The sequence below is a fragment of the Streptomyces bungoensis genome (assembly GCF_001514215.1).
Classification (GTDB): domain Bacteria; phylum Actinomycetota; class Actinomycetes; order Streptomycetales; family Streptomycetaceae; genus Streptomyces; species Streptomyces bungoensis.
This window is the reverse complement of sequence record NZ_KQ948852.1, coordinates 492,456-549,028: the sequence shown is the minus strand read 5'-3', so window position 1 is coordinate 549,028 and position 56,573 is coordinate 492,456. Positions and strand designations below refer to the sequence as shown.

47 protein-coding genes are annotated in these 56,573 nt (G+C 74.3%); 25 read left to right on the top strand and 22 right to left on the bottom strand.

Annotated elements, in window-relative coordinates; all coding sequences use genetic code 11:
- Positions 1-145: 145 nt before the first annotated feature.
- From AQJ66_RS06670 to AQJ66_RS06650, 5 genes are all read right to left on the bottom strand, one after another.
- A complete protein-coding gene (locus AQJ66_RS06670; protein WP_043477773.1) occupies positions 146-376 on the bottom strand; it encodes a DUF6213 family protein in 231 nt (76 codons plus the stop codon).
- 26 nt (positions 377-402) lie between these two features.
- Positions 403-1,788 carry an NADP-dependent succinic semialdehyde dehydrogenase gene (locus AQJ66_RS06665; RefSeq protein ID WP_061917969.1) on the bottom strand — a complete coding sequence of 462 codons (1,386 nt, stop codon included), beginning with the start codon at positions 1,786-1,788 and terminating at the stop codon, positions 403-405.
- A 75-nt stretch (positions 1,789-1,863) separates the two neighbouring features.
- Positions 1,864-2,337 carry an NUDIX hydrolase gene (locus AQJ66_RS06660; RefSeq protein WP_061917967.1) on the bottom strand — a complete coding sequence of 158 codons (474 nt, stop codon included), beginning with the start codon at positions 2,335-2,337 and terminating at the stop codon, positions 1,864-1,866.
- The gene (locus tag AQJ66_RS06655; RefSeq protein WP_061917965.1) at positions 2,334-3,872 is read right to left on the bottom strand and encodes an ATP-dependent DNA ligase; all 1,539 of its coding nucleotides are present in this window, start codon (positions 3,870-3,872) and stop codon (positions 2,334-2,336) included. Before AQJ66_RS06655 ends, AQJ66_RS06660 begins: the two co-directional genes overlap by 4 nt.
- 29 nt (positions 3,873-3,901) lie before the next feature.
- Positions 3,902-4,831 carry an NAD(P)/FAD-dependent oxidoreductase gene (locus AQJ66_RS06650; protein WP_061917963.1) on the bottom strand — a complete coding sequence of 310 codons (930 nt, stop codon included), beginning with the start codon at positions 4,829-4,831 and terminating at the stop codon, positions 3,902-3,904.
- Between the two features lie 77 nt (positions 4,832-4,908).
- Between AQJ66_RS06650 and AQJ66_RS06645 the strand changes: the two genes are divergently transcribed.
- The 5 genes from AQJ66_RS06645 (at position 4,909) to AQJ66_RS06625 (ending at position 9,161) form a co-directional block, all read left to right on the top strand.
- Positions 4,909-5,526, top strand: a complete 618-nt coding sequence (locus tag AQJ66_RS06645) for a helix-turn-helix domain-containing protein (RefSeq protein ID WP_061917961.1) — start codon at positions 4,909-4,911, stop codon at positions 5,524-5,526.
- A gap of 86 nt (positions 5,527-5,612) precedes the next feature.
- Positions 5,613-6,584 carry an NADPH:quinone oxidoreductase family protein gene (locus AQJ66_RS06640; RefSeq protein WP_061917959.1) on the top strand — a complete coding sequence of 324 codons (972 nt, stop codon included), beginning with the start codon at positions 5,613-5,615 and terminating at the stop codon, positions 6,582-6,584.
- Positions 6,581-7,762, top strand: coding sequence for an acyl-CoA dehydrogenase family protein (locus AQJ66_RS06635; protein WP_061917957.1), 1,182 nt, complete (start codon positions 6,581-6,583; stop codon positions 7,760-7,762). Before AQJ66_RS06640 ends, AQJ66_RS06635 begins: the two co-directional genes overlap by 4 nt.
- Positions 7,759-8,841 carry an acyl-CoA dehydrogenase family protein gene (locus tag AQJ66_RS06630; RefSeq protein ID WP_061917955.1) on the top strand — a complete coding sequence of 361 codons (1,083 nt, stop codon included), beginning with the start codon at positions 7,759-7,761 and terminating at the stop codon, positions 8,839-8,841. The genes AQJ66_RS06635 and AQJ66_RS06630 overlap by 4 nt, the downstream gene beginning before the upstream one ends.
- 125 nt (positions 8,842-8,966) lie before the next feature.
- Complete coding sequence (locus tag AQJ66_RS06625; protein ID WP_061917954.1) at positions 8,967-9,161, top strand: hypothetical protein; 195 nt, start codon at positions 8,967-8,969, stop codon at positions 9,159-9,161.
- Between the two features lie 8 nt (positions 9,162-9,169).
- Here the strand turns inward: AQJ66_RS06625 and AQJ66_RS06620 are convergent, their stop codons facing one another.
- The 4 genes from AQJ66_RS06620 to AQJ66_RS06605 all read right to left on the bottom strand — a co-directional run bounded on the left by AQJ66_RS06620 (position 9,170) and on the right by AQJ66_RS06605 (position 14,590).
- On the bottom strand, positions 9,170-10,405 hold the full coding sequence (locus tag AQJ66_RS06620) for a phosphodiester glycosidase family protein (RefSeq protein ID WP_079060094.1): 1,236 nt from the start codon (positions 10,403-10,405) through the stop codon (positions 9,170-9,172).
- A 75-nt stretch (positions 10,406-10,480) separates the two neighbouring features.
- The gene (locus tag AQJ66_RS06615; protein ID WP_061917951.1) at positions 10,481-10,840 is read right to left on the bottom strand and encodes a DUF779 domain-containing protein; all 360 of its coding nucleotides are present in this window, start codon (positions 10,838-10,840) and stop codon (positions 10,481-10,483) included.
- A 42-nt stretch (positions 10,841-10,882) separates the two neighbouring features.
- Entirely contained in the window at positions 10,883-12,841 is a 1,959-nt protein-coding gene (locus AQJ66_RS06610; protein WP_061917949.1) for an N-acetylmuramoyl-L-alanine amidase, read from the bottom strand.
- Positions 12,842-13,045: 204 nt separating this feature from the next.
- A complete protein-coding gene (locus AQJ66_RS06605) occupies positions 13,046-14,590 on the bottom strand; it encodes a M1 family metallopeptidase (RefSeq protein ID WP_079060093.1) in 1,545 nt (514 codons plus the stop codon).
- Between the two features lie 190 nt (positions 14,591-14,780).
- Between AQJ66_RS06605 and AQJ66_RS06600 the strand changes: the two genes are divergently transcribed.
- Entirely contained in the window at positions 14,781-17,171 is a 2,391-nt protein-coding gene (locus AQJ66_RS06600; protein WP_061917946.1) for an ATP-binding cassette domain-containing protein, read from the top strand.
- A 111-nt stretch (positions 17,172-17,282) separates the two neighbouring features.
- Here AQJ66_RS06600 and AQJ66_RS06595 read toward each other — a convergent pair whose 3' ends face one another.
- Positions 17,283-17,882, bottom strand: coding sequence for an Rv1733c family protein (locus AQJ66_RS06595; protein ID WP_061917943.1), 600 nt, complete (start codon positions 17,880-17,882; stop codon positions 17,283-17,285).
- Between the two features lie 288 nt (positions 17,883-18,170).
- Here AQJ66_RS06595 and AQJ66_RS06590 point away from each other — a divergent pair, with 288 nt between their 5' ends.
- Both AQJ66_RS06590 and AQJ66_RS06585 read left to right on the top strand, forming a co-directional pair.
- Positions 18,171-19,205, top strand: coding sequence for an Acg family FMN-binding oxidoreductase (locus tag AQJ66_RS06590; RefSeq protein ID WP_061917940.1), 1,035 nt, complete (start codon positions 18,171-18,173; stop codon positions 19,203-19,205).
- A gap of 3 nt (positions 19,206-19,208) precedes the next feature.
- Complete coding sequence (locus tag AQJ66_RS06585; RefSeq protein ID WP_061917936.1) at positions 19,209-19,649, top strand: pyridoxamine 5'-phosphate oxidase family protein; 441 nt, start codon at positions 19,209-19,211, stop codon at positions 19,647-19,649.
- Positions 19,650-19,685: 36 nt separating this feature from the next.
- Here AQJ66_RS06585 and AQJ66_RS06580 read toward each other — a convergent pair whose 3' ends face one another.
- Positions 19,686-20,159 (bottom strand): pyridoxamine 5'-phosphate oxidase family protein, encoded by a 474-nt coding sequence (locus tag AQJ66_RS06580; RefSeq protein ID WP_061917933.1) that lies wholly within the window; start codon positions 20,157-20,159, stop codon positions 19,686-19,688.
- 273 nt (positions 20,160-20,432) lie between these two features.
- Here AQJ66_RS06580 and AQJ66_RS06575 point away from each other — a divergent pair, with 273 nt between their 5' ends.
- Positions 20,433-21,119 carry a response regulator gene (locus tag AQJ66_RS06575; RefSeq protein WP_061917930.1) on the top strand — a complete coding sequence of 229 codons (687 nt, stop codon included), beginning with the start codon at positions 20,433-20,435 and terminating at the stop codon, positions 21,117-21,119.
- Positions 21,120-21,480: 361 nt separating this feature from the next.
- Here AQJ66_RS06575 and AQJ66_RS06570 read toward each other — a convergent pair whose 3' ends face one another.
- Entirely contained in the window at positions 21,481-22,167 is a 687-nt protein-coding gene (locus tag AQJ66_RS06570) for a CBS domain-containing protein (RefSeq protein WP_061917928.1), read from the bottom strand.
- A gap of 27 nt (positions 22,168-22,194) precedes the next feature.
- Positions 22,195-22,650, bottom strand: a complete 456-nt coding sequence (locus AQJ66_RS06565; RefSeq protein ID WP_061917925.1) for a cyclic nucleotide-binding domain-containing protein — start codon at positions 22,648-22,650, stop codon at positions 22,195-22,197.
- 194 nt (positions 22,651-22,844) lie between these two features.
- On the opposite strand from AQJ66_RS06565, the gene AQJ66_RS06560 reads away from it, so the two are divergent.
- From AQJ66_RS06560 to AQJ66_RS06550, 3 genes are read left to right on the top strand one after another with little or no spacing between them, the layout of a single operon-like run.
- Positions 22,845-23,717, top strand: a complete 873-nt coding sequence (locus AQJ66_RS06560) for a universal stress protein (RefSeq protein WP_061917922.1) — start codon at positions 22,845-22,847, stop codon at positions 23,715-23,717.
- 30 nt (positions 23,718-23,747) lie between these two features.
- The gene (gene adhP / locus AQJ66_RS06555) at positions 23,748-24,770 is read left to right on the top strand and encodes an alcohol dehydrogenase AdhP (RefSeq protein ID WP_061917918.1); all 1,023 of its coding nucleotides are present in this window, start codon (positions 23,748-23,750) and stop codon (positions 24,768-24,770) included.
- Positions 24,771-24,775: 5 nt separating this feature from the next.
- Complete coding sequence (locus tag AQJ66_RS06550) at positions 24,776-25,624, top strand: universal stress protein (RefSeq protein ID WP_061917916.1); 849 nt, start codon at positions 24,776-24,778, stop codon at positions 25,622-25,624.
- A gap of 30 nt (positions 25,625-25,654) precedes the next feature.
- Here the strand turns inward: AQJ66_RS06550 and AQJ66_RS06545 are convergent, their stop codons facing one another.
- The gene (locus AQJ66_RS06545; RefSeq protein WP_061917913.1) at positions 25,655-26,080 is read right to left on the bottom strand and encodes an iron chaperone; all 426 of its coding nucleotides are present in this window, start codon (positions 26,078-26,080) and stop codon (positions 25,655-25,657) included.
- A 217-nt stretch (positions 26,081-26,297) separates the two neighbouring features.
- On the opposite strand from AQJ66_RS06545, the gene AQJ66_RS06540 reads away from it, so the two are divergent.
- The 3 genes from AQJ66_RS06540 (at position 26,298) to AQJ66_RS06530 (ending at position 31,590) form a co-directional block, all read left to right on the top strand.
- Complete coding sequence (locus AQJ66_RS06540) at positions 26,298-29,027, top strand: bifunctional acetate--CoA ligase family protein/GNAT family N-acetyltransferase (protein WP_061917911.1); 2,730 nt, start codon at positions 26,298-26,300, stop codon at positions 29,025-29,027.
- An 82-nt stretch (positions 29,028-29,109) separates the two neighbouring features.
- On the top strand, positions 29,110-30,105 hold the full coding sequence (locus tag AQJ66_RS06535) for an Acg family FMN-binding oxidoreductase (protein ID WP_061917908.1): 996 nt from the start codon (positions 29,110-29,112) through the stop codon (positions 30,103-30,105).
- A gap of 279 nt (positions 30,106-30,384) precedes the next feature.
- The gene (locus AQJ66_RS06530; RefSeq protein WP_061917905.1) at positions 30,385-31,590 is read left to right on the top strand and encodes a globin domain-containing protein; all 1,206 of its coding nucleotides are present in this window, start codon (positions 30,385-30,387) and stop codon (positions 31,588-31,590) included.
- A gap of 33 nt (positions 31,591-31,623) precedes the next feature.
- Here the strand turns inward: AQJ66_RS06530 and AQJ66_RS06525 are convergent, their stop codons facing one another.
- From AQJ66_RS06525 to AQJ66_RS06500, 6 genes are all read right to left on the bottom strand, one after another.
- Positions 31,624-32,472 (bottom strand): methyltransferase domain-containing protein, encoded by an 849-nt coding sequence (locus AQJ66_RS06525; RefSeq protein ID WP_061917903.1) that lies wholly within the window; start codon positions 32,470-32,472, stop codon positions 31,624-31,626.
- A gap of 115 nt (positions 32,473-32,587) precedes the next feature.
- Positions 32,588-33,193, bottom strand: coding sequence for a vitamin K epoxide reductase family protein (locus tag AQJ66_RS06520; protein WP_061917900.1), 606 nt, complete (start codon positions 33,191-33,193; stop codon positions 32,588-32,590).
- A complete protein-coding gene (narI, locus tag AQJ66_RS06515; RefSeq protein WP_061917897.1) occupies positions 33,190-33,951 on the bottom strand; it encodes a respiratory nitrate reductase subunit gamma in 762 nt (253 codons plus the stop codon). Before narI (AQJ66_RS06515) ends, AQJ66_RS06520 begins: the two co-directional genes overlap by 4 nt.
- Positions 33,948-34,739, bottom strand: a complete 792-nt coding sequence (gene narJ / locus AQJ66_RS06510) for a nitrate reductase molybdenum cofactor assembly chaperone (protein WP_425264265.1) — start codon at positions 34,737-34,739, stop codon at positions 33,948-33,950. The genes narI (AQJ66_RS06515) and narJ (AQJ66_RS06510) overlap by 4 nt, the downstream gene beginning before the upstream one ends.
- On the bottom strand, positions 34,736-36,271 hold the full coding sequence (gene narH, locus AQJ66_RS06505; protein ID WP_061917894.1) for a nitrate reductase subunit beta: 1,536 nt from the start codon (positions 36,269-36,271) through the stop codon (positions 34,736-34,738). The genes narJ (AQJ66_RS06510) and narH (AQJ66_RS06505) overlap by 4 nt, the downstream gene beginning before the upstream one ends.
- 1 nt (position 36,272) lies before the next feature.
- Entirely contained in the window at positions 36,273-39,971 is a 3,699-nt protein-coding gene (locus tag AQJ66_RS06500; protein WP_061917891.1) for a nitrate reductase subunit alpha, read from the bottom strand.
- A gap of 398 nt (positions 39,972-40,369) precedes the next feature.
- Between AQJ66_RS06500 and AQJ66_RS06495 the strand changes: the two genes are divergently transcribed.
- Together AQJ66_RS06495 and AQJ66_RS06490 are read left to right on the top strand one after the other, a co-directional pair.
- Complete coding sequence (locus AQJ66_RS06495) at positions 40,370-40,864, top strand: cupredoxin domain-containing protein (RefSeq protein ID WP_208611293.1); 495 nt, start codon at positions 40,370-40,372, stop codon at positions 40,862-40,864.
- A complete protein-coding gene (locus AQJ66_RS06490; RefSeq protein WP_061917888.1) occupies positions 40,864-41,310 on the top strand; it encodes a hypothetical protein in 447 nt (148 codons plus the stop codon). The genes AQJ66_RS06495 and AQJ66_RS06490 overlap by 1 nt, the downstream gene beginning before the upstream one ends.
- A 271-nt stretch (positions 41,311-41,581) precedes the next feature.
- On the opposite strand, the gene AQJ66_RS06485 is transcribed toward AQJ66_RS06490, so the two are convergent.
- Complete coding sequence (locus AQJ66_RS06485; RefSeq protein ID WP_061918347.1) at positions 41,582-42,004, bottom strand: pyridoxamine 5'-phosphate oxidase family protein; 423 nt, start codon at positions 42,002-42,004, stop codon at positions 41,582-41,584.
- Between the two features lie 307 nt (positions 42,005-42,311).
- Between AQJ66_RS06485 and AQJ66_RS06480 the strand changes: the two genes are divergently transcribed.
- The 7 genes from AQJ66_RS06480 (at position 42,312) to AQJ66_RS06450 (ending at position 53,691) form a co-directional block, all read left to right on the top strand.
- Entirely contained in the window at positions 42,312-43,559 is a 1,248-nt protein-coding gene (locus tag AQJ66_RS06480) for a nitrate/nitrite transporter (protein WP_061917885.1), read from the top strand.
- Between the two features lie 19 nt (positions 43,560-43,578).
- Positions 43,579-44,052 (top strand): hemerythrin domain-containing protein, encoded by a 474-nt coding sequence (locus AQJ66_RS06475; protein ID WP_061917882.1) that lies wholly within the window; start codon positions 43,579-43,581, stop codon positions 44,050-44,052.
- Between the two features lie 217 nt (positions 44,053-44,269).
- Positions 44,270-48,001, top strand: a complete 3,732-nt coding sequence (locus AQJ66_RS06470; protein ID WP_061917879.1) for a nitrate reductase subunit alpha — start codon at positions 44,270-44,272, stop codon at positions 47,999-48,001.
- Between the two features lies 1 nt (position 48,002).
- Complete coding sequence (gene narH / locus AQJ66_RS06465) at positions 48,003-49,727, top strand: nitrate reductase subunit beta (protein WP_061917876.1); 1,725 nt, start codon at positions 48,003-48,005, stop codon at positions 49,725-49,727.
- Entirely contained in the window at positions 49,724-50,383 is a 660-nt protein-coding gene (gene narJ / locus AQJ66_RS06460; RefSeq protein ID WP_061917872.1) for a nitrate reductase molybdenum cofactor assembly chaperone, read from the top strand. Before narH (AQJ66_RS06465) ends, narJ (AQJ66_RS06460) begins: the two co-directional genes overlap by 4 nt.
- Positions 50,380-51,147, top strand: a complete 768-nt coding sequence (gene narI, locus AQJ66_RS06455) for a respiratory nitrate reductase subunit gamma (protein WP_061917869.1) — start codon at positions 50,380-50,382, stop codon at positions 51,145-51,147. Before narJ (AQJ66_RS06460) ends, narI (AQJ66_RS06455) begins: the two co-directional genes overlap by 4 nt.
- A gap of 159 nt (positions 51,148-51,306) precedes the next feature.
- Positions 51,307-53,691 carry a phosphoketolase family protein gene (locus tag AQJ66_RS06450; protein WP_061918345.1) on the top strand — a complete coding sequence of 795 codons (2,385 nt, stop codon included), beginning with the start codon at positions 51,307-51,309 and terminating at the stop codon, positions 53,689-53,691.
- A 16-nt stretch (positions 53,692-53,707) separates the two neighbouring features.
- Here the strand turns inward: AQJ66_RS06450 and AQJ66_RS06445 are convergent, their stop codons facing one another.
- Positions 53,708-55,447, bottom strand: coding sequence for a sensor histidine kinase (locus tag AQJ66_RS06445; RefSeq protein ID WP_061917866.1), 1,740 nt, complete (start codon positions 55,445-55,447; stop codon positions 53,708-53,710).
- Between the two features lie 165 nt (positions 55,448-55,612).
- On the opposite strand from AQJ66_RS06445, the gene AQJ66_RS06440 reads away from it, so the two are divergent.
- Positions 55,613-56,509: a pyridoxamine 5'-phosphate oxidase family protein gene (locus AQJ66_RS06440; protein ID WP_061918343.1), complete on the top strand. Its 897-nt coding sequence runs from the start codon at positions 55,613-55,615 to the stop codon at positions 56,507-56,509.
- Positions 56,510-56,573 lie beyond the last annotated feature (64 nt).

The following is a 56,573-nucleotide window of genomic DNA, read 5'->3' as shown; positions in this document are numbered from 1 at the left end:
TTACTCCGAACCGGTGACACGCGGTCAGGGACGATCCACGGCGAGGCAGGTCACCGAAGGGGCGCGGGACGGGCGGGGAACGGTGCCCCGGTACGGCGCGACCGCGGGCGCGGCGCCGCACGCCCGCGGCCGCACGACCGGCCCTCTACGGCGCTCCGCTGCTGTGCGCGATGCACGCCACGTCGATGCGATCCGCGAGCTTGGCCAGCTCGATGGTCAGCGCGGCCACGGTGTCCTCGTCGAGCTGTTCCCCGGCCTCGACCAGGTGCAGCCACCGCCCGCCGACGGTCCGCAACAACTTACTCACGTCGGCCGCGGCCACCTGCAACGTACCGCGGTCGTCGACGATCAGAGGCAGAGTCACTTCGCGGTTCACAGAACGGGATGGTAGCCGCGAGGTGGTCACGCACCCTGCCAAACCGTGGTGATGTTGCAGAACTCGCGGATTCCGTGCCCGGACAGCTCACGCCCGTACCCCGAGCGCTTCACCCCGCCGAACGGGAACGCCGGGTGCGAGGCGGTCATGCCGTTGACGTACACCGCGCCGGCCTCCAGGTCCCGCGCGAACCGCTCCACCTCCGTCTCGTCCCGCGTCCACACGTTCGAACTCAGTCCGAACGGCGAGTCGTTGGCGATGAGCAGCGCCTCGTCCAGGTCGCCGGCCCGGTACAGCGTGGCCACCGGGCCGAACGCCTCCTCGCGGTGGATGCGCATCTCCCGGGTGATCCCGGCCAGCACGGTCGGCGGGTAGAACCAGCCCGGCCCGTCCGGCCGCTCCCCGCCGCACAGCACCTCGGCCCCCGTGCGCCGGGCGTCGTCGACGAGCTCCTCGATGTCGGCCCGCCCCTGCTCGCTGGCGAGGGGCCCGACCTCGGTGTCCTCCTCCAGCGGATCGCCGACCTTCAGCGCCCGCATGCCCGCGACGAACCGCTCGGCGAAGGCGTCGTAGACGTCGGTGTGCACGATGAAGCGCTTGGCGGCGATGCACGACTGCCCGTTGTTCTGCACGCGCGCGGTCACCGCCACCCGCGCCGCCCGGTCCAGGTCGGCGGAGGGCATCACCACGTACGGGTCGCTGCCGCCCAGCTCCAGCACCGTCTTCTTGATCATCTCGCCGGCGGTGGAGGCGACCGCCCGCCCGGCCGGCTCGCTGCCCGTGAGCGTCGCGGCCTTCACCCGCTCGTCGCGCAGGACGTCGTCCACCGCCGCCGAGCCGATCAGCAGCGTCTGGAAGCAGCCCTCCCGGAAGCCGGCCCGGTGGAACAGGTCCTCCAGGTACAGCGCGGTCTGCGGCACGTTGGAGGCGTGCTTGAGCAGCCCCACGTTGCCGGCCATCAGCGCGGGCGCCGCGAAGCGGATCACCTGCCACAGCGGGAAGTTCCACGGCATGACCGCGAGCACGGGGCCGAGCGGGCGGTAGCGGACCCGGACCCGGGAGGCGCCGGAGTCCCGCACGTCGGTCTCGTCGGGCTCCTCCTCGGCCAGCAGCCCCTCGGCGCGCTCGGCGTACCAGCGCATCGCCTTGGCGCACTTGGCGGCCTCCGCGCGGGCCTGCTTGACCGGCTTGCCCATCTCGGTGGTCATGATCCGGCCGATCTCCCGCTGGTCCTCGTCCAGCAGGTCGGCGGCTTTGTCGAGCAGGCGGGAGCGCTCGGCGAAGCCGGTCGTCCGGTACGTGCGGAACGTGGCCTCCGCGAGCTGGAGCCGGCGTTCCAGCTCCTCCTCGCCCATGGCCTCGTACGTCTTGAGCGTCTCGCCGGTCGCCGGGTTCACCGTCGCGATGGGCATGGCTGACCTCCCTGGGAGCGGGCTTGCTTCGACCTTCGCGCGCGACCGCGCCCGTCGCAACGCGTAGGCCCCTGTTCAGCCCGAGTGCTCCGCCAGCCGGTCCAGAAACGCCGCCTGCGCCGTGATGATCACCGCACGGGCCCGGTCGAGACCGAACCACGCCACCCGGTCCAGCTCCGGGAACTCCCGCACCTGCCCGGACCGGGGCGGCCACACCATGGTGAAGGTGCCGGGTTCGATCGCGTCCGGGTCGAGGTCCCCCTCCACCGCCCACACCGTGACGGTCTTGCCGCCCGCCTGGACGACCTCGCCGAGCGGTACGGCCTCCCCCTCGGGCGGCGCCAGCCCCAGCTCCTCCCGGAACTCCCGCCACGCCGCCTCCCGGGCCGGCTCGTCCGGCTCGTACTCGCCTTTGGGCACCGTCCAGGCGCCCGCGTCCTTCTTCGCGAAGTACGGCCCGCCCATGTGGCCGAGCAGCACCTGGAGTCCGTCGCCGGTGCGCCGGAACAGCAGCAGTCCCGCGCTGCGCCTCGCCGCCCGGGCCGTCACGGCCCGACCCCCGGGTGGGCCGCCAGCACGGCCTCCACGGTGTCGGCCTCCCCGGGCCGCTTGTCCTCCCGGTACCGCACGACGCGCGCGAAGCGCAGGGTGACCCCGGCCGGGTAGCGGGAGGAGCGCTGCAGGCCGTCGTAGGCGATCTCCACGACGAGTTCGGGGCGCACCCGCACCCCCCAGCCGTGCTCCTCCACGGCCAGCTCCGCCAGCCGCTCGGTCTGCCAGGCGAGCATCGCGTCGGTCATGCCCTTGAAGGTCTTGCCGAGCATCGCGAAGCCGCCGTCCTCGGTGCGCGCGCCCAGGTGCAGGTTGGACAGCCGGCCGGTGCGCCGCCCGTGGCCCCACTCGGCGGCGAGCACGACCAGGTCGAGGGTGTGCACGGGCTTCACCTTCAGCCACGCGGCACCGCGCCGGCCCGCGCTGTAGGGGGCGTCCAGGGCCTTGACGACCACGCCCTCGTGGCCCCGGGCCAGGGTGGCGGCGAGGAAGCGCTCCGCCTCGGGGGTGTCCCCGGGGCCGGACACCACGGTGCGGCGCACCCGCATCGGGCCGGGCACCAGCCGGGCCAGCTCCGCGTGGCGCTCGGCGAAGGGCAGGTCGAGCAGGTCCCGGCCGTCGACCACGAGGACGTCGAAGAAGACGGGGGAGACGGGCACCTCGGCGGCGGCCCTCGCCACGTCCGTCCGCGAGCCGACCCGGCCCGCCGTCTCCTGGAAGGAGCGGGGCCGGCCGTCCCCGTCGAAGGAGATCACCTCGCCGTCCAGGATGAACCGCTCTCCCGCCAGCCCCAGCACGGCGGCGGTGACCTCCGGCAGCCGGTCGGTGATGTCGTCCAGGGTGCGGGTGTGGATCCGCACGGCGGCGCCGTCGCGGTGGACCTGCACCCGGATGCCGTCCAGCTTCTCCTCCACCGCGCAGGCGCCGAGCTTGTCCACCGCCTCGGCGACCGAGGAGGCGCTGTGCGCGAGCATCGGCAGCACCGGGCGGCCGACGGTCAGCCGGAACCGCTCCAGGGACGCGGGCCCCTCGGCGAGCAGGGCCCGTGCCACCGTCTGCAGCGACCCGGCGAGCATCACCGCCCGCCGTACGTCCGCCGGGTCCGCGCCGGTCGCCCGCGCGAGGCCCTCCACCGCGACGGCGTCCAGCGCGCCCTGCCGGACCTCGCCGGTGAGCAGACCGAGCAGGAATCGCTGCTCCGCCTCGGTGGCGCCGCCCATCAGCTCACCGACGATCCGGATCCGCTCGGCCTGCGCGCCGGGACCGGAGACCTTGCCCAGCTCGGTCAGCCGGGCGTCCACCTCGCGCACCGTCAGGGAGGGCTCGGTGGCCGGCGGGACCGGCCGGCCGAGCACCTTCCAGCCCACGCCGAGCCGGCCCTGGGGGAGCCGTCCGGCCAGGTAGGGGATGACGATCGGCACGTCGTCCGCCTCCGCCTCCCGGAACAGCTCCGCGAGCAGGTCGGTCTTGCGGGATCGGGCCGCCGTCGCGGCGACCTCCCCGGACACCTCGGCGAGCCGGGTCAGCAGCATGCAGTCATGGTGCACCGCGGGAGCGGGGTCTACACCTGCGCACCGGCGTCGAGATCGGCGAAGAGCAGTTCCCCGTTGATCGCCGCCCCGGACCGGTAACCGCGGCTGGCCGCGTTCACCACCTGCTCGGCGAAGCCGCTCGCGTTGCCCGCCGCCCACAGCCCGGGCACGCTCGTCAGGCCCCGCTCGTCGATCACCGGGTAGCTCCCGAACGGCGTCTCCCGCATCTGCGCGCCCAGCCGCACGAGCAGGTCGCCCCGCGGGACGGCGCGCGGGGCGACGTAGAGCACCTCGCGCTCGTGGACGGCCCCCTCGGTGAGCCGGACGCCGGTGAGCCGGTCCCCGTCGGCCAGCACCTCGGCCACCTCGCCGGGCACGACGTCGACTCCGGCGGTGGCCAGCCTGCGCCGGTCGACGTCCGTCAGGTCCGCCTCCGGCACCTGGTGCAGGAAGAGCCGCACGTCCTGGGACCACTGGGTGACCATGAGCGCCTGGTGCACGCTCAGCACGCTGCTCGCGAGCACGCCGGTCGCCCGGTCGCGGACCTCCCAGCCGTGGCAGTACGGGCAGTGGACCACGTCCCGGCCGAACCGCTCGGCTACACCGGGGACCGGCGGGAGCTCGTCCTGGAGCCCGGTCGCGACGACCAGGTGCCGGGCCCGGACACGTCCGCCGCTCGCCAGGGTCACGGTGAAGTCCCCGTCCCGCGTCGCGTCCACCACCCGGTCCCGGACCAGCTCCACCCCGTACCGGGCGATCTCCTCACGTCCGGTCGCCAGGAACTGAGCCGGCGACATCCCGTCCCGGGACAGATAGCCCTGCATGTGTGCGGACGGCGCGTTGCGCGGCTCGCCCGCGTCGACGACCAGCGTGCGCCGCCGGGCCCGGCCCAGCACCAGCGCGGCCGACAGCCCGGCCGCTCCGCCGCCCACCACGACGACCTCGTACCCCTCGGTCATGTGACCACCTCCGCCGCCGACGGTCGCGCGGAGACTGCCGCATTGACAAACCTCTTTGCCGATTCTGCAATGTGGTCATGAACGGCGAACGCATCGAGAGCGGGAACAGCGGCGAGGGCGACGACGGCACCGACGGCGTTCTGGCGGGCGTCGGCCCGAGACTGCGGCGGATCCGCAAGGAGCGCGAGGTGACCCTGGCCGCGCTGTCCGAGGCCACCGGCATCTCCGTCAGCACCCTGTCCCGTCTGGAGTCCGGCCTGCGCCGGCCCAGCCTGGAACTGCTGCTGCCCATCGCCCGGGCCCACCAGGTGGCGCTGGACGAACTGGTCGGCGCCCCACCGGTCGGCGACCCCGTGGTGCGGGCCAAGCCCGTCGAACGGCACGGCCGCGTCTTCTGGCCGCTGACCCGGCAGCCCGGGGGTCTGCAGGCCTTCAAGATCCTCGAACCGCAGCGCCGGCAGGAGCCGGACCAGCGCAGCCACGAGGGCTACGAGTGGCTGTACGTGCTCTCGGGGCGGCTGCGGCTGGTGCTCGGCGAGCACGACGTGGTGCTGTCGCCGGGGGAGGCGGCGGAGTTCGACACGCGGGTGCCGCACTGGTTCGGGTCGACGGGGGAGGGGCCGGTCGAGTTCCTGAGCCTGTTCGGTCCGCAGGGGGAGCGGATGCACGTACGGGCCCGGCCCCGGCGGCCGTGACGCACGCGACTGTTCCCCGATCGGCAAGCGACCGCTTAGTATGCCGTCGGACCGGTCAGACGAAGCAGTCCCCGTGGAGGCCCCGCATGCAGGCATGGCAAGTGCACGAGAACGGCGAGCCGGGCGAGGTGATGCGCCTGGCGGAGGTGGAGCGGCCCACTCCCGGCGACGGCCAGGTGCTGCTGCGGGTGCGTGCCGCCAACATCAACTTCCCCGACGCCCTGCTGTGCCGGGGCCAGTACCAGGTGCGGCCGCCGCTGCCCTTCACCCCCGGGGTGGAGATCTGCGCAGAGACCGAGGACGGCCGCCGGGTCATCGCCACCCCCGTCCTGCCGTACGGCGGTTTCGCCGAGTACGCCGTCGCCGACGCCCGCGCGCTGCTGCCCGCGCCCGAGTCGCTGGACGACGCGGAGGCCGCCGCGCTGCACATCGGCTACCAGACCGGCTGGTTCGGCCTGCACCGGCGGGCGCACCTGGAGGCCGGCGAGACGCTGCTCGTGCACGCCGCGGCCGGCGGCGTCGGCAGCGCGGCCGTGCAGCTCGGCAAGGCGGCCGGGGCCACGGTCATCGGCGTGGTGGGCGGCCCCGAGAAGGCGGCCGTCGCGCGCGAACTGGGCTGCGACGTGGTCGTCGACCGGCGCGCCGAGGACGTCGTCGCCGCCGTGAAGGAGGCCACCGGCGGCCGGGGCGCCGACGTGATCTACGACCCCGTCGGCGGCGCCGCCTACGCCCAGTCCGCCAAGCTGGTCGCCTTCGAGGGCCGCATCGTGGTCGTCGGCTTCGCCAGCGGCACCATTCCCAGCCCCGCGCTCAACCACGCGCTGGTGAAGAACTACTCGATCCTCGGCCTCCATTGGGGCCTGTACAACACCAAGAACCCGAAGCTGGTCCTGCACTGCCACGAGCAGCTCACCGAACTGGCCGCGCGCGGCGCGATCAGGCCGCTGGTCAGCGAGCGGGTGCCGCTCGACGGCGCCGCCGCGGCCGTGCAGCGGGTCGCCGACGGCGTCACCACCGGCCGGGTGGCCGTCGTCCTGGAGAAGGGAGCCGCCGCATGACCGGCGCCGAGGAGCTGCGCAGCCGTACCCGGGAACTGCTGGCCGCCCATCCGCCCGCCGAGACCGGCCGCCTGGACTTCCTGCGGGCCCGCTTCGACGCCGGCCTGGCCTGGGTGCACTACCCGGAGGGCCTCGGCGGGCTCGGTGCCCCGCGCGCGCTTCAGGCCGTCGTGGACGCCGAGCTGGAGGCCGCGGGCGCCCCGGACAACGACCCCCGGCGCATCGGCATCGGCCTCGGCATGGCCGCGCCGACGATCCTGAAGTACGGCACCGAGGAGCAGAAGCGGCGCTTCCTGCGCCCCCTGTGGACCGGCGAGGAGGTCTGGTGCCAGCTCTTCAGCGAGCCCGGCGCCGGCTCCGACCTGGCCGCCCTCGCCACCCGGGCCGTCCGCGACGGCGACACGTGGGTGGTGAACGGGCAGAAGGTGTGGACGTCCAGTGCCCACCTGGCCCGCTGGGCCATCCTCATCGCCCGCACCGACCCGGACGTGCCCAAGCACCAGGGCATCACCTACTTCCTGTGCGACATGACCGACCCCGGGGTCGAGGTGCGGCCGCTGCGCCAGATCACGGGTGAGGCCGAGTTCAACGAGGTCTTCCTCACCGGCGTGGCGATCCCCGACTCCCGCCGCCTCGGCGAGGTCGGCGACGGCTGGCGGGTCGCGCAGACCACGCTGAACAACGAGCGCGTCGCCATCGGCGGCATGCGGCTGCCCCGCGAGGGCGGCATGATCGGCCCGGTGTCGAGGACCTGGCGCGAGCGCCCGGACCTGCGCACCCACGACCTGCACCAGCGGCTGCTGAAGCTGTGGGTGGAGTCCGAGGTCGCCCGCCTCACCGCCGAGCGCCTGCGCCAGCAGCTCGCCGCCGGCCAGCCCGGCCCCGAGGGCGCCGGCATGAAGCTCGCCTTCGCCCGCCTCAACCAGGAGATCAGCGGCCTGGAGGTGGAGCTGCGCGGCGAGGAGGGCCTGCTGTACGACGACTGGACCATGCGCCGCCCCGAACTGGTCGACTTCACCGGCCGCGACGCCGGCTACCGCTACCTGCGCTCCAAGGGCAACAGCATCGAGGGCGGGACCAGCGAGGTCCTGCTGAACATCGTCGCCGAACGCGTCCTCGGCCTGCCCGCCGAGCCGCGCACCGACAAGGACGTCGCCTGGAAGGACCTCGCCCGATGAGCACCCAGCCGGATCTCCTGCACTCCGAGGAGGAAGAGGCGCTGCGCGCCGCCGTCCGCGACCTGCTCACGGACCACTGCGACGCGGCCGGCGTCATCGCCCGCACCGAGTCCGACGCCCCGCACGACCTCGCCCTGTGGAAGCTGCTCGCCGACGGCATGGGCCTCGCCGGGCTGCTGGTGCCCGAGGCGCAGGGCGGCCAGGGCGCCACGCACCGGGAGGCCGCCGTCGTGCTGGAGGAGCTGGGGCGGGCGGTCGCGCCCGTGCCCTACCTCACCAGTGCCGTCGTGGCCACCGAGGCCCTGCTGGCCTCGGGCGACGAGGAGCTGCTGGGCCGGCTGGCCTCCGGCCGCACCATCGGCGCGCTCGCGGTCGGGCTGCACACGGCACCGGGCGCCCCGCTGCGGACCGTGCGCGCCGCCGACGGCACCCTGCACGGCGAGCTGACCGGCATCGCCGACGCGGCCGCGGCCGACGTCCTGCTCGTCCCGGCCGACGACGGCGGCCTGTACGCCGTGGCCGCCGACGCGGTGACCGTCACCCCGCAGACCTCCCTTGACCTGACCCGCCCGCTCGCCACCGTCACCCTCGACGGCGCGCCCGGCCGCCGCGTCGGCGACGCCGAGCAGGCCGTACGGCGGGCCCTGCGCGCCGCCGCCGGGCTGCTCGCCGCCGAGCAACTCGGCGTCGCGGAGAAGTCGTTGACCGACACCGTGCGGTACCTCAAGGAACGCAAGCAGTTCAACCGCCCGGTCGGCGGCTTCCAGGCCCTCAAGCACCGGCTCGCCCAGCTCTGGCTGGAGGTGGTGAACCTCCGGGCCGCCGCCCGCGCGGCCGCCGACGCGCTGGCCACCGGGGAGGACACCGACGTCCTGGTCGCCGTCGCCCAGGCGTACGCGGCGCCCGTCGCCGTCCACGCGGCCGAGGAGGCACTGCAGCTGCACGCCGGGATCGGCATGACCTGGGAGCACCCGGTCCACCTGTACCTCAAGCGGGCCAAGGCCGACTCGATCGCCTACGGCACGGCGGGGGCGCACCGCACGACACTGGCCGGCCTGGTCGATCTCCAGGCGCCCTGACCGGCGCACACCCGTCCGGTCACAACCACACGATCGGAGGACACGTCAGCCGCCCGGACCAACCCTCCGCTACGCCACACTTGCGACCGAACGCCGCATACGGGGCGTGGCGGAGGAGGTTCCGGATGGCCATTTCCATCTCTGTGGTGCTGCTGCTGTCGATCCTGGCCGTGGTCTTCATCCGCAACGGCGCGCTGAAGATCTCCCATGCCCTGGTCTGCCTGCTGCTCGGCTTCTACCTGGCCGGCACCAGCATGGCGCCCACCCTCCACAGCGGGCTCACCGCCACCGCCGGCCTGGTGAGCAGCCTGCGGCCCTGAACCGCAGGTCAGTGGGAGAAGACGCCGATGCCGTTCGCGACGGGGCGCTCGATGCCGCCGCTCGGATGGTTGCGGACCTTCACCCCGCCCGTGCCCGCGTCGCGGGTGACCAGGTCGCTGGAGCCCCCGCCGTCCAGGTTGAACGCGTCGGAGGCGCCCAGGCCCCGCAGGGTGGCCGCCTCCTCGGCGACGGTCAGGCCGGTGCGGTAGTCGGAGGCTCCGTCCAGGACGAGCAGCAGCATCCGCAGGCCGCCGCCGGTGAACCCGACCACCGTGCGCACGGCCGAGGCCGAGTCGTCGAGCCCGGGCAGCGGCCTGCCGTCGCGCAGCACCGGGAAGCCGCCGACGGCGAAGCGGTAGGGGACCCGGGTGGCGGCCGCCACCAGGCCGTGCGTGACGCGCACCCTGTCGCCGACCGACAGCTTCCGCAGGCGCCGGGCGCCCTCCTCGCGGCCCACCAGCACGGTGCCGTCCGCCGGGATCGAGCCGCTGCCCGGCGTGCGGGAGACGGCCACCACCCGGCCGTCGCGCACCGTCACCTCGTAGGTGTCCGTGCTGCACGGAGCCGACCGCCGGGTGTCCGTGCCGCAGACGGCGCGCCTGCGGGAGGCGCTGCCCCACCGCGCGGTGAAGGCGCCGACGGAGTCCTCCGGCAGCGCGTACTGGTTCAGCCCCTTCAGCGGGATCCGCCCCTCGGGTGTGGTCACGGAGCCGGTGAGGCCGAGGCGGTCCAGGCGGGCCCGGTGGTCGGTGCCCACGCCGAGCACGTCCCGCGTGCCGGCGCCGGGAGGCAGCGCGGGCCCGAACCGCTGGCCGTCGGGCACCGCCGCCTTGAGCACCCGCCCGTCCGCGATCGCCGGCCCCACCGGCGCGCCCGTCGCCTCGACGCCCGGGTGCTGGGTCTCGCTGATGTGGAAGAAGTCGCCGTTCACGCCGGCGACCGCGCCCGCCGAGCCGGCCATCCGGGACACGGTGGCGCGGGCCGCGACCGTCCCCGGGTACAGCAGGTCCACCCGCACGTGCGGATCGGCCAGGTCGACGGTGAGCAGGTGGGCGTGTGCCTCGCCCGCCGCCGCGTCGATGTCGAACTGCCGGTAGGTGACCCCCGGCGCGATCCGTCTGCCCCGCTGAACGGCACCGGCCGGTGCCGCCTCCGCCAGGGCCGCACCGGCCAGTACACCGAACGCCGTGAGAACCGTGAGAACCGATCTGACCGCCGCCTGCCCCCGCCGCTGGAGCGCCACCGCGCCTCCCGATGTGTCGTCAACTTTCCCTTCGGCCAAGGGAAGTGCAGCAGACGACGGGGGTCCGCGGGGCGTCTAGCCGTCGAGTACGCGAGAACGGGTGAGAAAACGGACCCCCTCGGGTGCCTCCAGCGAGAAACCGCTCCCGCGGCCTGGTACGACGTCCACGATCAGCCGGGTGTGGCTCCACGCCTCGTACTGGCTGCGCGACATCCAGAAGGTCACGGGCTCCTCGACGCCCTCGACGGCCAGCTCCGCCAGCAGCACGTCCGAGCCGCCGGTGCGGAACTCGCCGTCCGGGTAGCACATGGGCGCGCTGCCGTCGCAGCAGCCGCCCGACTGGTGGAACATCAGGGGCCCGTGCTCGGCGCGCAGCCGGCGCACCAGCTCGGCGGCGCGCGGGGTGAGTTCGACGCGGGGTACTTCCACTTCCATGGGTCACCGTCCTGGGGAGCCGGAGCGTCGGACGGTCCAGTCTCACCGCTTCGGCATCGGCGCGTCCACCGTCCTGACGTCCACGTCGCTCGCCCTGACGAAGGCGAGCCGGTGGTCGAACTGGATTTCGTAGTACGGCTCCCGGCCGTGCACCACCGGCGCCGGCGACTGGGCGAACGTCGACCGGTCGACGTAGGTGCCGTACGCGCGGGCCCCGGTCACGTACTCCTGGCCCGCGTGGAGGGTGTACGGCAGCGGCGACTCGGTCTCCGGGGCCACCCCCTCCGGGTAGGCCTCCTTCTCCGGGAGGGGGCGGCCGAACACCGGGATCTCGTCCACGCCCTGCTTCGGGGTCACCACGCTGGCGCGCGCCCCGACGGCCACCGGGTGGTCCTTCGGGTTCCTGAACCAGCCCTTGTGGCCCTGGAACCAGATGGCCGTCCAGTCGCCCCGGCGCTCGGCGACCGCGAAGGTCTGGCCCGCCGACACCCGCGACCCCAGGTCGTCGACGTCCTCCGTGGAGTCGTCCCCGTCCGGGCGCCGGCCCGGGTCCTGGATGAGCGGGGCGCCGTCGTCCGGCCGGGTGCGCAGGCGCACGGCGCTGGAGCCGTGCGGCGCGCACCGCACCCCGCCCTTGACGCACCCCGTGAACTCCGGCTTGTAGTGGACGTAGTCCGGCAGGATCATCACCGCGTCGCTGTCCGGCCCGGCCGTCTCCCGCAGCGGTGCGCCGAGCAGGTCGTAGTAGTGCCGCCAGTCCCAGAAGGGGCCGGGGTCGTCGTGCATGTCCGGGATGGTGTCCTCGGTCGGGGACGGCACGTTGTCGTGGCCGAAGACGTGCTGCCGGTCGAGCGGGACCTTGTACTTCTTCGCGAGGTACTTCACCAGGCGCGCCGAGGACCGGTACATCTGCTCCGTGTACCAGGCGTCGGGCTGCCGCAGGAATCCCTCGTGCTCGATGCCGATCGAGTGGGCGTTGACGAACTGGTTCCCGGAGTGCCAGCTCGCGTCCTTGATCGGGACGTGCTGGGTGACGTGGCCGTCGCTGGAGCGGACGGAGTAGTGCCACGACGCCTCTTCGGGGTCCTGGACGGTCATGAACATCGAGGACAGCGGGGCCTCGGTGTCGTGGATGACGATGTAGTCGATCCGCTGGTCCTTGGGCCGGTCGGCCAGGTCGTGGTTGCCGTACCCGCCACCGTCCATCTCGACGTAGGGCGCACCGAGCCAGGAGCAGGACAGCTCGGGCGGGCACTCCACGTTCTTCGGCCGCTGCGCGCCCTGGGGCACGGCCCGGTGCGGGCGGACGCCGGGAGTCGCGGCGAGGACGACTTCCTGTCCCTCGTCGGTGGTGCGCCGCGCGCCGCGGCGGATCACGTCGTAGACGTCGTTCGCGTAGGCCGCCGCCGACACGGCGTCGTTCGAGCCGGGGAAGCGCGCCACGGCGTCCCACCAGTCCGCCGGGTCGGCGCTGAGCGGCTTGCCCAGCTCGGCTTGCGTCGCGGCGAGGAGGGCCGCGCCCCCGCGCACGTTGGCGGCGTCGTCGCTGCGCAGCTGGCGGTCCGGGAGCTCGAGCAGCCGGGCGGCCCGGCGCAGGTCGGCGGGCTGCCCGGTGCCGCTGTCCGGGGACTTTCCCGGGCGGGCGGCGGGCGGTCCCGCCGTCGTGGCGCGCGGCCGGGCCTGCCCGTGGCGGGGCTGCGGTGCCTCGCGCGTGTCCACCAGGTGCATCGGCCCGTAGCCGCCGACGACGCTCGGCACGCCCGGGTGCGAGTCCCACCGGGACTGCAGGTAGGACACGCCCATGAGCACGCTCCTGGGCACGTGGAACTCCTCCGCCGCGGCCCGGTACTCCTCCTGCAGGAGCCGGTCGGCCGGCACGGCGGTGTCACCGGAACGGTCGACCAGGAACGGCACGACGAGCGCCGCCGAGGCGGTCGCACAGATGATCCCCCGGTGCCCGCGTACGGTGGTCAGGACTTGTCGGGTGACGCGTTTTCTCATGCGGTGCTCTCCCAGCGGGTTCGGCGCGGCGCGGACAAAACGCGAGCAGGGCAAGGCGGGTTGTGGGTGATTGCCCGTCACGTCACCCCTCGTACGTTTCCGTGCCTGGGGCGCCGCGTCGCGCCGAGCGTCACCGGCCTGGACCAGCCGCCGGGCACAGGCCACCCGGTCGGCGGCAGCGTGTCCGCTTTACGTGAGGGCGCGTCAGTCCTCCGCGACCGGATCCACCCGCCAGTCCGGGTGGCCCGGCATGGGCGGGGTGTGCGCCCCGTACAGCCACCGGTCCAGGAAGGGCGCCAGGTCCCGGCCGGCCACGCCGGAGGCGAGGCGGACGAAGTCCGCGGTGCCGGCGGCGCGGCCCCGGTACCGCGTCACCCAGGACCGCTCGATCCGCGCGAAGGCGTCCTCGCCCACCTCCTCGCGCAGCGCGTACAGCACCAGCGCCGAGCCGTCGTAGCGCATCTGGCGGAAGAGGGACGCCGCGGTGGGCTCGGCGGGGGCGCCGTCGTCGTGCCGCCACCGGTCGTGCCGGGCGTACGCGTCCCGCATCGCCTCCTCCAGGCCGGGGCCGCCGTGGGCGTCGGCGTACAGCCGCTCGTAGTAGCGGGCGTGACCCTCGCTCAGCCACAGGTCGGACCAGCGGCGGATCGCCACGCTGTCGCCGGTCCAGTGGTGGGCGAGCTCGTGCACGAGGTTGCGCTCCGCGTCGACCCGGCTGCCGAGCAGGTCGCTGCTCGGGACGACGGACAGCGACTGCGTCTCCAGGGCTACGGGCAGGTCGGTGTCCCCGACCAGCACGCCGTAGCGGCCGAACGGGTAGGGGCCGAGCCGCTGCTCCAGCCAGGCCAGGTGAGCGGGGGTGAGCGACCGGTAGGCCTCGGTGTCCGCGACGAGGCCGTCCGGCACCACGTCGCGCACGGGCAGCCCGCGCGGCCCCGTCCCGGTGACGACGGAGTACTTCCCGATGGCCAGCTGGACCAGCTGCGCCGCGACCGGGTGCTCGGAGTCGTAGGTCCACCGGATCCGCCCGCCGGGCAGCCGGCGGCGCTCCACCAGCCGGCCGCCCGCCACCGCGGTCAGGCCCGGCGGGGCGGTGACGCGGAAGGTGAACGGCGCGCGCACGCTGGGGTGGTCGTCGGCCGGGAAGATCATCTTGGCGCCGTCGGGCTGCGGCGACAGCAGCGTGCCGTCGGCCGTGGGCACCCAGCCGTAGTCCTGGATGGCGTCGTCGCGGTGCCGGCGCTGCGTCGGGTCGGCGGTGTAGGCGACCCGGACGGTGAAGGTGCGGCCGCGGGCGATCGGCCGGGCCGGGGTGACGACGAGCTCGTCGCCGTCGCGCACCGCCCGCGCCGGGGCGCCGTCGACGGTCACCGTGCGCAGCGTGTTGCCCGCGAAGTCGAGGTCGAAGCGGGACAGGGCCTGCGTCGCCGCGGCCCTCAGGGTGGCGGTGGCGGGGAACGGCGTCCCGGGCGCGCGCCAGTCGAAGGCGAGGTCGCAGTGGCGGAGCGTGTAGCCGCCGTTGCCGTCGAGCGGCGCCAGCGGGTCGCCCAGACCGCGGGCGCCGGGGGACGGGATGTCCCGGGGCGAGCCCGCGACGGCGCCGCCGGCCGGGTGCCGCGCGCGGGCCGGAGCGGTGGGCTGCCCGTGCGTGAGGACGACGGTGAGGACCGCGGCGCCCGCGAGAGCGACGGCACCGGTCGCGGCGAGGGCGGCGCGGCGGGTGCGGAGCCCGGCGGTCGTGAGGTCCATGGGCGCACTATGACACCCGAAAGATCACTTATATGCGTTTTACTCCGTTTCGGGCGTGCGGTGAGGCCGGCAGCCGGGTTCCGGCGTCCGGCGCAAAGGCGCCCCTCTCCCGGAACCGGACCGGAATGGAGAAGCGCGCGGCGCCCGGGCGCGGCTAGCGTGACCGCAGCCCGCCCACGGATGGAGAGACATGCCCATGGCCCCGAGCGCCGACCCGCAGCCGACCGCGCCGCACGTTGCCGACAGCCACGATCTGATCCGGGTGCACGGCGCGCGCGAGAACAACCTCAAGGACGTCAGCGTCGAGATCCCGAAGCGCCGGCTGACGGTGTTCACCGGCGTCTCCGGCTCGGGCAAGAGCTCGCTGGTGTTCGACACGATCGCGGCGGAGTCGCAGCGGCTGATCAACGAGACCTACAGCGCCTTCGTGCAGGGCTTCATGCCGACCCTGGCGCGCCCCGAGGTCGACGTCCTCGACGGGCTGACGACCGTGATCACCGTCGACCAGCGGCGCATGGGCGCCGACCCGCGCTCCACGGTGGGCACCGCCACCGACGCCAACGCGCTGCTGCGCATCCTCTTCAGCCGGCTCGGCCGCCCGCACATCGGCTCGCCCAAGGCGTTCTCCTTCAACGTCGCCTCCATCAGCGGAGCGGGCGCGGTCACCGTGGAGCGCGGCGGGCGGACGGTGAAGGAGCGCCGCGCCTTCAGCGTCACCGGCGGCATGTGCCCGCGCTGCGAAGGCCGCGGCACCGTCCAGGACTTCGACCTGACCCAGCTGTACGACGACACCAAGTCGCTCACCGAGGGCGCCCTCACGATCCCCGGCTACAAGGCGGGCGGCTGGAACTACCGGCTGTACAGCGAGTCCGGCCTCGTCGACCCCGGCAAGCCGATCCGCGACTACACCGAGCGGGAACTGGCGGACTTCCTGCACCGCGAGCCGACCCGGATGAAGATCGCGGGCATCAACATGACCTACGAGGGGCTGCTCCCGCGGATCCGGAAGTCCATGCTCGCCAAGGACCGCGAGGGGATGCAGCCGCACATCCGGGCGTTCGTGGACCGGGCGGTCACCTTCACCACCTGCCCCGACTGCGACGGCACCCGGCTCAGCGAGGCCGCCCGGTCCTCCAAGATCCGCGGGATCAGCATCGCCGACGCCTGCGCCCTGCAGATCAGCGACCTCGCCGCCTGGGTGCGCGACCTCGACGAGCCGTCGGTGGCGCCCCTGCTCGCCACGCTGCGGCACACCCTCGACTCCTTCGTGGAGATCGGCCTCGGCTACCTCTCGCTGGACCGGCCGGCGGGCACGCTGTCGGGCGGCGAGGCGCAGCGCACCAAGATGATCCGCCACCTCGGATCCTCGCTCACCGACGTCACCTACGTCTTCGACGAGCCGACGACCGGCCTGCACCCCCACGACGTCCAGCGGATGAACGCCCTGCTGCTGCGGCTGCGCGACAAGGGCAACACGGTGCTCGTCGTGGAGCACAAGCCGGAGGTGATCGCCATCGCCGACCACGTCGTCGACCTCGGCCCCGGCGCCGGCACGGGCGGCGGCGCCGTCTGCTTCGAGGGCACCGTGGAGGGGCTGCGGGACAGCGGCACCGTCACCGGCCGGCACCTGGGCGACCGGGCGGGCGTCAAGAAGACGGTGCGCGAGCCCACCGGCACGCTGGAGATCCGCGGCGCGCGCACGCACAACCTGCGCGACGTCGACGTCGACATCCCGCTCGGGGTGCTGGCCGTCGTCACCGGGGTCGCCGGCTCCGGCAAGAGCTCGCTGGTGCACGGGTCGATCCCGGCCTCGGCGGGCGTGGTGTCGGTCGACCAGGGCGCCATCCGCGGCTCCAGGCGCAGCAACCCGGCGACGTACACCGGGCTGCTCGACCCGATCCGCAAGGCGTTCGCCAAGGCCAACGGGGTCAAGCCGGCCCTGTTCAGCGCCAATTCGGAGGGCGCCTGCCCCAACTGCAACGGCGCCGGCGTCGTCTACACCGACCTGGCCATCATGGCCGGGGTCGCCACCATCTGCGAGGTGTGCGAGGGCAGGCGGTTCGACGCGTCGGTGCTGGAGTACCACCTCGGCGGCCGCGACATCAGCGAGGTGCTGGCCATGCCGGTGACCGAGGCGGGGGAGTTCTTCGCCGCCGGCGAGGCGAAGACGCCCGCTGCCCTCACGATCCTGCGGCGGCTCGCGGACGTCGGGCTCGGCTACCTCACGCTCGGCCAGCCGCTGACCACGCTGTCCGGCGGCGAGCGGCAGCGGCTCAAGCTGGCCACCCACATGGCCGACAAGGGCGGCGTCTACGTCCTGGACGAGCCGACCGCGGGCCTGCACCTCGCCGACGTCGAACAGCTTCTGGGGCTGCTGGACCGGCTCGTCGACTCCGGCAAGTCGGTGATCGTGGTCGAGCACCACCAGGCGGTCATGGCGCACGCCGACTGGATCATCGACCTCGGCCCCGGCGCCGGCCACGACGGCGGCCGGATCGTCTTCGAGGGCACCCCCGCCGATCTCGTCGCCGCCCGCTCCACCCTCACCGGCGAGCACCTCGCGCAGTACGTCGGCGCCTGACGGCCGCCCCGCGCACGAAGGCGCCCGGCCGGTCGGCCGGGCGCCTTCTCGTTCGACCCTGGGTTTCCCACGCGAGGACGGAGGAGGTGGGCGAGGGCCCGCCGTACCCGGTCAGCCCGTCTTGTGCCCCCACTTCGGCCCGATCAGGGTCCACTCCCGGTCCCACTGCGCGAGGCGCCGCCGGTCGAGGTACCAGCGCCCGGCGCCCCCCACGCCGAGGACCAGGCCGCTCAGGGCGAGGCCGGCCGCGGTGCCGAAGACCCCCGCCTCGGCGGACGCCCGGGCCGGGGTCGCCGGCTCGCCGGCCGGCTTGCCCTGGCCGTCGATCCAGATCCGTACCGAGGAGCCCGCCGCGCTCCCGGTGGGCACCAGCGTCATGCCGCGGTGCGCGGAGCCGTCCCGGGCCGTCCAGCGCACCTCGGCCGCGGCCACGTCCCGGCCCGTGCCGGTGGCCGCCGCGGCCGGGACGGCGGTGAGCACCACGGCGGCCACCGGGGTCCGCTCGGCCCGCTGCCGGGCGAAGACCTGGTCGGCCGCCTGCGCGGTGACCAGGCCGACGAGCGTGCCGCCCACCGCCACGAGGATCCACACGGCCAGCACGAGCCATGCCTCCAGGACGTCCTCCCGACGCCGGACCGGGTTCCTCCGCCACCGCCACAGCGGCACCCTGGTCCGCCGGCGCCCGCTGTTCGAGGGCTTGCGCTCGCTCATCTCTGCCCACCTCCTCGTGGTCCTGTCACGACGGTGACAGGCGGGACGGCGGCGCGACATGGGCCGGCCAGGCGGAACCGGTGGGCCGAAGGGCGCCGGACCGGGGCGGGCGGAGGGCCGTTCGGCCCGGACCGCGCGCGGCCCCGCCGGGTGCGCCCCCCGCAGCCGGGACAGCTGTGCCCTGACCGGGCCCCGCAAAGGGGCCATAGGGCCCTCACCGTGCCGGGCGCGGCGCTCGCACGCTCGAAGGAGACCCCGTAGTCGCCCGACCCCGTACGAGGAGGCGCCATGCGAACCGCGACCCTCGACGCCGCGACCCTGGAAGGCTGCATCTCGGCCGCCGTTGCCGCGCCCTCGATCTTCAACACCCAGCCGTGGCGCTTCCGGCTCGACCCGGACACCGGCACGCTGGAGATCCGCGCCGTCCCGGAACGCGGCCTGCGCCACGCGGATCCCGTCGGGCGGGCGCTGCACCTGTCGGTCGGTGCCGCCCTCTTCAACCTCCGTGTCGCGGCCGCCCACTTCGGCTGGGCACCCGTGCTGCGGCTGCTGCCGGACCCCGGGGACCCGGGCCTGCTGGCGAGCTTCCGGCCGGCCGGTCCCGGCCGGCCGCGCACCGGGGGGCACCGCTCCGACCTGTACCCGGCGATCTGGCGCAGGCACAGCAGCCGCTTCCCGTTCTCCGGCAGGCCGCTGCCGGAGGAGGTCCGCGCCGAACTCGCCGACGCGGCCCACATGGAGGGCGCGTCGCTCACCTTCCCCGGGGCCGCCGAGCGGACACGGCTGCTGCGGGTGGCCGCCCAGGCCGAGCAGCGCAACCGCACCGACTTCGACCGGGCGGGGGAGAGCCGCCGCTGGGTGCACCGGGACCTGGACGACACCGCCGACCTCGGCCTGCCGCGCGCCGTGCTCGGGCCGCAGGACGCCCACGGGCGGCTGCCCATGCGGGACTTCACCGCCCAGCGGCACACCGAGCGGCTCCCCGCCCGGCCCTTCGAGCCCGAGCCCGCGATGGCCCTGCTGACCACCCGGCACGACCGGCGCAGCGACTGGCTGCGGGCCGGGCAGGCGCTGGAGCACGTCCTGCTGGTGGCGACGGCGTACGGGGTGCGGGCCTCCCTGCTGCACCAGCCGATGGAGTGGCCCGACCTGCGCCGCGAGCTGCGGCCGGCCCCGGACCTCGACGGGCACCCGCAGATGCTGGTCCGGCTCGGCTACGGCCCCGAGGGCCCGGCCACCCCGCGACGGACACCGGACGAGGTCCGGGACACGGTTCCGCGGCCGGGTCCGGCCGCCGCCGTCCCGGGGCGGAGGACGGGCTGACGCATGGACTCCGACGACGGTTCCCGCGAGCTCGGCCGGCCCGAGTGCCTGCGTCTGCTGGCGACGGCGCCGATCGGCCGGATCGTGCACACCCGCCAGGCCCTGCCCGCGGTCGTGCCGGTCGAGTTCGGCGTGGACGGCGACGGGGCGGTGCTGCTGCGCATCGCGGCGGCCTCGGAGCTGGCCCGCGCCCTCGACGGCGTGGTGGTCGCCTTCGAGGCGGACGCGGTCGACGCGGCCGCCCGCTCCGGCTGGAGCGTCCTCGTCACGGGGCGGGCCGCGGTGGTGACGGACCGGGCCGAGGCGGCGCGCCTGGAGCGAACCGCCCCGGCCTCACCGGTGCCCTCCCGGGAGGAGGTGTTCGTGCGCATCGAGCCGGAGCTGGTCAGCGGGCGTGAACTGGTGGGCGGCCGCACGAGGTACGGCCTGCACGCCTCGGCCTGAGCAGCCGTGCGCGACCGCGGTCAGGCGCGGTCGCGGTCAGGCGCCGTCGGGCCGCTCGGCCGCGGTGAGCCGTACGCCGGTGACCAGGTCGGGGCGGATGCGCACCGCGTAGTCCATGGTCCGGTTCACCCAGGGGCTGAGCAGCTTCTCGTACCGGGCCAGTTCCCCGGCGTCGGTCACCAGGCGGGCGTAGCCGGTCACCACCACGCTCCAGCCGAGGTGCGTGTCGGGGTCGATGCAGTCGGCCTCGTACGCCACCACGACGCCCTGGCCGTCGGCCTGCCCGGCGCGCGCGGTCAGGGCCGCTCCCTCGTGGGTGCGGATCACGATCTCGCCGTCGTCCAGGACGTGGTTGACCGGGCGGACGGTCGGCAGCGCGTGGCGGGTGAAGACGATCCGCCCGAGGGACACGCTGCCCAGCAGTCGCAGGGCTTCGTCGCTGTCCAGCTCGACGCTCCGGCGCGGCCCGGCCGGTGAGGGCTCGGAGGTGTCGGAGATGGCGGCGGTCATGGGGCGGCTTCCGTGCGGCTCGACTGTCACTGGCGCGCTTCCTGATGCACTGACAACGGAACGGGCCCGCTCGGATCGGGAAGGACCAGGGGACCCACCGTTCATTGGTACGGCACCGGCGCTCCGCGCGCCAGGGCCGTTCGGCCCTTGACCCAAACAGGGCCGTCCGGCCCTGGCCGTCCGGCCCGGATGGAGGAAGGATCACGCTAGGCGGGCCGGTCCCCGGGGCATGAGGTGGACATCGGCACGGAAACGACGAGCGAGGAGCAGTCAATGGCGGACGGCGAGCCGGGCAGCCCGATCCGGGTCTTCCTGCTGGACGACCACGAGGTGGTACGGCGTGGGGTGCGCGACCTGCTGAACGACGAACCCGACATCGACGTGATCGGCGAGGCCGGCACGGTGGAGCAGGCCCTGGTCCGGGTGCCGGCGCTGCGTCCGCAGGTGGCCGTGCTGGACGTCCGGCTGCCCGACGGCGACGGTGTGACGGTGTGCCGGGAGCTGCGCTCGCGGATGCCGGAGCTGGCGTGTCTGATGCTGACCTCCTTCGACGACGAGGAGGCCCTGCTGGACTCGATCATGGCGGGAGCCTCCGGGTATGTGCTGAAGCAGATCCAGGGCTCGGACCTGGTGTCGGCCGTGCGCACGGTGGCCGCGGGCCAGTCGCTGCTGGACGCCAGCGCCACCACCAAGCTGATGGCCCGGCTGCGCGGCGGTCAGCAGAAGGAGGAGGAGCCGGACGGCCTGCCGGGCCTGACCGACCGGGAGCGGGAGATCCTGGCGCTGATCGGCGAGGGGCTGACCAACCGCCAGATCGGGCAGCGGCTGTACCTGGCCGAGAAGACGGTGAAGAACCACATCTCCCGTCTGCTCGCCAAGCTCGGCGTGGAGCGCCGCATCCAGGCGGCCGTCATCGCCACCCAGGTCCAGGACCGCCAGCGGCACGAAGGCCGCGGCTGAGCTTGCGCACCGGCGGGCAACCGCCCGCGCCGGCACCCGAGTCCGCCACCGGTGGTCGCGCCCTCGCCGCCCCCGCCGCCCCCGCCGCCCCCGAGCGCCGGGGCAGCCGGCACGGCGCGTTCCAGGTGTACGGGGCACCTGTGACCGCACCACCCCGCACCGGTTCCGGCCGGCCGCCACCGACGTGGCGCTGCCCGGCACCCCGGTGGCGGAGCGCGGCCGCGCTCGCCGGGACCCGGCACCTGCTCGGCGTCCCGTGCGACGGCGTGCGGGGACGGCCCGCGCGACCTGGCCGAGCGAAACCCGGCACCCGGGCGGGGCCCAGCGGCGGACCTGGCGGGCGGCCCGCGGGACCCTGCGCTCAGGCCCGGTGGGCCGGGCCGAGCGTGGACGCGGTCGGGCCCTCGGCGCGTGTCAGGTCGAACTCCACGTCGACCACGCCCTCGACGGCCCGGACCAGGCGCGCGGCCACCGGAACCAGCGAGGTGTCCCGCACCCGGCCGCCGATCCTGACGACGCCGTCCACCACCTCCACCCGCAGCGCGGACGCGGCTCCCGGGAAGAGTGGCGTGACGACGTCCTTCCGGACCTCCTCGGCGATGTCCTCGTCGTCCCGCAGGAACACCTTCAGCAGGTCCGTGCGGCTGACGACGCCCTGCAGCATGCCGACCTCGTCGACCACGGGCAGCCGCTTCACCTTGGCGTGCGCCATGGTGCGGGCGGCCTGGGCGAGAGTGGCGTCCGCGCGGACGGTGAGGGCCGGGGAGGTCATCAGGTCCCCGGCGGTCAGCCCGCCGGCCTTGGCGAGGTCGCCGAGCCGGTGCGCCTGCGTGGCCCGGTCGGGGTCGCTGTCGCGGAACTCCTCCTTGGGCAGCAGGTCGGCCTCGGAGACGACGCCGACCACCCGGCCCTCGCCCTCCAGGACGGGCAGGGCGCTGACCTTCCAGTCCTGCATCAACTGCACGATCTCCTTGAAGGGGGCCCGGCGGCCGACGGCGGCGACCGTGTGGGACATGACGTCACTGACGACGTACGGGGTGGCGTGCATGATGACTCCTTCGTCGGGTCGCCCCGCTCACACGGCGCTGCCGGCGCCGTAGGGGGCGTAGAGGTCCAGCAGCCGGGTCCGGGTGGAGCGCAGCCGGTGGGCGAGCACCTCGCCGACCCACTGGGTGACGGCCCGGCCGAGTTCCGGGTCGTCGCGGCACAGCGAGCGGACGGCCGTGGCGTCGAACTCCCAGGCCCGTACCGGGGTCACCGCCGTGGCGCCCATGTGCCACACGTGCGGCCCGAACAGCCAGGAGAGGCCCAGGAGTTCGTTGTGGCCCACCGTCTCGACGACGGCGGCGCGGCGGCCGGGCACCCGCGTGTCCAGCTCCACCGAGCCGGTGCGGACGATCCAGAACCGGTCCGCGCGGGCCCCCTCGCCGAAGATCCGCGTGCCCGGCGGGAAGGACACCTCCCGCGCGAGACGCATGAGCTGCTGCCGGTGCCCCGCGGGCAGCGTGCGCGGCATGCTCGGGGTGTTCATGGCCTGCCTCCTGGTCGGGCGTACCAACTCCTGCCTCCAGCCTGGGCCGGCGCACGGGACCGCAGCAGGGGCCCAAGGTCCCCGCGGAAGGACCGGCGGGCCCCTGTCCCGCCGCCGCCGCGGACCCGACGCTGTTACCGGATCACCCGACGGAGATCCCCGACGGAGATCCCCCGACACAGGAGGTGGAAAGGATGCCCCGCACCATCACGGTCGGTCTCGACGGCTCCCCCGAGAGCCGCGCCGCCGCGGACTGGGCGGCCCGCGAGGCGCTGTCGCGCGGACTGCCGGTGAAGCTCGTCCAGGTCTGGGAGCCGGTACCGGCGCCCATGGCCGAGGCTCCGCTGCTGGGTGCCGAGACGCACCAGCACTGGACCGAGCGGATCCCGCGGGAGCGCGCCGAGGAACTGCGCCGGCGCCACCCCGGTGTGGAGGTGATCACCGAACAGCTCACCGGACGCCCCGCCGAAGCCCTGGCGCAGGCCGCCGAGGACGCCGAACTGCTGGTCCTCGGCTCGCGCGGCCTGGGCGGGATCGGCGGCTTCCTGGTCGGCTCGGTCGGCCTCGCGGTCGTCGCCGCGACCGAACGGCCCGTCGTGCTGGTCCGCGCCGGCGAGCGGGCCGAGGACGTCCCCGGCGCCACCGGTCCCGTTCTGCTCGGCCTGGACACCGGAACGCCGGACCCGGCGCCCCTCGCGTTCGCCTTCGAGGCCGCCGCGCGCCGCTCGGTGCCGCTGCACGTGGTGCACGGCTGGAACCCGCCGGCGTACTACGCCTACGGCGCGGTCCTCGACCCGCACGTCACCGAGATCGTGGCGCAGAGCGACGCCGAGGCACTGGCCGAGACGCTGGGCCCCTGGCGCGAGAAGTACCCCGACGTGGAGGTCGTCACGGAGTCCCGCTGCGGCAGCCCCTCGCTGCTGCTCATCGACGCCTCCCGCGAGGCCTCCCTGGTCGTCGTCGGCCGGCGCGTGCGCCGCTCCGCCGTCGGCGCCCACATCGGCCCCGTCGCCCACGCCGTGCTGCACCACGCCGCCGCGCCCGTCGCCGTCGTCGCCCACCACTGAGCGCACCGGCACCCCAGGAGAGGACAGGACATGAAGGCAGCGGTCGTACGAGCCCTCGGCGAGCCCCTGGTCATCGAGGAGCGCCCCGACCCCGAGCCCGGCCCCGGCCAGGTGCGCATCCGGGTCGAGGCGTCCGGGCTGTGCCACACCGACATCCACGCCGCGCACGGCGACTGGCCCGTCAAGCCGAACCCGCCGTTCGTGCCCGGCCACGAGGGCGTCGGCCTGGTCGAGAAGCTGGGCGACGGCGTCACCCACCTGGCCGTGGGGCAGCGGGTCGCCGTGCCGTGGCTCGGCCGGGCCTGCGGGCGGTGCGAGCACTGCCTGTCCGGCTGGGAGACCCTGTGCGAGCAGCAGGTCAACACCGGGTACGGCTGCGACGGCGGGTACGCGGAGAAGATGCTGGCCTGGGCCGACTTCGCCCAGCCGGTGCCCGAGGGCGTCGGCCCGTTCGACGCGGCCCCGCTGACCTGTGCCGGGGTGACCACGTACAAGGCGCTGAAGGTCGCGGACGTCCGGCCCGCCCAGCTGGTCGCGATCTCCGGGGTCGGCGGCCTGGGCCACCTGGCCGTGCAGTACGCCAAGATCGCCGGTGCGACGGTGGCGGCCATCGACGTCACCGACGACAAGCTGGAACTGGCCCGGGAGCTGGGCGCCGACCTCGTCATCGACGCCCGTTCCCAGGACGTCGGGGCGGAGCTGAAGAAGCACGGCGGCGCGCACGCGGCGATCGCCCTGGCGGTGAACCCCGCCGCGTTCGAGGCGGTGGGCTCCGGTCTGCGGCGCGGCGGCAAGCTCGTCATGGTCGCTCTGCCCGCCCACGGCACGATCCAGGTGCCGATCTTCGACACCGTCCTGAACGGCACGTCGGTCATCGGCTCCATCGTGGGCACCCGGCAGGACCTGGCCGAGGTGTTCCGGCTGCACGCGGCCGGCCGGACGAAGGTCATCTACGAGACCCGGCCGCTCGCCTCGGTGAACGAGTCCATCGACGAGGTGCTGCGCGGCGAGGTCAAGGCCCGGCTGGTGTTCGACCTGGAGACGGGACGGTGAGGACGATGGAACTGCCCCTGGTCGTCGGCGTCGACGGTTCGGAGCCCAGCCTGCGCGCCGTCGACTGGGCGGCCGACGAGGCCGCCCTGCGCGGGCTGCCGCTGCGCGTGGTGTACGCCTCGCTGTGGGAACGCTACGAGGGCACCGGGCTCGCCGACGCCGTCGGCAGGCCCTCCGAGGAGGTGCGTGCCGAGGACATCGTCGAGGCCGCCGCCCGCCGGGCGCACGAGCGCCGGCCGGACGTGAAGACCGTCACCGACGTGCTCCCCGAGGAACCCGAGTACGCGCTGGTGCGCGAGAGCCGCACCGCCGCCGCCGTGGTCCTGGGCTCGCGCGGCCGCAGCAGCCTCACCGAGGCCGTCCTCGGCTCCGTCAGCGTCACCGTGGCCGGCCACGCCCACTGCCCGGTGATCGTGCTGCGGGGCGGCCACGACAACCGGGTCAGCCCAGGGGAGCGCCCCGTCGTCGTCGGCGTCGGCGACCGGCCCGGGGAGACCGCGGCCGTGCGCTTCGCCGCCGAGGAGGCGCGGCGCCGGGGCGTGCCGGTGGAGGCCGTCCGCGCCTGGCGCCGGCCCGCGCACGACACCCAACCGGTCCAGCGGCACGAGGAACGGGCGGCCCGGGAGCTGGACGCCGCCCTGCGGGACGTCCCGGCCGGCATCGAGGTGCGCCGGCGTACCGTCGAGGGGCCCGCCCGGCGGGTGCTGCCCGGCGCCGCGGCCGGTGCCGGCCTGCTCGTCGTCGGCGCCCGGCGCCGCGAGGGCCACTTCGGCCTCCAGCTCGGCCGGGTCGCCCACGCGGTGCTGCACCAGGCCGGCTGCCCCGTCGCCGTCGTACCGGAGCAGGCCGAGTGACCCGCCGACCCCGCCGCCCGCGCGGCGGGGTCAGCCCACCGCCCGCTTCACCAGCTCGGAGACGCGCGCCTCGTCGCCCGCCGTCAGCTCGTCGGTCAGCGCGTAGGCGGCCGGCCACATCGCGCCGTCGTCCAGCCGCGCCTGGTCGCTGAAGCCGAGGGTGGAGTAGCGGGCCTTGAACTTCGCGGAGCACTGGAAGAAGCAGACGATCTTGCCGTTCTTCGCGTACGCCGGCATCCCGTACCACAGCTTCGGCGCGAGTTCGGGCGCCGCGGCCGTGACCAGGGCGTGCACCCGCTCGGCCAGGGCCCGGTCGCCCGGCTCCATCTCGGCGATCTTGGCGAGCACCTCGCCGGTGGCGTCCGCCTTGCCGGCGCCGCGGCGCGCCGCCTTGGTCTCCCGGGCGCGCTCCTTCATCGCGGCGCGCTCCTCGACCGTGAACTCCGTGTCGCTCATCCCAGCCTCCGTCCGTCCGGTGCCCCCGCTTCGGGACGCCTCCGATGCTAGGGGGCCGCGGGCCCGCCCGGCTTCTCCAAAACTGATCAGTCCCCTCCCCGCACAGTTCCCGCCGGTAAGGGACCACCGGCCCTGGACTCGGCCCCGGACAGCCCCTGGGACGGTCCTCCGGCCCGCTGGATGCTCGGAGCATCGACAGGCCTGGAGGAGATCCGTGATGCCGGAAGACACGCTCGACCGCACCCCCGTCCACGCCCTGCTCGCGGACGGCACCACCGTCCGCATCCGTACCGTGACCCCGGCCGACCACGACCGGCTGCAGGGGCTGTACGAGGAGATGTGCCCGGACAACCTGCGCTTCCGGTTCTTCTCCCTCAGCCCGAACTCCGCCCGGCTCGCCGCCGACCGGGCCTGCGCCCCCGCACACCCGGGCTACCGGGCGCTGCTGGCCGAGACCCGCGGCCAGGTGGTCGGCGTCGCCGAGTACGACACCGGCGGCGCCGGGGACGAGGCCGAGATGTCCATCGCCGTCTGCGACGGACGGCACCACCGCGGGGTCGGCACCCTGCTCGTGGAGCACCTGGTCTCCGCCGCCCGGGCCGAGGGGGTCACGACCTTCACCGCCGACGCGCTCAGCGAGAACCGCGAGGTCCTCCGGCTCTTCGCCGACCTCGGCCTGCGCACCGCCCGCCGCTTCGAGGGCGCCGAGGTGCGCCTGACCATCCGCCTCGACGCGGACGACGCCTACCTGACCGCCGTGGAGGCCCGCGGCCGCGCCGCCGACGTCACCAGCCTCACGCCCCTGCTGCGCCCGGGCGCCGTCGCCGTCGCCGGCGCCGGACGGAAGCCCGGCTCCGTGGGCCGGGCGGTCCTGCACCACCTGAAGGCGGGCGGCTACACCGGCCGCCTGTTCGCCGTGACCCCGAACGTCAGCCACGTCCTCGACGTGCCGTCGTACCCGTCCGTCGGCGCCCTGCCCGCCACCCCCGACCTGGTGGTCGTGGCCGTCCCCGCCGCCGCGGTCCCCGCCACCGCCGAGGAGTGCGGCAAGGCCGGGGCCCGGGCGCTGCTCGTCGTCACCGCCGGACTCGACGCCGGGCAGGCGCGCGCCCTGCTGGCCGCGTGCTGCGCCCACGGCATGCGCCTGGTGGGGCCCAACTGCCTCGGCGTCTCCAACACCGAGCCCGGCCTGCGGCTCGACGCCACGTTCGCCGCCCGCCACCCGCGCCCCGGCACCGCGGGCGTCGCCGTGCAGTCGGGCGGGGTCGGCATCGCCCTGCTCGACGGGCTGTCCCGGCTCGGCATCGGCGTCTCCTCCTTCGCCTCCCTCGGCGACAAGTACGACGTCAGCGGCAACGACATGCTCCAGTGGTGGGAGAGCGACGGCCGCACCGAACTCGCCCTGCTGCACCTGGAGTCCTTCGGCAGCCCGCGCGCGTTCTCCCGCACCGCCCGCCGCGTCACCCGCCGGATCCCGGTGCTGACCGTCGACGCCGGCCGTACCGAGGCCGGCCGGCGCGCCGCCGCCTCGCACACCGCGGCGGCCGCCACCCGCGCCATGACCCGGCAGGCGCTGTTCACCCAGGCCGGCATCACCGCCACCCGCTCCGTCGGCGAACTCATGGAGACCGCGGCCCTGCTGCACTCCCAGCCGCTGCCCGCGGGCACCCGGGTCGCCATCGTCAGCAACGCGGGCGGCGCGGGCGTCCTCGCGGCCGACGCCTGCGCCGAGGCGGGACTCGCCGTGCCGCCGCTGCCCCCGGAGGTGATCGACGACCTGCTCGCCGTGCTCCCCGAGGGCGCCGCGGCCGGCAACCCCGTCGACACCACCGCCGCCGTCGGCGAGGACGGGCTCGCGGACTGCCTGGACCGGCTGACGCGGCACCCGGGTGTCGACGCCGTGCTGGTGGCGCTGCTGCCCACGGCGGTCGCCGCCGCGACCGGCGACGACCTCGTCCGGGCGCTCACCCGGGGCCCCGGGCACCGGGCCAAGCCGGTCGCCGCGATCCGCCTCGACCAGGACCTGCCGGTCCGGCTGCTGCCCGCCGACGGCGGCGGCACCGTCCCGTCGTACGCCGAACCCCAGGCCGCGGCCCGGGCACTGGCCCACGCCGCCCGCCGGGCGGCCTGGCTCGCCCGGCCCGTGGGCACCGTCCCGGACCTCGACGGCATCGACGCGGCCGGCGCCCAGGAGGTCGCCGAGCGCTTCCTGTCCGCACACGAGGACGGCGGCTGGCTCGACCCGCGCACCTGCGCCCGCCTGCTGTCCTGCTACGGCATCCCGCAACTGCCGTGGGCGTGGGCCGAGACCGAGGACGAGGCCGTCCTCGCGGCCCAGCGGCTGCGCGGCCCCGACGGCCGGGTGGTCCTCAAGGCCCACTGGCCGGGGCTGCTGCACAAGAGCGAGCAGCGCGCCGTGCACCTCGACCTCCAGGGCGACGCCCAGGTGCGCGCCGCCTTCCGGGACTTCGGGACCCGGTTCGCCGGGCTGCTCACCGGCGTCGTCGTGCAGCCACTCGCCGCGCGCGGCACCGAACTGTTCGCCGGCGTCGTCCAGGACGAGGTCTTCGGCCCGCTCGTGCTGTTCGGGCTCGGCGGCACCGCGACCGAGGTCCTCGGCGACCTCCCCCAGTCTCGAATTCGCTCGACCGGGGGGACCCCCATCGCCCGGCTGGCCCCGCTCACCGACCACGACGTCCACGACCTGATCACCGCGCCGCGCTGCGCCCCGCTGCTGTTCGGCGCCCGCGGCGGCGCACCGGCCGACCTCGAAGGCCTGGAGCAGCTGCTGCTGCGCCTGTCCCGCATGGCGGCCGACCTGCCGCAGCTCGCCGAGGTCGACTTCAACCCCGTCCTCGCGGCGCCGGCCGGGGTCAGCGTGCTCGACGCACGGGTGCGCCTCGTACCGCGCCGCCCCCACGACCCCTATCTGCGCCGGCTGCGCTGAGCGGCGGCGGATGCCGGCACCATCACCCGGCGGACCGGAGGGTACTCGCCGGCAGGAGACGACGAAGCGCGAGGAGGGCGCCATGGACACCCGGCAGACGGACACGGAGACGGTGACGGCGCTGGTCGCCGAGGCCGTGGCGGCCCCGTCCATGCACAACGCGCAGCCCTGGCGCTTCCGCTACCTGGCCGGCGAGCGCACCGTCCTGCTGCTCGCCGACACCGGCCGGGCCATGCACCGCTCCGACCCGGAGGACCGGGCGCTGACCATCGGCTGCGGAGCCGCGCTGCTCAACCTGCGCGCCGCCGCCGCGCACGCCGGACTCACCACCGGGGTCCGGCTGCTCCCGGACCCCGGCGAGCCCCTGCTGCTCGCCTCCGTCCGGCTCGGCGCGGCACCCCGGACGGCGGCGGACGACGACCTGGCACGCCTGCGCCCCGCGATCCCCGAGCGGCACACCAGCCGGCACCCCTTCGAGGAGCGGGACGTCCCCGAGGACGTCCGGGCCGCCCTGCGCCGGGCGGCCGCCCTGGAGGGGGCCGAGCTGATGTTCCCCGGGGCCTGGCACGTGGAGACCGTGCTGGACCTGGTCCACGACGCGGAGAGCCGGGACGCCCTCCATCCCGAGGGCATGGAGGACCTGCACCGCTGGACCCGGCTCGGCCCGGAGGCGGAGCGCGCCACGGACGGCGTCCCCGAGTACGCGTTCGGACCCCGGCTGCGCGACGGCAAGGCGCCGCTGCGGGACTTCGCCGGCCGCCGCCCGGTGGCGCACCGCGCCGGCGCCGCCTTCGAGAAGCACCCGCACCTGGCGCTGCTCAGCACCCCGGGGGACGACCGGGCCGACTGGCTGTCCGCGGGGCAGGCGCTGGAACGCGTCCTGCTGGAGGCGACCCTGGCCGGGCTCGCCACCTCGCTGACCTCCCACGCCCTGGAGAGCCGCGACCTGCGGCTGCTGGCCCGCGACCCGGTGGGCGGCCGGGGCCACGTCCAGATGGTGCTGCGCCTGGGCTACGGGCCGCGGGGAGCGGCCACACCCCGCCGGCCCGTCCAGGACGTCCTCGACATCGTCGAGTGACCCTCGTCATGGCCACCCCGTAAGGGGATTGCGGCGGTTTGCCCCTCGCCGTGCCTGGTGACCCGCTTCCGGAACCAGGCCTGACACCCGGTTCGGGGACTCCCGCCGGCCCGTCGCGCCCGGCGACCGGACCGACGGGCCCTGCCGCGCAGGGAAGTTCGGCCCTATGGCAGGCGACGGCCCGCCGGGATCATCGGTGTGCCGGTCCGCTCCGCACCCGGAGCCCGGCCGTGACGGTGAGCGCCGTCCCCCAACGCACCCGCAAACCGGAGGAGTTCCATGCTTTCGCCCGAGTCGGCCGCTGTCGTCCGTGCCACCCTGCCCGCCGTCGGCGGAGCCCTGGACGAGATCACCGCGCGCTTCTACGGCACCATGTTCGCCGACCAGCCCGAGCTGCTGGACGGCCTGTTCAACCGCGGCAACCAGGCCAGCGGTGAGCAGCGCCGCGCGCTGGCCGGATCCATCGCGGGCTTCGCCCAGGCCCTGCTGGCCCACCCCGATGAGCGCCCGGACGCGATGCTCGCCCGCATCGCCCACAAGCACGCCGCGCTCGGCGTCACCGAGGACCAGTACACGATCGTCCACAAGTACCTGTTCCGCGCGATCGGCGACGTCCTCGGCGACGCCGTCACACCGGAGGTCGCCGCCGCCTGGGACGAGGTGTACTGGCTGATGGCCGGCGCCCTCATAGCCCAGGAGGCCCGCCTCTACCAGGAGGCGGAGGTCGACCCGCGCACGCCGTGGCGGCAGTGGACCGTGGTGGAGCGGCGGGAGGAGACCCCCGACGTGGCCTCCTTCCTGCTGCGCCCGGCCGACGACGGCCCCCTGCCGCGGGCCCGCGCCGGACAGTACGTCAGCGTCCGGGTGCGGATGCCCGACGGCATCCGCCAGACCCGCCAGTACAGCCTGTCCAACGCTCCCGGCGACCGGCTGCGGCGCATCACCGTCAAGCGGGTCGCGAGCGTGGCCGACGCCCCCGAGGGCGAGGTCTCCAACCAGCTGCACCGCACCGTACGGGCCGGCGACGAACTGACCCTGTCGGCCCCGTTCGGAGACGTGGTCCTGGACGACGCAGCCACCCCGCTGGTGCTGGTCTCCGCGGGCATCGGCTGCACCCCGATGGCCGGCATGCTCGAACACCTCGCGGCCACCGGCTCCACGCGTCCGGTGCGGGTCCTGCACGCCGACCGCGCCCCCGGCGACCACGCCCTGCGCGCCGAGACCCGCCGCCTGGTGGAGGAACTGCCCGACGCCCGCGCGGAGTTCTGGTACGAGCAGGACGCGTCCGGGGAACCCGGCTCGCACACCGGCCTGATGGACCTCGCCGGCCTGGACCTGCCCGCCGACGCCGACGTCTACCTGTGCGGCTCGCTGCCCTTCATGCGGGGCGTGCGCGCCCAGCTGCTCGAGGCCGGCATCCCCGCCCGCAGCATCCGCTACGAGGTGTTCGGCCCCGACCTGTGGCTGGCCCACGCCGAGGACTGAGCACCCGCCGGCTCCCACGGTCGCCCGGCGCGTTCAGCCGCCGGGCGCGGTGGGTACGGCGACCAGGCCGATGGCGCCCAGGTGGTCCCGGTGGCGGTGGTAGACGCGCCGCATACGCTGCACGCGCTCCCGGGCCGCCGGGTCCCGCAGGACGCGCCCGGCGATGCCCAGGGCGTGGACCAGCCCCTCGTCGGCGACGAGCCGGCGCGGCTCCAGCAGCGCCATCGGCACCGTCGTGCGGGCGGTCACGGTCAGACCCTCGGCGGTGAGCAGAGCGCCCCAGCCGGCCGGGGTGAGCGGGCGGGAGCCGACGTGGAGCACGTCGTACAGGTCGGCGGCGATCCGCCCGGCGAGGGCCGGGTCGAGGCCGTCGGGCAGCAGGCACATCTCGTGCAGGGCGTACCGCCCGGTGGAGCCGTCGAGCAGCCGGCGCGCCTCCCGTACGATCCGCCGCTTGGCGGCTTCGGGCTGCATGGTCAGCACCGCCTCCCCGTACACGACGGTGGCGCTGCCGTCCGGCAGCCCGGTGGCAGCGGCGTCCGCCCGCACCGCACGCACCCGTGTCGCGCCGGGGGCCGTCAGGCCGGCCAGCCGCGCCACGGCGGCGGCGTCCCGGTCCACGGCCGTGTAGCAGGCCGGGCCGCGGGCGAGCACCAGCGGGGCGGTGGCCCCCAGACCGGCGGCCAGCTCCACCACCCGGTCCTCGGGGCCGATGGCCAGGGCGTCGATCATCCAGCGGGTCAGCTCCAGGCCGCCGGGGCGCAGGACCCGCTTGCCCATGCGGGCCAGCAGCCAGTGGGCGGGCATGCGCGAGGCGTCGAGCCCCTCGCCGGGCAGGGGAGCCCCGTCGCCCGGGGGCTGGTCGTGGCCGGTCGTCGCCATCGGCGATGTCTCGCTCTCTCCCCCCGGCCTGCCAGGTTCGCTCAGGCCACGCTACTGCCGGCCCCCCTCCTCTTCATGGGCCGAACGTCCCGACCGGCGTGTCCGGGCGGCCCGGTCACAGCAGGCTGCTCCAGTACGGCCAGAACCGGGTCAGGACCAGCACGGCGATCAGCCCGTACCAGGCGGCGAGCAGCAGCCCGTGGGTCTCCAGCACCAGCGCGAGCGGGCGCCGTCCGGCCGCCGGCACGGGGATCAGCCCGTGCCGGAGGTTGCGCAGCGTGACGTACCAGAACAGGGCGATGGTCACGGCCCACACCACGACGCAGTAGGGGCACAGCCGTCCCAGACCGAAGAGGGACGCGTGGATCAGCCAGTGCACGAACACCACCCCGGCCGCGGCCCCGGCGTTCAGGCCGAGCCACAGCGCCCGCGACAGCCGGCCCCCGGTGAGGACCACCAGACCGAGCACGGCGACCGCGGCGAAGGCGGCCAGGCCGAGCACCATGTTGGGGAAGCCGAACACGCTGCCCTCGGGGCTGGCCATGACGCTGCCGCAGCTGACGACCGGGCTGATGTTGCACGGCGGCCGGTAGGTCGGGTCCTTCAGCAGCCGCCAGTCGTCGACGGTCAGCTGGAAGGAGGCCAGCCAGCCGGCGCCTCCGGTCAGCACCAGCAGCAGACCGGTGCGCCGGCCCGGGCGGCCTCCCCGCGGCTCCGTCATGCGGCCCGTCCGGTGCGGGACCCGGCGGCGGCGCCGCTCACGGGCGGGGCCGGAGTGGTCGCGCGGCGCCGGTAGACCAGGTACGGGCGGGTGAGGTAGCCGACGGGCGCGCTCCACACGTGGACCAGGCGCGTGAACGGCCAGGCGGCGAAGAGCAGGCAGGCGCTCAGGGCGTGCAGCTGGAACAGCAGCGGTGCCCCGGCGATCGCCTCGGGCTGAGGGTGGAGGGCGAAGACGCCGCGGAACCACACCGAGACGGTGGAGCGGTAGTCGTAGCCGCCGCCGAACACGTTGTGCGCGGCCGTGGCGGTGATCCCCAGCAGCACGGTGGCGGACAGCAGCGGGAACAGCACCTTGTCGCTGCGGTCGGTGGTGCGGCGGATCCGGCGGGCCAGCAGCCGGCGGGCGCACAGCATGCCCAGGCCGCTCACCATGGCGACCCCGGCGACGGAGCCCAGCGCGACGGCCGTGGTGTGGTAGGCGTGCTCGCTCACCCCGGCGGCCTCGGTCCAGGAGGCGGGTACCGCGAGGCCCACCACGTGCCCGGCGATCACCGCGAAGGCGCCGAGGTGGAACAGCGGGCTGCCCCAGCGCAGCCAGCGGTGTTCGAGGAGCTGGGTGGTGCGCGAGGTCCAGCCGAACTGGTCCTGGCGGTAGCGCCAGACGTGCCCGACGGCGAAGACGGCGAGGCAGATGTAGGGGAGGGCGACCCACAGCAGCAGGTCGGCGCCGCCGGGGGCGGCCGCGATCGGGTTCATCGGAGACCTTCCGCGCGGGAGGTGGGCGGGGCGGGCAGGGGCGGTACGAAGGCGTCGGGCGGCGCGAACTCCCCGGCGCCGTAGGGATCGAGGCCGACGTGCTCGTCGGGCGGGCCCTCGGCTGCCAGTTTCGCCACGGCCTCCTCGTCGGCCTCGGTCGCGGGCGGCAGGAGGGTCAGCAGGGCGGCGAGCAGGTGCCGGTAGGGCGACTCGGCGGCCTCCAGGGCCCGGTGGATCAGGTCCAGGCCCCGGCGGTGCCGGCGCAGCGGCGCCTCGCCCGGGCCGGGCCCGGCGAGCGCGGCGAACTCCAGGACGACCGGCAGGTGGTCGGGCAGTTCGCCGCCGTCCACGTCCCAGCCCATGGCCTGGTAGCGGCGGGCCAGGGTGAGCAGGGCCATGCCGCGGCGGCGGGTGTCGCCGTGCAGGTAGTAGGTGAGGTAGAGGCTGCTCCTGCGGCGCAGGTCGAAGACCTCGACGTAGTGGCGCTCCAGTGCCTCGGGGTCCTCGGCGGGGAACCAGCCGGCGAAGGCCGCCAGGTGCCGTGCGGCGGGCGTGGGCTCCAGGGAGCGGATCCGGTCGGCCAGGTCGTCGCGGGCCGCGACCAGTTCGGCGTCCGGGTACTGCAGGAGCAGCGAGATCAGCCGCAGCAGCAGGGCCCGGTCCTCGGCCTCCTGCGGCGACAGCCGCGACGGACGGCGGACCGCGGCGCGCAGCCGGGTGCGCACGAGGGCGGGGAGGGACGGGGGTCCCCCCAGGCGTCCGGCACTGGGGGAGGGCAACGGGCTCACAGGTGGCCTCCGGCGGGGGCTTCGGGGGTGCGGCGGCGCAGGGTGGGGATGCCGAGCATGACCTTCCGGCCCTCCGGTTCCCCGGAGGTCTCGACCGGGCAGCGGTTCTCGAGGGCGGTCAGCGCGGCCGCGTCCTCCTTGTGCGCGGCCGGGACGACGTACCGGTCCCGGTACTTGGCGACCGCCAGCAGCCGGTGCAGGTCCTCCGCCTCCCGGCCGGTCAGTCCCACGGCCTTCACCACGGCCTCGTCCCCGGGCTCGCCCAGGGTCCGCTGCCGCATGTACGAGCGCAGCGCGGTCAGTTTCATCAGCACCCCCCCGACCACGTCCGTGTCCCCGGCGGTGAACAGCTCCGCCAGGTACTCCAGCGGGATGCGGAGCCGGGTGACGGCGGCGAACACGTGGTCGGGGTCGTCCTGGTTCCCGCCCGCGGAGGTCACCGCGTCCAGCACGGGGGAGAGCGGGGGCACGTACCAGACCATCGGCAGCGTGCGGTACTCCGGGTGCAGCGGCAGCGCCACCCTGTACTTCGACACCAGCGCGTACACCGGGGAGCGGCGGGCGGCGTCCAGCCAGTCCTCGGGTATCCCGGACTCGCGGGCGGCCGCGATCACCTCGGGGTCGAACGGGTCGAGGAAGACGTCGCGCTGCGCGTCCAGCAGGTCCCGCTCGTCGGGGGTGGCCGCGGCCTCGCCGACCCTGTCGGCGTCGTACAGCAGCAGCCCGAGGTAGCGCAGCCGGCCCACGCACGTCTCCGAGCAGACCGTGGGCTGCCCCGCCTCGATGCGCGGGAAGCAGAAGGTGCACTTCTCGGCCTTGCCGGTGGCGTGGTTGACGTACACCTTCTTGTACGGGCACGCCGTCACGCACATCCGCCAGCCCCGGCAGCGGTCCTGGTCGACCAGGACGATGCCGTCCTCCACCCGCTTGTACATCGCGCCCGACGGACAGGCCGACACACAGGCCGGGTTGAGGCAGTGCTCGCACAGCCGGGGCAGGTGGAACAGGAAGGTCTGCTCGAACTCGAACCTCACCTTCTCGGCCCACGCGCCACTCAGGTTCGGGTCGCCGGCCGCGTGCTCGGGCGCGCCGCCCAGGCCGTCCTCCCAGTTGGCGCCCCAGGTGATGGAGGTCGGCCGGCCGGTGAGGACCGAGCGGGGGCGCGCGACCGGCATGTCCGGTCCGGCCGGGGCGCTGACCAGGTTGTCGTAGTCGTACGTCACCGGCTCGTAGTAGTCCTCGATGGACGGCAGGTCCGGGTTGGAGAACAGCGACAGCAGCCGCCTGACCCGGCCGCCGGAGCGCAGCACCAGCCGGCCCTTGCGGTCCAGCGTCCAGCCGCCCTTCCAGTGCTCCTGGTCCTCGTAGCGGCGCGGGTAGCCGACGCCCGGCTTGGTCTCCACGTTGTTGAACCAGGCGTACTCCACGCCGGTCCGGTTGGTCCAGGTCTGCTTGCAGGTGACCGAGCAGGTGTGGCACCCGATGCACTTGTCGAGGTTCATCACCATCGCGATCTGTGCCATCACGCGCATGTCAGTACTCCACTTGCTGGCTGCGGCGGCGGATGACGGTGACCTCGTCCCGCTGATTGCCGGTCGGGCCGTAGTAGTTGAAGGCGTAGGTGAACTGGGCGTAGCCGCCCGCCAGATGGGTCGGCTTGAGCAGCAGTCTCGTCAGCGAGTTGTGCATGCCGCCGCGCTTGCCGCTGACCTCGGTCTTCGGCACGTTCACGTTGCGGTCCTGGGCGTGGTACATGTACACGGTGCCCTCGGGCATGCGGTGGGTGACCACGGCGCGGGCGGCGACGACGCCGTTGCGGTTGTACGCCTCGATCCACTCGTTGTCCCTGACGCCGATCCTGTCGGCGTCGGCGGTGGACATCCAGATCGTGGGTCCGCCGCGGGACAGGTCGAGCATGTACTTGTTGTCCTGGTAGTTCGAGTGGATGGACCACTTGGAGTGCGGGGTCAGGTAGCGCACGGTGACCTCCGCCCGGCCGTCCTCGTTCAGGTGCTCGTCGCCGTAGTGCCCGATCGCGTTCAGCGGCGGCCGGTAGACGGGCAGTTGCTCGCCCAGCTCGGCGATCCAGTCGTGCTCGACGAAGAAGTGCTGGCGGCCGGTGAGGGTGTGCCACGGCTTCTTGTGCTCGACGTTGATCACGAAGGGGGAGTAGCGGCGGCCGCCGGTCTCCGACCCCGACCACTCGTACGAGGTCATCACCGCGCGCGGCTGGGTACGGGTGTCGGCGAACGTGATCCGCTCGGCCTCGCGTTCGGCGGCCAGCTCCACCAGGCCCTCGCTGCCGGTCTGCCGCTCCAGCTCACGGAAACCCTCCGTCGCCAGGCGCCCGTTGGTGGTGCCGGACAGCGCGAGGATCGCCTCGCACATGTCGGTGGCGGTGGCCAGCGACGGCCGGCCGGCACCGACGCCGTCGCGGACGGTGCCGCAGCGGTGCCGCAGCTCCTCGACCTCGCGGTCCGGGTGGACGGTGACGCCCTTGGTGGTGGTGCCGAGGGTGTCCAGGAGCGGTCCCACGGCGCGGATCTTCTGCGCCACGGCCGTGTAGTCCCGCTCCACCACGACCAGCTTCGGCATGGTCCGGCCCGGAACAGGCTCGCACTCACCGGTCTTCCAGTCCCGCACCACCCCGCCCGGCTGGGCGAGTTCGTCCGGGGTGTCGTGGGTGAGCGGCACGGCCAGGACGTCGGTGCGGGTGCCCAGGTGCTCGGCGGCCAGTTCGCTGAACCGGTCGGCGATGGTGAGGAACGTGTCGTAGTCGGTCCGGGCCTGCCAGGGCGGGGCGATGGCCGGGGTGAAGGCGTGCACGAAGGGGTGCATGTCCGTGCTGGACAGGTCGTCCTTCTCGTACCAGGTCGCGGCCGGCAGGACCACGTCGGACAGCAGGCCGGTGGAGGTCATCCGGAAGTCCATGGTGACCAGCAGGTCGAGCTTGCCCTCGGGGGCCTCCTCGTGCCACACCACCTCCTGCGGCCGCTGCCCCTCGGGGGTCTCGGCGGAGCGGACGGCGGAGTCGGCGCCCAGCAGGTGGCGCAGGAAGTACTCGTTGCCCTTGCCGGAGGAGCCCAGCAGGTTCGCCCGCCACACCGTCAGCACCCGGGGGAAGTTCGCGGGGTCGTCCGGGTCCTCGGCCGCGAACCTCAGCCGCCCCGCCTTCAGCTCGTCCACGACGTGCTCGGCGACGTCGCGCCCCCGGGCGGCCGCCTCGTCGCACAGGTCCAGCGGGTTGCGGTCGAAGCCGGGGTGGCCCGGAGTCCAGCCCAGCCGCACGGCCTGCGCCAGGCAGTCCGCGAACGCCTTGCCCTCGAACCGGCCGGCGCCGAGCGGTGACGCCAGCTCCTGCGGCCCGAACGCCTCGTAGCGCCACTGGTCGGTGTTCAGGTACCAGTAGGAGGTGCCCGCCATGTGCCGGGTCGGCCGCTGCCAGTCGAAGGCGAACGCCAGGTGCTGGAAGCCGGTCAGCGGCCGGACCTTCTCCTGGCCGACGTAGTGCGCCCAGCCGCCGCCGTTGACGCCCTGGCAGCCGGTCATCGTGGTCAGCGCCAGGAACGCCCGGTAGATCGTGTCGGAGTGGAACCAGTGGTTGGTGCCCGCGCCCATCGCGATCATCGACCGGCCGTTCGTGCGCTCGGCGTTGCGGGCGAACTCCCGGGCGATCCGGGCCGCCTGCCCGGCCGGCACCGAGGTGACGGTCTCCTGCCAGGCCGGGGTGTACGGCTGGGACGCGTCGTCGTACGCCAGCGGCCAGACACCCGGCAGACCGGGCCGGGCCACCCCGTACTGGGCGAGCATCAGGTCGAACACGGTGGTGACGAGCCGGCCGCCGATACGCCGCACGGGCACGCCGCGCACCACCACCGAGCCGCCCTCGGTGGCGCCCTCGTCGAACCGGGGCAGCGCCACCCGCACCCGGTCCTCGGCCGACTCCAGCAGGCTCAGCTCGGGCTCGACGTCGCCGAGGTCGAGATTCCAGCGGCCGCGCTCGGCCTCCCCCCACCGGAAGCCGAGCGAGCCGCCGGGGACCACCGCCTCACCGCTGGCCCGGTCCACCAGCACCGTCTTGAAGTCGGCGTGCTCCTCGTCACGGCCGAGGTCGGCCGCGGTCAGGAACCCGCCCGGCACGAGGCCGTGTTCGCCCTCGCGCAGCTTCACCAGGAACGGTGCGTCCGTGTAGGTCCGCAAGTAGTCGCGGAAGTAGGGAACTTCGCGGTCGACGAGGAACTCGCGCAGGATCACGTGGCCCATCGCCATCGCCAGCGCACCGTCGGTGCCCGGGTGCGGGGCCATCCACTCGTCGGCGTGCTTGACGTTGTCCGCGTAGTCGGGGCTGACCGCCACGACCTTGGTGCCGTTGTAGCGGGTCTCGGTCAGGAAGTGCGCGTCCGGGGTGCGGGTGACGGGGATGTTGGAGCCCCACATGATCAGGTAGCCGGCGTTCCACCAGTCCGCCGCCTCGGGGACGTCCGTCTGGTCGCCGAAGACCTGCGGGGAGGCCACCGGAAGGTCCGCGTACCAGTCGTAGAACGACAGCAGCGTGCCGCCGATCAGCGACATGAACCGGGAGCCGGCCGCGAACGACGCCATCGACATCGCCGGGATCGGCGAGAAGCCCGCCACCCGGTCGGGGCCGTAGGCCTTGACGGTGTGCACGTGGGCGGCGGCCACCAGCTCGGCCACTTCCTCCCAATCGGCGCGCACCAGGCCGCCCTTGCCGCGCGCCCGCTTGTACGCCCGCGCCTTCGCCGGGTCCCCGGTGATCTCCGCCCACGCGGCCACCGGGTCGCCGAGCCGGCGCCGGGCCTCGCGCCACATCGTCAGCAACGTGCCCCGGACGTAGGGGTACCGGACCCGGCTGGGGGAGTAGGTGTACCAGGAGAACGAGGCACCGCGCGGGCAGCCCCGCGGCTCGTACTCGGGGCAGTCCGCGCCGATCGACGGGTAGTCGGTGGCCTGGTGCTCCCAGGTGATGATGCCGTCCTTGACGTACACCATCCACGAGCAGGAACCGGTGCAGTTGACGCCGTGCGTGGAGCGCACCACCTTGTCGTGCGCCCAGCGGTCCCGGTAGAAACCCTCCCAAGCCGGGTCGCCCGTGCCGAAGACAGCGCGTCCGTCGGCCGACACCTCACGGCGTGTCAGCAGCCGGCGGGCGGCCAGTGGCCACCCCTCCCCTGAGCGCCGCTGCGAGGGGCGCGCGATCTTCTCGTTCTCCATGGCCAGGAACGCTAGGCGCCGGACCCGCCCCGGGCCTGGGGCCGAACGGCCCTGTCCGGGAGACCTACCGGCCCGGACCTCGCCCGACGGGCGGCGGATCAGGGACCCTCGGCCCAGCTCCCAGGGCTCATCGGCCGCCGCGCCGGCGTCTTTCCGTGCCGGAGGCTGACTGCCGACCGATCCGGAGGTGTCCCGTGTACGACCCATCAGCGCGCCCGTGCGGTTGTCTCCACCGCCGTCCCCCGTGGCGGGCGCCGCGCACGGGACGGACCGGTCACCGCCCGGCCGCCCGCCACGTCTGCCCTGACTCCCGGGCGGCCGGGCGCACCCAGTGCGCCGAGCCGGTACGGAGGGCCCGGTGAGCGCCGGCCGCGCGATCCGCCGGCAGCACCGCACCGATGCTCCAGCACCTCGGCAACGGCATGTACGGCGCCGTCGTCATCGACCCGCCCGGCCTGGCCGAGGCCGACCACGAGTACGTGCTGGTGTCCTCCGAGCTCTACCTCGGCACCCCCGGCAGCGCCTCCCAGGTGGCGAAGATGCGTCAGGACACCCCCGACGCCTGGGTGTTCAACGGCGTCGCCGCCCAGTACGCCAAGGCGATGCTCAAGGTGAGGGCCGGTGAGCGGGTCCGCTTCTGGGTGGTGGCCGCCGGACCGAGCGACGGCGTCTCCTTCCACGTCGTCGGCACCGTCTTCGACACCGTGTACAAGGAGGGCGCCTACCTGCTCAGGCCCGGCGGGGCGGGTGGCTCCCAGGTGCTGGACCCGGCCGTCGCCCAGGGCGGCTTCGCCGAGACCACGTTCCCGGCGGCCGGGCACTACTCCTTCGTCGACCACGACATGCGGCACGCCGAGGCCGGCGCCATGGGCATGGTGGAGGTGGGCGGGTGATGGGCGCCGTCGGCCCGTGGTCCCTGGTGCGCTTCCTCCATGTGACCGGCGCCGTCCTGTGGGTCGGCGGACAGCTCGCGCTGACGCTGGTGGTGCTGCCGCTGGCCCGGCGGCTGCTGTCCGCCGAGGCCAGGGACCGCTTCGCGGCCGAGGCGGGCCGCCGGTTCGGGCTGCTGCCCGGGGCCGTGTTCCTGCCGCTGCAACTGGGCACCGGCTGGGCCATGGCCTGGCACAAGGGCGTCACCTGGGCCTCGCTCGCCGACCCCGGCTACGGGCGCACCCTGGCCACCAAACTCGGGCTGTTCGTGCTGGTGATGCTCGCGGCGGCCGGGCACGGCCTCGCCCACGCCAAGGGCCGCACCGACCTGGCACGCGCCCTGGCCGTCGTGTCCCTGGCAGGCTCCCTCGGCGTCGTCCTGCTCGCCACCGCCCTGCCCGCCACATGACCACCGACGGCCCCGTACCGGAGGAGGAGCTCGACGCGCATCCCTGAGCCCTGGCCCCCGCCCCACCGGCGGGAGGACCGGCCGCGGGCCGGGGCAGCCCTGCGGCACCCGCCGCTGACGGTGGCGGTGCACGGCGCAGGCACCTCGCTCCCGCACCAGACGTGGGGATGGCCGCGCCGGTGCGCCGCCGGCGGCCGCCGACCGCTCCGGCCGTCGGGCCGGGCCCGGCTCCCCGCGTCCCGTACCGGGGCGGCGGCCCGGGCGCACACGGTCAGACCGTGCCGAGTGCCTCCGCGAGTTCCCGGCCGGTGACCAGCTCGGCCTCGATGCGCAGGAAGACCCCGTCGCCCGGCAGCACCCAGGAGCGCGGGCCGGTCCGGGACAGCCGTTCGTGTTCGGCGGGGTCGGTCACCAGGTTCGCCCGGCCGGTGACGACCACGCTCCAGCCGGAGCGGGACGCGGGGTCGAAGTCGTCGGCCTCGAAGGCCACCACGACCCCGTCGATCGCCCGGACCAGGTCCGAGCGCGCCGAGGTGCGCAGCAGCACGGAGGAGTCCGTGTCGAGCGAGAAGTTGACCGGGAGCACCGCGGGCAGCGCCCGCCGCGTGTACACGACACGGCCGACCTGTACCTTCGCCATCCGGCGCAGGCACTCCTGCCGGTCGAGCACGTGGAAGCCGTCGTTGTGGAACACCACTTCATGCTCCTGCCGGGGGCCGCGGCACCGTAGGGCCGGACGGCCCCTTGCACCCGTGCCCCATGGCACCGGTCCGCGCCGCCGGGCGCGGCCGGGCGGCCCGGCGTCCGGCGGCGCGGGGCCCGGACGGCCGGAAACCGGGGACCGGCGGGCCGCGCGGTGAGGCCGTCCGGCCCACCCCCCGGCGGATCCCGCGTCCCGATAGTGGGACCAGGCCCGTCCGGCCGCCCCGTGCGCCGGAGGGCCCGCGGCCCCGGCTCCATCCCCGGGGCCGCGCGACTGCCGACATGAAGGGACGGGCGGCATGCTCCAGCCGTCGAGGAAGCAGAACGAGGCACCCGCACCGACAGCGGCCGGCTCGGGCCGGGCAGGGCTCATGCTGGCGCTGGCCACGGTGGGCTTCGCCGTCAACTTCTGGGCCTGGGCGCTGCTCAGCCCGCTCGGCCCGCGGTTCAAGGACAGCCTGGGCCTGTCCTCCTTCCAGCAGTCGCTGCTGGTGGCGGTGCCGGTCGTGGTGGGCTCGCTGGGCCGCGTCCCGGTCGGGGCGCTGACCGACCGCTTCGGCGGGCGCGTGATGTTCCCGCTGGTGTCGGCCGCCACCATCGTGCCCGTGCTCTACCTCGGACTGGCCGGGCACTCCTCGCTCGCCGCGCTGCTGACGGGAGGCTTCTTCCTCGGCATAGGCGGCACCGCGTTCGCCGTCGGCGTCCCCTTCGTGGGCGCATGGTTCCCGCCCGAGCGGCGCGGGCTGGCGCTCGGGCTCTTCGGGGCCGGCATGGGCGGCACCGCGATCAGCGCGCTGACCACGGTGAAGCTGGTGAAGGCGCACGGCATGGCCGACCCCTTCCTGATCACCGCCGGCGTGCTGGCCGTGTACGCGGTGGTGTCCGCCGTGGTGCTGCGCGACGCGCCCGGGCGCACGGTGCCCACCGAACCGCTGGGCCGCCGGCTGGCCGACACCCTGAAGCTCGGGATCACCTGGCAGGCGTCCGCCCTGTACGCGGTGACCTTCGGCGGCTACGTCGCCTTCTCCGTCTACCTGCCCACCTACCTCAAGACCGGCTACGCACTGACCCAGGCCGACGCCGCGAACCGCATGGCCGGGTTCGTCCTGCTGGCGGTGGCCATGCGGCCGGTCGGCGGCTGGCTGTCCGACCGCGTCGGCCCGGTGCGGGTCCTGACCGGCGTCCTCGCCGTGGTCCTCGCCGGAGCCGTCGTGCAGTCCTTCACGCCGTCCCTGGCCCCGGTGGGCACGGCCGCCTTCCTGGCGATGGCCGCCGCGCTCGGCGCGGGCAGCGGCGCCGTGTTCGCCCTGGTCGCGCTGCTCGCCCCGGCGAGCAAGGTCGGCTCGGTCACCGGCGTCGTCGGTGCCGCCGGCGGCCTCGGCGGCTTCCTCCCGCCGCTGCTGATGGGCTCGCTGTACGGCGCGTACGGCTCCTACGCCGTCGGCCTCGCCCTGCTCGCGGTGGTGGCCGCCGCGGCCCTGGCCTTCACCGGCACCGGCGTGCGCCACGCCCTCACCCGGCGCGTCCCCGCCGCCCGGACCCACTGACCGGAACAGGAGACCCGCGATGTGCGAATACTGCGGCTGCCAGGCGCTGGAGAGCATCGACCAGCTGACCCTGGAGCACGAGGCGGTGGTGAACCTGATCAGCCGGGTGCGCGACGCCCACCGCGACGGGGACGTCCCGCGGATGGCCGGGGCCGCCCGGGCCATCACCGCGGTCCTCGTCCCGCACACCCAGGTCGAGGAGCGCGGCCTCTTCCCCGCCCTGGCCGTCGACTTCCCGGAGCAGATGGCCGCGCTCGAGGACGAGCACCGCCGCATCGAGGCCGTCCTGGAGGAGGCCGCCGCCGGCACCCCGGCCGACCCCACCTGGCCCGAACGGCTGATGGCGACGCTCGGTGTGCTGCGCGACCACATCCTCAAGGAGCAGGACGGAGTCTTCCCGGCGGCCCTCGCCGCGCTGGACACCGAGCAGTGGGAGGCCGTCGAGGCGGTCCGCGCCCAGGTCGGCACCCGCCTGCCGCAGCCGTCCCGCTGACCTCACCCGCCCTTCCCTTCCTCCCGTCCGCCCGGCGCGCGGCCCGTCCGCCGCCGGGCGGACGGCCGTTGCACGCGCCGAGGCCGGTCCCGGCGGACATCGTGGGACCGGAGGTGTCGGTGTCGGCGGTTGTGGCAACACAAGGGATGGCGTTCCCTGGGGAGGACCGAAGCGAGCATCCGAGGACGGGCCGTCAGGCCCGGAAAGGGGCGGTGCGATGGCCACGCGGACCGATCCGGCACCGGAGGGCAGGCGCACGTCCGGTGCGCCGGGGCTGGACGGCGAGATCACCGAGGCGCTGGTGCGCTCGCGCCGGTTCTTCACCCGGGCGGAGGTCTCCGCGGACCTGCGGACCCTGCACCGCAAGGGCGGCCGGCAGGCCGACGACTTCTACCGCGACCGCTGGTCGCACGACAAGGTCGTCCGCTCCACCCACGGCGTGAACTGCACCGGCTCCTGCTCGTGGAAGGTGTACGTCAAGGACGGCATCATCACCTGGGAGGCCCAGCAGACCGACTACCCCTCGGTCGGCCCCGACCGCCCCGAGTACGAGCCGCGCGGCTGCCCGCGCGGCGCCGCCTTCTCCTGGTACACCTACTCGCCGACCCGGGTCCGCTACCCGTACGTACGCGGCGTGCTGCTGCAGATGTACCGGGAGGCGAAGGCCCGGCTCGGCGACCCGGTCGCGGCCTGGGCGGACATCGTCTCCGACCCGGAGCGCGCCCGCCGCTACAAGGCCGTACGCGGCAAGGGCGGCCTGGTGCGGGCCTCCTGGGACGAGGCCGTGGAGATGGTCGCCGCCGCCCACGTGCACACCATCAAGGAGTACGGCCCCGACCGGCTGGCCGGCTTCTCGCCGATCCCCGCGATGTCGATGGTGTCGCACGCCGCCGGCGCCCGCTTCTACTCGCTGCTCGGCGGCGTGATGCTCTCCTTCTACGACTGGTACGCCGACCTGCCGGTGGCCTCCCCGCAGGTCTTCGGCGACCAGACCGACGTGCCGGAGTCCGGCGACTGGTGGGACGCCGGATACCTGATCATGTGGGGCTCCAACCTCCCGGTCACCCGCACCCCGGACGCGCACTGGATGGCCGAGGCCCGCTACCGCGGTCAGAAGGTCGTCGCGGTCTCGCCGGACTACGCCGACAACGTGAAGTTCGCCGACGAGTGGCTGGCCGCCCAGCCCGGCACCGACGGGGCGCTGGCGATGGCGATGGGCCACGTGGTGCTCAAGGAGTTCTTCGTCGACCGCCGCACCCCCTACTTCGAGGACTACGTCAAGCGGTTCACCGACCTGCCCTTCCTGGTCGCCCTGGAGGAGCGCGAGCCCGGCACCTACGCGCCGGGCAAGTTCCTGACCGCCGCCGACCTGGGCGCTGAGCAGGCGGGCGCGGAGCACGCCGAGTTCCGCACGGTGCTGCTGGACGCCGACGGCCGTCCCGTCGTGCCGGGCGGCACCCTCGGCGACCGGTTCGCCGAGAGCGGGCAGGGCAAGTGGAACCTGGACCTGGGCGGGGTGGACCCCCTGCTGACGGCCGACGGCGGCGGCGAGGCGCCCGTGACGGTCGAACTGCCCCGTTTCGACGCCCCCGACGGCAGCGCGGGCGTGCTGCGGCGCGGCGTCCCGGTCCGGAGGATCGCCGGGCGCCTGGTGACCACCGTCTACGACCTGCTGCTCGCCCAGTACGGCGTGGCCCGCCCGGGCCTGCCCGGCCGCTGGCCCACGTCGTTTGACGACGCGGAGGAGCCGTACACGCCCGCCTGGCAGGCCGCGGTCACCGGCGTCGACGCCTCCCGGGCGGCCCGGATCGCCCGGGAGTTCGCCGACAACGCCGAGGAGTCCCGCGGCCGTTCGATGATCATCATGGGGGCGGGCGCCAACCACTGGTTCCATTCCGACACCATCTACCGCGCCTTCCTCACCCTCACCACGCTCACCGGCTGCCAGGGCGTCAACGGCGGCGGCTGGGCCCACTACGTCGGCCAGGAGAAGGTCCGCCCGGTCACCGGCTACTCCGCGCTGGCGACCGCCGCCGACTGGAACCGCCCGGCCCGGCAGATGATCCAGACCGCCTACTGGTACCTGCACAGCGACCAGTTCCGCTACGACCCGTTCTCCGCCGGCACCCTCGCCGCGGCCGGCGCCGGCGGCCCCTTCGCGGGCATGGCCACCGCCGACGTGATCGCCGCCTCCGCCCGGATGGGCTGGATGCCCTCCTACCCGACCTTCGACCGCAACCCGCTCGACCTCGCCGACGAGGCCGAGGCCGCCGGGCGGCCGGTCGGCGAGCACGTCGTCGGCGAACTGCAGGCGGGGCGGCTGGGCTTCGCCGGCGAGGACCCGGACGCCCCCGAGAACTTCCCGCGGGTACTGACGATCTGGCGCGCCAACCTGCTCGGCTCCTCGGCCAAGGGCAACGAGTACTTCCTCAGGCACCTGCTGGGCACCGACTCCGCGGTCAGCGCCGAGGAGGCGCCGCCCGGGGCCCGGCCGAGGGACGTGGTGTGGCGGGAGGAGGCGCCCACCGGCAAGCTGGACCTGCTGCTCACCCTGGACTTCCGCATGACCAGCACGACCGTCTTCTCGGACGTGGTGCTGCCGGCCGCCACCTGGTACGAGAAGCACGACCTGTCCAGCACCGACATGCACCCCTACGTGCACGCCTTCAACCCGGCGATCGCCCCGCCCTGGCAGACCCGCACCGACTGGGACGCCTTCCACACGATCGCCCGCGAGTTCAGCCGGCTCGCCGCCGCCCACCTGGGCGTGCGCAAGGACGTGGTCGCTGCCCCGCTGCTGCACGACACCCCGGACGAACTGGCCAACCCGCATGGCCGGGTACAGGACTGGAAGGCCGGCGAGTGCGCGCCCGAGCCCGGCCGGACCATGCCGAAACTGGTCACCGTCGAGCGCGACTACGGCGCGATCGCGCAGAAGATGACCGCCCTCGGCCCGCTGCTCGACTCCCTCGGAGCGACGACGAAGGGCGTCACCTTCCAGGTCGGGCGCGAACTCGACTACCTGCGGCACAAGAACGGCACCGTGCGCGGGGGAGTGGCCGACGGGCGCCCCGCGCTCTCCCGGGACGTGCACGCCTGCGAGGCGATCCTCGCCCTGTCGGGCACCACCAACGGCCATCTGGCCACCCAGGGCTTCCACACCCTGGAGGCCCGCACCGGCGTCCGGCTGGCCGACCTGGCCGCCGAGCACGAGGGCAAGCAGGTCACCTTCGCCGACACCCAGGCGGCCCCCGTGCCCGTCATCACCAGCCCCGAGTGGTCCGGGTCGGAGACCGGCGGGCGCCGCTACTCCCCGTTCACCGTGAACGTCGAGCGCGGCAAGCCCTGGCACACCCTCACCGGCCGCCAGCACTTCTACCTCGACCACGACTGGATGGCCGCGCTCGGCGAGCAACTCCCCGTCTACCGGCCGCCACTGAACATGCACGCCCTGTTCGGCGAGCCACGGCTCGGCGAGACCGGCGAACTCGGCGTGACGGTGCGCTACCTCACCCCGCACAACAAGTGGTCCATCCACTCCGAGTACCAGGACAACCTGTTCATGCTGTCGCTGTCCCGGGGCGGCCCCACCATCTGGATGAGCACGCGGGACGCCGAGAAGATCGGCGTGGCCGACAACGACTGGATCGAGGCGGTCAACCGCAACGGCGTCGTCGCCGCCCGCGCCGTCGTCTCCCACCGCATGCCCGAGGGCACCGTCTACATGCACCACGCGCAGGACCGGCTGATCGACGTGCCGCGCACCGAGACCACGGGCCGGCGCGGCGGCATCCACAACTCCCTGACCCGCCTGCTGGTCAAGCCCAGCCACCTCATCGGCGGCTACGCCCAGTTGTCCTACGCCTTCAACTACCTAGGCCCGACCGGCAACCAGCGCGACGAGGTCACCGTCGTCCGCCGCCGCGCGAACCAGGAGGTGGAGTACTGACATGCCCCGCGGCGAAGCCACCATCGGACGCGTCATGGCCCAGATGGCGATGGTCATGAACCTCGACAAGTGCATCGGCTGCCACACCTGCTCGGTCACCTGCAAACAGGCGTGGACCAACCGCACCGGCGTCGAGTACGTGTGGTTCAACAACGTCGAGACCCGCCCCGGCCAGGGCTACCCCCGCTGCTACGAGGACCAGGGCAGGTGGCGCGGCGGCTGGGAGCTGAACAAGCGCGGCCGGCTGGCGCTGAAGGCGGGCGGCCGGTTCAAGAAGCTGATCACCATCTTCTCCAACCCCGTCCTGCCGTCCCTCGACGACTACTACCAGCCCTGGACCTACGACTACGAGACGCTGACCAACGCCCCGCTGCAGGACCACACCCCGGTCGCCCGCCCCAAGTCCCTCATCACCGGCAAGGACATGAAGATCTCCTGGTCGGCGAACTGGGACGACGACCTGGGCGGTTCCGCCCAGCACGGCGAGAAGGACGTGCTGCTCGGCCAGGTCTGCGAGAAGATCAAGCTGGAGTTCGAGCAGACCTTCATGTTCTACCTGCCGCGCATCTGCGAGCACTGCCTCAACCCCTCCTGCGCGGCCTCCTGCCCCTCCGGCGCCATCTACAAGCGCGAGGAGGACGGCATCGTCCTCGTCGACCAGGACCGCTGCCGGGGCTGGCGGATGTGCGTGACCGGATGCCCGTACAAGAAGGTCTACTTCAACCACCGCACCGGCAAGGCCGAGAAGTGCACCTTCTGCTTCCCGCGAGTCGAGGTCGGCCTGCCCACCGTCTGCTCCGAGACCTGCGTCGGCCGGCTGCGCTACATCGGCCTCGTCCTCTACGACGCCGACAAGGTGCTCGAAGCCGCCTCCACCCCCGACGACACCGGCCTCTACGAGGCGCAGCGCTCCGTCTTCCTCGACCCGGACGACCCGCACGTGATCGCCGCGGCCGAGCGGGCGGGCATCCCCCGCGACTGGATCGAGGCCGCCCAGCGCTCCCCGGTGCACGCCCTGATCAACAAGTACCGGGTGGCGCTGCCGCTGCACCCGGAGTACCGCACCCTGCCCATGGTCTGGTACGTGCCGCCGCTCTCCCCGGTCGTCGACGCCGTCCGCGACAGCGGCCACGACGCCGAGGACCACCGCAACCTCTTCGCCGCCGTCGACGCCCTGCGCATCCCCGTCGACTACCTCGCCCAGCTCTTCACCGCGGGCGACCCGGCCCCCGTGGACGCCGTCCTGCGCCGGCTCGCCGCCATGCGCTCCTACATGCGCGACATCAACCTCGGCCGCGAACCGGACGCCGCCATCCCGGAGCGGGTCGGCATGGGCGAGGAGCAGATGTACGACATGTACCGGCTGCTGGCGCTGGCCAAGTACGACGAGCGGTACGTCATCCCGCCCGCCCACGCCGAACAGGCCCACAAGCTTGAGGAACTCGCCACCGAGTGCAGCCTGGACTACGAGGGCGGCCCCGGCATGGGAGGCTCGGGGCCCTTCGGCGAGGCCTCAGGCGGCGCGGCGCCCATCGCCGTGGAGACCTACCGGGCCCTGCGCGACCGGCAGACCTCCGACACCCCGGCCGCCCCCCTCGACAAGGACACCCGCGTCAACCTCCTCAACTGGGACGGCAAGGGCTCCCCGCCGGGGCTCTTCCCGCCCCCGCCCCCCGGCGGTGACGCGACCGGCCACGGCGGCGGGGAGGTCGAGCCCAAGCCATGAAGAGGAGACTCCGGCCGGCCGCCCGCACCGAGCCCTGGCACCCCTGCGCCTGGCAGCTGCAGTCCCTGCTCCTGGCCTACCCGGACGAGCGGCTGCCCGAGTACCTGTCCCTGGCCCGCCGGGCGGCCCCCGCCCTGCCCGAGCGGGTCCGCGACCCCCTGCTCGCCTTCACCGGGCACGCCGAACGCACCCCGGCCGGCGAGCTGGCCGCCGCCTACGTCGCCACCTTCGACCACCGCAAGCGCTGCTGCCCGTACCTCACCTACTACGCCCACGGCGACACCCGGCGGCGCGGCATCGCCCTGCTCCGCCTCAAGCAGGCCTACGCCGCGGCCGGGCTGCGCCTGGCCGACGACGAACTGCCCGACCACCTCGCCGTCGTCCTGGAGTTCGCCGCCGCCGACCCGCCCGCCGGGCACCGGCTGCTCACCGAGCACCGCGCCGGACTCGAACTGCTCCGCCTCGCCCTGGGGGCGGAGGACTCGCCCTGGGCGTGGGTGCTCCGGTCCGTCTCGGCCACCCTGCCGCCGCTCAAGGGCGACGAGCAGGACGCCGTCGCCCGGCTCGCCGCCGAGGGGCCGCCCGAGGAACAGGTCGGGCTCGACCCCTACATGCCCCCGCACGTCATGCCCGACCCCGCAGGAGGCCCGCGATGACCGCAGCCGCGCAGACCGTCACCACGGCCGCCGAGGCCGGCACCGGCGGCATCCTGCTGTGGGTGGTGCTGCCCTACCTGTCCCTGGCGGTCTTCGTCCTCGGCCACGTCTGGCGCTACCGCTACGACAAGTTCGGCTGGACCACCCGCTCCTCCCAGCTCTACGAGAACCGGCTGCTGCGCATCGGCAGCCCGCTGTTCCACTTCGGCATCCTGGTGGTGCTGATCGGCCACGTCATCGGCCTCCTGCTGCCCGAGAGCTGGACCGCGGCGGCCGGCGTAGGCGAGACCTCCTACCACGTCACGGCCGTGACGCTGGGCACGGTCGCCGGGGTGTGCACGCTGGGCGGGCTGGCCATCCTGATCTACCGGCGCCGCACGGTCGGCCCGGTCTTCTCCGCGACCACCCGCAACGACAAGGCCATGTACGTCTCGCTCACCGCGACCATCGCGCTCGGCCTCGCCGCCACCGTCGACGCCAACATCGCGGGCGGCGGCTACAACTACCGCGAGACCGTCTCGCCCTGGTTCCGCTCCATCTTCTCCGTCCAGCCCGACCCCCACCTGATGAGCGGCGCGCCGCTGCTCTACCGGCTGCACGCCCTCAGCGCGATGCTGCTCTTCGCCGCCTGGCCCTTCACCCGCCTGGTCCACATGCTCACCGCGCCGGTCGGCTACCTCACCCGCCCCTACATCGTCTACCGCAGCCGCGACACCCGGCTCGGCGCCCGCGCACCCCGCCGGGGCTGGGAGCGCACCGGGTGACGGACGGCCCACCAGGTCCCGCCGGACGCCCCGTCCGGCCGGCTCCGGCGGTGTGGCCCGAACGGCCCTGTCGGCTACCCGGGGCCCCGGCGGAAGGTGGGTTCCACAGACCGGCATGCGCGTCCGCCGAGCCCTGACCCGACACGGAGAGGAATGCAGATGTCCGTCGACACCCAGCAGGTGCCCACCGAGCTGGAGGAGGACGAGCTGAGGACGCTGGACGCCCACTGGCGTGCCGCGAACTACCTTGCCGTCGGCCAGATCTACCTCATGGCCAACCCCCTGCTGACCGAGCCGCTCAGGCCCGAGCACGTCAAACCGCGCCTCCTCGGCCACTGGGGCACCTCGCCCGGCCTCAACCTGGTGCACACCCACCTCAACCGCGTCATCAAGGCCCGCGACCTGGACGCCCTGTGCATCTGGGGCCCGGGCCACGGCGGACCCGCCGTGCTCGCCAACTCCTGGCTGGAGGGCACCTACACCGAGACCTACCCCGACATCACCCGGGACGCGGCCGGCATGGCGCGGCTGTTCAAGCAGTTCTCCTTCCCCGGCGGAGTGCCCAGCCACGTCGCCCCCGAGACGCCGGGCTCCATCCACGAGGGCGGCGAGCTCGGCTACGCCCTCTCGCACGCCTACGGCGCCGCGCTGGACAACCCCGGCCTGGTGGTGGCCTGCGTGATCGGCGACGGCGAGGCGGAGACCGGCCCGCTGGCCGCCTCCTGGCACTCCAACAAGTTCCTCGACCCGGTCGACGACGGCGCCGTCCTGCCCATCCTGCACCTCAACGGCTACAAGATCGCCAACCCGACCGTGCTGGCCCGGATCCCCGAGGCCGAGCTCGACGACCTGCTGCGCGGCTACGGCCACGACCCGATCCACGTCACCGGCGACGACCCGGCAGCCGTGCACCGCGCCATGGCCGCCGCCATGGACACCGCCCTCGACCGGATCGCCGCGCTCCAGCGCGCCGCCCGCGAGGACGGCGTCACCGACCGGCCCCGCTGGCCCGTCATCGTGCTGCGCACCCCCAAGGGCTGGACCGGCCCGGCGGAGGTCGACGGCCTGCCCGTCGAGGGCACCTGGCGCGCCCACCAGGTCCCGCTGGCCGCCGTCCGCGACAACCCCGAGCACCTGAGGCAGCTGGAGACGTGGCTGCGCTCATACCGCCCCGAGGAACTGTTCGACGAGCACGGCGCCCCGCGCCCCGAGGTGCTGGCCTGCGTCCCCGCCGGCACCCGTCGGCTCGGCGCCACCCCGCACGCCAACGGCGGCCTGCTGGTGCGCGAACTGCCCCTGCCGCCGCTGGAGAAGTACGCCGTCGAGGTCGACAAGCCCGGCGCCACCCTGCACGAGCCCACCCGCGTCCTCGGCGACCTGCTCGAGGACGTCATGGCCGCCACCGCCGAGCGGCGCGACTTCCGCCTGGTCGGCCCCGACGAGACCGCCTCAAACCGGCTCCAGGCCGTCTACGCGGCCAGCGGCAAGGCCTGGCAGGCGGAGACCCTCGACGTGGACGAACACCTCGACCGGCACGGCCGGGTCATGGAGATCCTGTCCGAACACACCTGCCAGGGCTGGCTGGAGGGCTACCTCCTCACCGGCCGGCACGGACTGTTCTCCTGCTACGAGGCCTTCGTGCACATCGTCGACTCCATGGTCAACCAGCACGTCAAGTGGCTGCGCACCACCCGCCGCCTGCCCTGGCGCGCCCCCATCGCCTCCCTCAACTACCTGCTCACCTCGCACGTGTGGCGCCAGGACCACAACGGCTTCTCCCACCAGGACCCCGGCTTCGTCGACCACATCCTCAACAAGAGCCCCGAGGCGGTCCGCGTCTACTTCCCGCCGGACGCCAACACCCTGCTGTCCGTGGCCGACCACGCCCTGCGCAGCCGCGACTACGTCAACGTGATCGTCGCCGGCAAGCAGCCCTGCTTCGACTGGCTGTCGATGGAGGAGGCCGAGGTCCACTGCGCGCGGGGCGCCGGCATCTGGGAGTGGGCCGGCACCGAGGACGGCACCCGCGAACCCGACGTGGTGCTGGCCTGCGCGGGCGACGTGCCCACCCTGGAGGTGCTGGCCGCCGCCCAGCTGCTTCGCCGCCACCTGCCCGAGCTGGCCGTGCGCGTGGTCAACGTGGTGGACATCGCCCGGCTGCTGCCCAGCGAGGAACACCCGCACGGCATGAACGACTTCGAGTACGACGGCCTGTTCACCGCCGACAAGCCGGTCATCTTCGCCTACCACGGCTACCCGTGGCTGATCCACCGCCTGGCCTACCGGCGGCACGGCCACCCGCACACGCACGTGCGCGGCTACAAGGAGATCGGCACCACCACCACGCCCTTCGACATGGTGCTCAGCAACGACCTCGACCGCTACCGCCTCGTGATGGACGTCATCGACCGCGTCCCCGGCCTCGCGGTCCGCGCGGCGGCCGTACGCCAGCACATGCAGGACGTCCGGCAGCGCCACCACGTCTGGATCCGCGAGCACGGCACGGACCTGCCCGAGGTCGCCGACTGGACGTGGGACGGCTGACCGGCGCCGGCCGGCGTCAGGCCGCGGAGGCGAGCGGTACCGCCCACTCCAGGACGGTGCCGCACGGCTCGTTCGCCGACAGTGCGAACGTGCCGCCCATCTCCTCGGCCCGCCGCCGCAGGTTGGACAGGCCGCTGCGGCGGGTGACCCCCGGGTCGATGCCGCAGCCGTTGTCGGACACCCGCAGTCGCACGGTCGCGTCGGTGACCTCGACGCCCACGTCGACGGCGGTCGCCTTGGCGTGCCGGGCCACGTTCGACAGGGCCTCGCCGAGCACGGCCAGCAACTGCTCGGCCTGCTCGGCGGATACGGCCGTGTCCAGCAGCCCGGTCATGCGCAGCGCCGGGGCGAAGCCGAGCGACTCGGTGGCCCGCTCGGTGGCCGCCACCAGCTGGCCGCGCAGCCCGCTGCCGCGCCGGGACTGGTCGTGCTCGCGCAGTGCGTAGATGGTGGAACGGATGATCTTGATGGTGTCGTCCAGGTCGTCCACCACCCGCTGCACCCGCTCGCTGACCTGCGGCCGGTCCGAGACCCGGCCCAGCGTGGACTGCAGGGACAGCGCGCCGGCGAACAGCCGCTGGATGACCAGGTCGTGCAGGTCCCGGGCGATCCGGTCCCGGTCGTTGAGCACGACCATGCGCTCGCTGTCCCGCCGGTGCTCGGCGACGTCCAGCGCCAGCGCGGCCTGGTTGCCGAACCCGGCGACCATGTCGATCACGGCGTCGGAGAACAGCGGGCCGCCCGGCAGGTTCGCCACCTGCAGCACGCCGCGGACGTGCTCCCGGGTGCCGAGCGGGACGAAGAACGCGGGACCGAGCTCGACGACGGAGGCGCTGCCGCCCTGGGAGCGCGGGTCGGCGCTCACGGCCTCGCTGGTGATCGTCTCCCCGGATGTGTAGACCTTCGCCGCCAGCGTCGACGCGGGCAGCACCAGCCCGCGCACGTCGTCGGCCAAGTCGCCGGAGGCGACCTCGACGACCAGCTCCCCCCGGTCGCCGACCGGCACCGCCAGGGTGACCAGGTCCGAGTCGGCCATCTCCCGCACCGCGGCCGTGAACGACGTCAGCACCGGGCCGGGCTCGGTGCCGGACAGCAGGTTCCGGGTGAGGTCGTTGCTCGCCATGAGCCGCTGCTCCCGGCGGCGGGCGTCCTCGTACAGCCGGGCGTTGTCGATCGCCACACCGGCCGCCGCGGCCAGCGTGCGCAGCACCGCCTCGTCGTCGGTGTCGAACTCGACGCCGCTCCTCTTGTTGGTCAGGTACAGGTTCCCGAAGACCTGGTCGCGCACCCGGATCGGGGCGCCGAGGAAACTGGCCATCGGGGGGTGATTGTCCGGGAAGCCGGCGGAGGCCGGATGGTCCGCCAGGTTCGTCAGCCGCAGCGGCTCCGGGTGCCGGATGAGCAGGCCGAGGATGCCCTCGCCGCGCGGGTAGTTCCCGATGCCGGCAATGGTCGCCTCGTCCATGCCGACCGTGACGAACTGCTTGATCGCGCCTTCCTCGCCCAGCACGCCGAGCGCCCCGTACTGCGCGTCGACCAGGGTGACCGCCGACTCCACGATGCGGCGCAGCACCACTTCCAGGTCCAGGTCGGAGCCGACGGCCAGGACCGCGTCCAGCAGCGTGTGCACCCGGTCCCGGGCCGCCCGCACCTGCGTCACCTGCTGTTGCAGGTCGTCCAGCAGTGCGTCCAGCCGCAGCTGCGGAGACACCCCCGACGCCTCGGCCTCACGCGAGTCCTGCGCGCGCTCGTTCACCACAGCTCCTTCACCGTTTCTCGGGCTCACCCCCAAGTCTGCCCGACGCGCCCGCCCTGTTCGACGCCGCCCGCACTTTTCGGCGGCCGAACCCGACGACATGCGGCGGCCCACGGCACGTGGCACGTTGGACTACGGCAGCACCCCGAGGAGACGGTGACGATCATGCGAGCTCAACTCGGCGATCACCTCGTCGTCGACAGCCCCGCGACGGGCGAGAACCGGCGCGACGGCGAGATCGTCGGACTCCATCACGCGGACGGCACGCCCCCCTACGACGTGCGCTGGTCGGACACGCACGAGGTGACGCTGGTGTTCCCCGGGCCCGACGCCCACGTACACCCTCGCGAGACCGCGCCGGACGCGGCCGGGGCGGGGCCCCCGCCCGGCGTGCGGCCGGGCGACGCGGCGGCGAACCCCGGCGACATCGGCCGGCGCGTGGCCGACGAGCGCCGGCGGCGCGGCCTGAGCCGGGAGGAGGCGGCCCGCCGGGCCGCGATGGCGCCGGACTACCTCGCCTATCTCGAGGAACGCCCCGCCGACCCGACCCTGTCCACGCTCATCCGGCTGGCCGCTGCGCTGGGCACCACCGTCGCGGCGCTGCGCGGCGGCGGCCTGGACCTGCCGCCGGGGCAGGGGTACGCGCTGCTCCACCCCAGCCTGCGGGACCTCGGCCCGGACGAGTGCCGCGCCCTGCTGTCCACCCACGGCGTGGGGCGGGTCGCGGTGTCGACCCCGCAGGGTCCGGCGGTCGTCCCGGTGAACTACGAGGTCGTGGACACCGCGATCGCCTACCGGACGGCGCCCGACTCGGTGCCCGCGGCGGCCGTGGGGACGGAGGTCGCCTTCGAGGTCGACCACGTCGACGAGGCCATGAGCCGGGGCTGGAGCGTCCTCGTCGTCGGCCCGGCCCGCGTCGTCACGGAGCCCGACGTCGTACGCCGGCTGACCGAACAAGCCCACACCCAGCCCTGGGCCGGCGGCCCACGCGAGATGTGGGTGTCGATCCACCCCACCCGCATCACCGGCCGCCGCATCAGCCCGGCCGACCAGGAGGCCTGAGCGGCGGGAGGCATCGGTACCGGGGGCTGGAGCGCCCGGCCCCGCAACCGCGTCGGCCCGCGCC

Coding starts and splice junctions, on each gene's coding strand:
- AQJ66_RS06665 (WP_061917969.1), bottom strand. CDS start 1,788: ATGCCCATCGCGACGGTGAACCCGGCGACCGGCGAGACGCTCAAGACG.
- AQJ66_RS06655 (WP_061917965.1), bottom strand. CDS start 3,872: ATGCTGCTGACCCGGCTCGCCGAGGTGTCCGGGGAGGTCGCCGCGACG.
- AQJ66_RS06650 (WP_061917963.1), bottom strand. CDS start 4,831: ATGACCGAGGGGTACGAGGTCGTCGTGGTGGGCGGCGGAGCGGCCGGG.
- AQJ66_RS06645 (WP_061917961.1), top strand. CDS start 4,909: ATGAACGGCGAACGCATCGAGAGCGGGAACAGCGGCGAGGGCGACGAC.
- AQJ66_RS06640 (WP_061917959.1), top strand. CDS start 5,613: ATGCAGGCATGGCAAGTGCACGAGAACGGCGAGCCGGGCGAGGTGATG.
- AQJ66_RS06635 (WP_061917957.1), top strand. CDS start 6,581: ATGACCGGCGCCGAGGAGCTGCGCAGCCGTACCCGGGAACTGCTGGCC.
- AQJ66_RS06630 (WP_061917955.1), top strand. CDS start 7,759: ATGAGCACCCAGCCGGATCTCCTGCACTCCGAGGAGGAAGAGGCGCTG.
- AQJ66_RS06625 (WP_061917954.1), top strand. CDS start 8,967: ATGGCCATTTCCATCTCTGTGGTGCTGCTGCTGTCGATCCTGGCCGTG.
- AQJ66_RS06615 (WP_061917951.1), bottom strand. CDS start 10,840: ATGGAAGTGGAAGTACCCCGCGTCGAACTCACCCCGCGCGCCGCCGAG.
- AQJ66_RS06610 (WP_061917949.1), bottom strand. CDS start 12,841: ATGAGAAAACGCGTCACCCGACAAGTCCTGACCACCGTACGCGGGCAC.
- AQJ66_RS06605 (WP_079060093.1), bottom strand. CDS start 14,590: ATGGACCTCACGACCGCCGGGCTCCGCACCCGCCGCGCCGCCCTCGCC.
- AQJ66_RS06600 (WP_061917946.1), top strand. CDS start 14,781: ATGCCCATGGCCCCGAGCGCCGACCCGCAGCCGACCGCGCCGCACGTT.
- AQJ66_RS06595 (WP_061917943.1), bottom strand. CDS start 17,882: ATGAGCGAGCGCAAGCCCTCGAACAGCGGGCGCCGGCGGACCAGGGTG.
- AQJ66_RS06590 (WP_061917940.1), top strand. CDS start 18,171: ATGCGAACCGCGACCCTCGACGCCGCGACCCTGGAAGGCTGCATCTCG.
- AQJ66_RS06585 (WP_061917936.1), top strand. CDS start 19,209: ATGGACTCCGACGACGGTTCCCGCGAGCTCGGCCGGCCCGAGTGCCTG.
- AQJ66_RS06580 (WP_061917933.1), bottom strand. CDS start 20,159: ATGACCGCCGCCATCTCCGACACCTCCGAGCCCTCACCGGCCGGGCCG.
- AQJ66_RS06575 (WP_061917930.1), top strand. CDS start 20,433: ATGGCGGACGGCGAGCCGGGCAGCCCGATCCGGGTCTTCCTGCTGGAC.
- AQJ66_RS06570 (WP_061917928.1), bottom strand. CDS start 22,167: ATGCACGCCACCCCGTACGTCGTCAGTGACGTCATGTCCCACACGGTC.
- AQJ66_RS06565 (WP_061917925.1), bottom strand. CDS start 22,650: ATGAACACCCCGAGCATGCCGCGCACGCTGCCCGCGGGGCACCGGCAG.
- AQJ66_RS06560 (WP_061917922.1), top strand. CDS start 22,845: ATGCCCCGCACCATCACGGTCGGTCTCGACGGCTCCCCCGAGAGCCGC.
- adhP (WP_061917918.1), top strand. CDS start 23,748: ATGAAGGCAGCGGTCGTACGAGCCCTCGGCGAGCCCCTGGTCATCGAG.
- AQJ66_RS06550 (WP_061917916.1), top strand. CDS start 24,776: ATGGAACTGCCCCTGGTCGTCGGCGTCGACGGTTCGGAGCCCAGCCTG.
- AQJ66_RS06545 (WP_061917913.1), bottom strand. CDS start 26,080: ATGAGCGACACGGAGTTCACGGTCGAGGAGCGCGCCGCGATGAAGGAG.
- AQJ66_RS06540 (WP_061917911.1), top strand. CDS start 26,298: ATGCCGGAAGACACGCTCGACCGCACCCCCGTCCACGCCCTGCTCGCG.
- AQJ66_RS06535 (WP_061917908.1), top strand. CDS start 29,110: ATGGACACCCGGCAGACGGACACGGAGACGGTGACGGCGCTGGTCGCC.
- AQJ66_RS06530 (WP_061917905.1), top strand. CDS start 30,385: ATGCTTTCGCCCGAGTCGGCCGCTGTCGTCCGTGCCACCCTGCCCGCC.
- AQJ66_RS06525 (WP_061917903.1), bottom strand. CDS start 32,472: ATGGCGACGACCGGCCACGACCAGCCCCCGGGCGACGGGGCTCCCCTG.
- AQJ66_RS06520 (WP_061917900.1), bottom strand. CDS start 33,193: ATGACGGAGCCGCGGGGAGGCCGCCCGGGCCGGCGCACCGGTCTGCTG.
- narI (WP_061917897.1), bottom strand. CDS start 33,951: ATGAACCCGATCGCGGCCGCCCCCGGCGGCGCCGACCTGCTGCTGTGG.
- narH (WP_061917894.1), bottom strand. CDS start 36,271: ATGCGCGTGATGGCACAGATCGCGATGGTGATGAACCTCGACAAGTGC.
- AQJ66_RS06500 (WP_061917891.1), bottom strand. CDS start 39,971: ATGGAGAACGAGAAGATCGCGCGCCCCTCGCAGCGGCGCTCAGGGGAG.
- AQJ66_RS06495 (WP_208611293.1), top strand. CDS start 40,370: ATGCTCCAGCACCTCGGCAACGGCATGTACGGCGCCGTCGTCATCGAC.
- AQJ66_RS06490 (WP_061917888.1), top strand. CDS start 40,864: ATGGGCGCCGTCGGCCCGTGGTCCCTGGTGCGCTTCCTCCATGTGACC.
- AQJ66_RS06480 (WP_061917885.1), top strand. CDS start 42,312: ATGCTCCAGCCGTCGAGGAAGCAGAACGAGGCACCCGCACCGACAGCG.
- AQJ66_RS06475 (WP_061917882.1), top strand. CDS start 43,579: ATGTGCGAATACTGCGGCTGCCAGGCGCTGGAGAGCATCGACCAGCTG.
- AQJ66_RS06470 (WP_061917879.1), top strand. CDS start 44,270: ATGGCCACGCGGACCGATCCGGCACCGGAGGGCAGGCGCACGTCCGGT.
- narH (WP_061917876.1), top strand. CDS start 48,003: ATGCCCCGCGGCGAAGCCACCATCGGACGCGTCATGGCCCAGATGGCG.
- narJ (WP_061917872.1), top strand. CDS start 49,724: ATGAAGAGGAGACTCCGGCCGGCCGCCCGCACCGAGCCCTGGCACCCC.
- narI (WP_061917869.1), top strand. CDS start 50,380: ATGACCGCAGCCGCGCAGACCGTCACCACGGCCGCCGAGGCCGGCACC.
- AQJ66_RS06450 (WP_061918345.1), top strand. CDS start 51,307: ATGTCCGTCGACACCCAGCAGGTGCCCACCGAGCTGGAGGAGGACGAG.
- AQJ66_RS06440 (WP_061918343.1), top strand. CDS start 55,613: ATGCGAGCTCAACTCGGCGATCACCTCGTCGTCGACAGCCCCGCGACG.